The organism is Snodgrassella sp. B3837, from assembly GCF_026535955.1.
GTDB classification, from domain to species: Bacteria; Pseudomonadota; Gammaproteobacteria; order Burkholderiales; family Neisseriaceae; genus Snodgrassella; species Snodgrassella alvi_E.
In genome coordinates, this window is record NZ_JAFNPI010000011.1 from 116,967 (window position 1) to 173,134 (window position 56,168).

Genomic DNA, 56,168 nt, shown 5'->3' on the forward strand with positions numbered 1-56,168 from the left:
ACTGGATGAGCATCAGAAAGCAGCAGATTACACTTTAGCCAAACAACGTCTGGCTCGTTACGAAATACTGTTTCAGGCATTGTTGCTATTGGTGTTTACACTTGGCGGCGGGTTAGATTTGTTGGCACGTCTAAGTCAAAAGTGGACACACCACGATATAGTACAAGGAATTTTGTTAATTGGTTTGTTTGCACTGGTGAATATGGTATTGGGCTGGCCATTAGCATGGTATCGCAGCTTTTGCCTTGAAGCTAAATTCGGTTTTAACAAAATGACACCAGCTACGTTTATTGCTGATCAATTCAAAGGATGTTTGCTGGCTATTATTGTTGGCTTACCTTTGCTATACATCATACTATTAATCATGCAGATTCTGATTGCAGCAAACTGGTTCGGAGGTGCATGGTGGCTTGTGGTTTGGCTGGTTTGGGTAAGTTTTTCTTTGTTATTGATGTGGGCATTTCCTAAATGGATTGCTCCATTATTTAATAAATTTGAACCATTACAAGATGATGTCATGCGTGCTCGTATCGAAAATCTGCTACAACGTACAGGCTTTCACAGTGATGGAATTTTTGTCATGGATGGATCCAAACGTAGCGGACATGGTAATGCATACTTTACAGGTCTTGGGAAGCACAAGCGCATTGTATTTTTTGATACCCTTCTAAAAGATATGCAAGTAAACGAAGTTGAAGCCGTGCTGGCGCACGAATTAGGACATTTTGCTCACAAGCATGTATTCAAGCAAATGATTGTTACTTTTATACTTGCCTTAATTGTATTTGCGGTTTTAGGTTGGCTATTGCCCCAGGCGGGTTTTTATCTGGGGCTGGGTGTGCATGAACCCAGTCATGCCATGGCCTTATTATTGTTTATGCTGGTGCTACCACTGTTTACTTTCCCATTTTCACCACTGGCAAGTGTTTTGTCTCGTAAAAATGAATTTGAAGCCGACCGGTTTGCAGCTAAATATGCCCATGCTGAGGATTTAATTCAGGCGCTGACCAAACTCTACCGTAGCAATGCTGCCAGTCTCGTCTCAGATATCTGGTATTCTCGCTTTTATGATTCTCATCCTGGTGCACGAGAACGTATTGCGGCACTTCAGACAGCAATAAAGGCACATTAGGACATTAGGAATGGTGCAGCAGACGGATAAGTTATTAACGGCGCAAATTGTTACCAGTTTCGGTCGGCGTTTTCAGGTGCGTACTGCCGCCGGAAAAATGTACGAGGCTACTACCCGAAAAAAAAGAATAGATTTTGCTTGCGGTGATATTGTGTATATCGGGCATATCAACCAACAACAAGCCGTGATTGAAGATTATTTACCCCGTCGCAGCCTGCTATACCGTCAGGATGCAACACGCACTAAGCTTATAGCAGCCAATGTTACTCTGATGCTAATAGTGCTGGCGGCGGTACCTACACCAAGTGAATTGTTGTTGCAGCGGGCATTGCTGGCAGCTGAAGCGGCAGACATAACGCCACTGATTATTTTAAATAAGGCTGACTTACCTCAGAATGCTGAATGGTTGGTAAAACTAACTTATTATCAGAGCCTCGGCTATAAGGTAATCAACATCAGCGCTCTGAATGATATAACTCTGTTGCGTGAACATTTACAGGGTGAATGTGCTATCCTGCTAGGACAGTCCGGCATGGGTAAATCTACTTTAACCAATGCCCTTCTGGGTAAAGAGCAGGCTCGGGTGGGTACGATTTCATCTGCGCTGGATTCCGGACGTCATACCACAACTCATGCGCAGTTATATGATCTCAATACTGAGAGTCAGTTAATCGATTCACCCGGGTTGCAGGCATTTGGGCTGCATTATTTACATACAGGCGATTTGCTGCATTACTTTCCTGATATGCGTTCTTATATCGGTCAATGCCGATTTCATAATTGCACCCACCGTCAGGAGCCGGGCTGCGCTCTCAAGCAAGCATTAGCTGAAGGTAAACTAAAACCAGAGAGGTTGCGTTTTCTGCAAAATATCACAGATGAATTAAGCAAATGACATCTACTAACAAACAAAAAATGCAGCTAAACGATTGATATTTCATGACGATAAAACGTCTAAACCTAATCTAGACTTTATCAGTAAGGCGTAATCGTTGTTTTTACCTAAAAATCCGTGCTTTAGTTACATAAAAAATTGATTCAAGCAGAATAAACATGATATTATCACAATCTTGCCGATTTTACGTCGGCAAGATTCTTTATTTGTGCGAGGCCAATCAATCGTAATTGGTCCCTTTATAAAAGGAAATAACTATGACTTTAGGTCTGGTTGGGCGCAAAGTAGGCATGACGCGCGTGTTCGATGAGAACGGCGCATCCGTTCCAGTAACCGTACTGGATATGTCTGCTAACCGCGTCACTCAACTCAAATCCGAAGCTACCGACGGCTATACTGCCGTACAGGTGACTTTTGGTCAGAAAAAAGCCAATCGCGTAAGCAAGGCACAGGCAGGTCACTTTGCCAAAGCTGGTGTTGAAGCCGGACGCGGTTTGGTTGAATTTGCTGTTTCTGCTGAAAAACTGGCTGAATTGTCTGCAGGTGCTGAAATCAATGTCGGCATGTTTGCAGCAGGTCAGTTGATTGATGTCACTGGTACCAGCAAAGGTAAAGGCTTTTCTGGCACCATCAAACGTCACAATTTTGGTTCTCAGCGTGCTTCTCACGGTAACTCCCGTTCTCATCGCGTACCTGGTTCAACTGGTATGGCGCAGGATCCGGGTCGCGTATTCCCGGGTAAACGTATGGCTGGTCAGTACGGTAACGTTAAATCCACCATTCAGAATCTCGAAATCGTACGCGTAGATACCGAACGTCAGCTGCTGCTGGTGAAAGGTGCGGTGCCCGGTGCGGTTAACAGCAACGTTGTCGTGCGTCCGAGCGTGAAGGTAGGTGCGTAATGGAACTGAAATTAATTGATGCTCAAGGTCAGGTTGCAGGTGCGGTTGCTGCTTCTGACGCGTTGTTTGCACGTGAATACAATAAAGATCTGGTTCACCAGCTTGTAACGGCCTTTTTGGCTAATGCTCGCTCTGGTAACCGTTCACAGCTGACTCGTGCTGAAGTAAAACATTCCACTAAAAAACCATGGCGTCAGAAAGGAACTGGCCGTGCCCGTTCTGGTATGACTTCTTCTCCGCTGTGGCGCAGTGGTGGTCGTGCGTTCCCAAATAAACCAGATGAAAACTTTACCCAGAAAGTAAATCGCAAGATGTACCGTGCGGGTATGGCAGCTATTCTGTCTCAGCTGGTACGTAATGAACGCCTGTTTGTAATTGACGAATTATCTGCTGCTACACCTAAAACCAAAGCCTTTGCCGAACAGGTGAAAAATCTGGGTATGGAACAAGTACTGTTCATCACCAAACAGTTGGATGAAAACGTTTATCTGTCCAGCCGTAACCTGCCAAATGTACTGGTTTTGGAAGCACAGCAAACTGATCCGTACAATCTGTTACGCTTTAAGAAAGTAGTGCTTACCAAAGCAGCAGTTGCACAACTTGAGGAGCAATGGGTATGAATCAACAACGTTTAATGCAAGTGCTCTTGGCTCCTGTTGTTTCTGAAAAAAGCAACATGCTGGCTGAAAAACGCAACCAGATGACGTTTAAAGTATTGCCAAATGCCACCAAGCCTGAAATCAAGGCAGCCGTGGAACTATTATTTAATGTGAAAGTGGACTCAGTAGCCACCACCATCATTAAAGGCAAAAATAAACGTTTTGGCCGTACCATCGGTAAGCGCAGTGATGTCAAAAAAGCTTATGTCAGTCTTGCGGCTGGTCAGGAGCTGGACATTGAATCTGCTGCCGCTTCTGCAGATAAGGAATAAGCACTATGGCTATTGTTAAAATGAAGCCGACTTCTGCTGGCCGTCGCGGCATGGTACGCGTGGTAACAGAAGGCTTGCACAAAGGTGCTCCATATGCACCATTATTGGAAAAACAGTCTTCAACTGCTGGCCGTAACCACGGTGGTCGCATTACCACTCGCCATAAAGGTGGTGGTCACAAGCATCACTACCGTGTTGTAGACTTCAAACGTAACGACAAAGACGGTATCGCTGCTAAAGTTGAACGCATTGAGTATGACCCAAACCGTACCGCCCATATTGCCTTGTTGTGCTTCGCCGATGGTGAGCGCCGTTATATCATTGCTCCACGCAATGTACAGGTTGGTGCTGTGCTGGTTTCCGGTTCCGAAGCTGCAATCAAAGCAGGTAACAACCTGCCTATTCGCAATATTCCGGTTGGTACTACACTGCACTGTATCGAAATGAAGCCGGGTAAAGGCGCACAGATTGCTCGTTCCGCTGGCGCATCTGCCGTACTTCTTGCAAAAGAAGGTGTATATGCTCAGTTGCGTCTGCGTTCTGGTGAAGTGCGAAAAATTCACGTTGACTGCCGTGCCACTATTGGTGAAGTAGGCAACGAAGAGCAAAGCCTGCAAAAACTGGGTAAAGCTGGTGCCAAACGCTGGCGCGGTGTTCGTCCGACCGTTCGCGGTGTAGTAATGAACCCAGTAGATCACCCGCATGGTGGTGGTGAAGGTCGTACAGGTGAAGCCCGCGAACCGGTTAGCCCATGGGGTACACCGACCAAAGGCTATCGTACTCGTCGTAATAAACGCACGAACAACATGATTGTTCGCCGCCGTTACTCAAATAAAGGTTAACTGATATGGCTCGTTCATTGAAAAAAGGCCCATATGTCGACCTGCATTTACTGAAAAAAGTCGATGCGGCTCGTGCTAATAACGACAAGCGCCCGATTAAAACCTGGTCACGTCGTTCCACTATTCTGCCTGATTTTATCGGTTTGACCATCGCTGTACACAACGGCCGTACCCACGTGCCCGTGTTTATTAGCGACAACATGGTAGGCCATAAATTGGGTGAGTTCTCATTGACCCGTACCTTCAAAGGCCATCTGGCTGATAAGAAGGCTAAAAAATAAGGGATAAAACATGAGAGTTAGTGCACAACACAAAAATGCCCGCATTTCTGCGCAAAAAGCCCGTCTTGTTGCTGACTTGGTGCGTGGCAAAGATATTGCCCAAGCGTTGAATATTTTGACATTCAGCCCCAAAAAAGGTGCTGAGCTGATCAAAAAAGTACTGGAGTCTGCTGTGGCCAATGCCGAGCATAACGAAGGTGCTGATATTGACGAATTGAAAGTGGTTACCATTTATGTCGACAAAGGTCCGAGCCTGAAACGTTTTCAGGCACGTGCCAAAGGTCGTGGTAATCGCATCGAAAAACAAACTTGTCACATCAACGTGATTGTGGGCAACTAAGGAAAAGCGATGGGACAAAAAATTAACCCTACAGGCTTTCGCCTGGCAGTGAATAAAGATTGGTCTTCCAAATGGTTTGCCAAAAGCGGCGACTTTTCCAAAGTGCTGAAAGAAGATATTGACGTACGTAATTTTCTGCGCAAACGACTGGCTAATGCTTCTGTTGGTCGCGTAGTTATTGAGCGTCCGGCTAAATCTGCACGTATTACCATTTATAGTGCCCGTCCGGGAATTGTGATTGGTAAAAAAGGTGAAGACATCGAAGTATTAAAACGTGATTTGCAGAAAATCATGGGTGTGCCGGTACATGTCAACATCGAAGAAATCCGTAAACCGGAAATTGATGCACAAATTATTGCTGATAATATTGCAGCCCAGTTGGAAAAACGTGTAATGTTTCGCCGTGCCATGAAACGCGCTATGCAAAATGCCATGCGTGTTGGTGCCAAAGGTATCAAAATCATGTCTTCCGGACGATTAAACGGTATTGAAATTGCTCGTACCGAATGGTATCGCGAAGGTCGTGTGCCTCTGCATACCCTGCGTGCTAATGTGGACTACGCAACCAGCGAAGCCAAAACCACATACGGCATCATCGGTATAAAAGTTTGGGTTTACAAAGGTGAACTGACACCAGGTGAAATTCAGGCCAAGCCGGAACAGGAAAAGAAACACAGCAGAAAGGCAGGTGGTCGAAATGCTGCAGCCAACTAGAATGAAATACCGCAAACAGCAGAAAGGCCGCAATACCGGTATTGCTACTCGTGGCAATAAAGTTAGCTTTGGTGATTTTGGTCTGAAAGCTGTGGGTCGTGGTCGTCTGACTGCACGCCAAATTGAAGCAGCACGTCGAGCAATGACACGTCATATCAAACGTGGCGGTCGCATCTGGATTCGTGTATTCCCGGATAAACCCATTACCGAGAAACCGATTCAGGTTCGTATGGGTGGCGGTAAAGGTAATGTTGAATATTACATCGCCGAAATTCAGCCGGGCAAAATGCTCTACGAAATGGACGGTGTAGATGAAACTTTGGCTCGTCAGGCTTTCGAGCTGGCTGCTGCCAAATTGCCGATTCAGACCGTATTTGTTAAACGCCAGGTAGGTCAATAATGAAAACCAGTGAATTGAAAGACAAATCTGTTGAGCAGTTAAACGAAGAACTGGTTGGCCTGCTGAAAGCGCAATTCGGATTGCGTATGCAGCATGCCACCGGCCAGCTGGGTAAAAACAGTGAGCTGAAAAAAGTGCGTCGTAATATTGCTCGTGTAAAAACCATTTTGCATCAGAAGGATGGTGAATAATGACTGAAGCTAAAAACGTACGTACTTTGCAGGGCAAAGTCGTGAGCGACAAAATGGATAAAACCGTAACCGTACTGGTTGAACGCAAAGTAAAGCACCCGTTGTATGGTAAGGTGATTCGTCGTTCGACTAAAATCCATGCCCACGATGAGCAAAACCAATACGGTATTGGTGACGTTGTTGTCATTTCCGAAGGTCGCCCAATGTCAAAAACCAAAAGCTGGGTTGTAACTGAGCTGATTGAAAAAGCACGCAATGTGTAATTAACACAACAAAGTGCTGCAATTAGGGAACGAAGTATTGCGACAATCCAATATTGTCTGTAAACTTCGTTCCTTAACTTTCAGTTTCCTGAAAGTTTCCGGCGCTCGCCGGAACTCTCCCTTCGGGACCCAAGACTGGTTTACTAGAACCGTTAAAGGTTTCAAACAGCCATAAAGAGGTAACAGGCTGTTTGAAAGCGGTAAATTAAGTTGGATTTTAAAAGGTAATAACATGATTCAAATGCAGACCATCTTAGATGTGGCTGACAACTCTGGTGCACGCCGTGTAATGTGCATCAAAGTATTAGGTGGATCTAAGCGTCGCTACGCATCTGTAGGCGACATCATCAAAGTGGCCGTTAAAGACGCAGCTCCTCGTGGTCGCGTAAAAAAGGGCGATGTATATAATGCTGTAGTTGTTCGCACAGCAAAAGGTGTACGTCGTAACGACGGTGCACTGATTAAGTTTGATAACAATGCAGCCGTGCTGTTGAATACTAAATTGGAACCAATTGGTACCCGTATTTTTGGCCCGGTAACCCGTGAGCTACGTACTGAGCGATTCATGAAAATCGTTTCATTGGCTCCTGAAGTACTGTAAGTGAGGTTGCAATGAAAAAGATTAAAACTGGTGATCAGGTGATCATCATTGCCGGTAAAGATAAGGGCAAACAGGGTAAAGTCGTATGTGTTCTCGGTGAGAAGGTGATTGTTGATGGTGTGAACCGCGTAAAACGTCACCAAAAACCAAATCCCATGCGTGGAATTGAAGGTGGTGTAATTACCAAAGATGCGCCATTGGCTATCTCCAATGTAGCGATTTTCAATCCGGAAACCCAAAAAGCTGACCGCGTAGGCATTAAAGTAGAAACTGTAGACGGTAAAGTAGTACGTACACGTGTATACAAATCTACCGGTGCTGTCGTGGGAGCTTAAGGAGTAATCAATGGCTCGTTTAAAAGACTTTTATAACACCACTGTTGTTCCTGAGTTGACCAAACAGTTCGGTTACAAATCTATTATGGAAGTACCGCGTATTGAAAAAATCACTCTGAATATGGGTGTGGGCGAAGCGGTTGCCGATAAGAAAGTAATGGAACATGCAGTTGGTGACTTAGAGAAAATTGCTGGTCAGAAACCGGTAGTAACCGTAGCACGTAAATCAATTGCGGGTTTCAAAATCCGTGATAACTATCCAATCGGTTGTAAAGTAACTTTACGCCGTGACCGTATGTATGAGTTTCTGGATCGATTAATTGCCATTGCCCTACCACGTGTGCGTGACTTCCGTGGCGTAAACGGTAAATCATTTGACGGTCGTGGTAACTACAACATGGGCGTGCGTGAACAAATTATTTTCCCGGAAATTGAATACGACAAAATTGATGCTTTGCGTGGTCTGAATATTACCATCACCACGACTGCCAAAACTGATGCAGAAGCCAAAGCACTGTTGTCTCTGTTCAAATTTCCGTTTAAGGGTTAATTATGGCTAAGAAAGCACTTATTAATCGTGAGCTGAAGCGCGAAGCTTTGGCAAAAAAATATGCTGCCAAACGCGAAGCCATTTTCGCTATCATCAATGATGCCAATGCGACTGATGAAGAGCATTTTCAGGCTCGATTGAAACTGCAGGCTATTCCGCGTAATGCTGCTCCGATTCGTCAACGTCGTCGCTGCGCTTTGACAGGTCGTCCGCGTGGTAATTTCCGTAAATTCGGCTTGGCCCGTACTAAAATCCGTGAAATCGCCATGCGTGGTGAAATTCCGGGCGTAATCAAAGCCAGCTGGTAATAGGAGTATAAAATATGAGTATGCATGATCCTATTTCCGATATGTTGACCCGTATTCGTAATGCTCAGCGTGCTAACAAAGCATCTGTAAGCATGCCGTCTTCCAAACTGAAAGTGGCTATTGCCAAAGTTTTGAAAGAAGAAGGTTACGTAGAAGACTTTGCCGTATCTACCGAAACCAAGGCGACATTGGAAATACAATTAAAATACTACGCTGGTCAGCCTGTGATTGAACGCATTCAACGCGTTTCACGTCCTGGTCTGCGTGTGTATAAAGGTTCCAACGACATTCCTTCAGTAATGAATGGTTTGGGCGTTGTGATTGTGAGCACTTCTAAAGGTGTAATGACTGACCGCAAAGCCCGTGCCAATGGTATCGGCGGTGAGTTGTTATGCGTGGTTGCCTAAGGGGAAAACATGTCTCGAATTGCTAAACATCCGGTAGTCGTTCCGGCTGGCGTTGACGTTAAGTTCTCTCCAGAAGCTATCATTGTTAAAGGTAAAAACGGCGAACTGTCCCTGCATCAGCATGCTGAAGTAAATGTAGCATTAAATGATGGACAATTAGTTATTACTGCCAACGACAGCAGTACAAAAGCGAATGCTTTATCTGGTACCGTGCGTGCGTTACTGCACAACATGGTTGTTGGTGTAAGCAATGGTTTTGAGAAAAAACTGCAATTGATTGGTGTAGGCTATCGCGCTCAAGCTCAAGGAAAGGTATTGAATCTTTCTTTGGGCTACTCTCATCCGATTAATTACGAATTGCCAGAAGGCATTACAGCTACTACACCTTCAGCTACCGAAATTATCATTGCTGGTGCTGACAAACAGGTAGTAGGGCAAGTTGCTGCTGAAATTCGTGGATTCCGTCCGCCTGAACCTTATAAAGGTAAAGGTGTACGATATGCTGATGAGCGTGTCGTTATTAAAGAAACCAAGAAAAAATAATTGAGGCTCACTGATGGATAAAAATGTAGCAAGACTGCGTCGTGCACGTAAAACCCGTGCCAAAATTGCAGCCCTGAACAAAGTGAGATTGTGCGTTTTTCGTACCAATAATCACATTTATGCCCAGGTTATTAGCGCTGAAGGTGATCGAGTATTGGCTCAGGCTTCTACTCTTGAGGCTGATGTGCGTGCCAGCATCAAATACGGCAGCAATGTAGACGCTGCGGTAGTGGTTGGCAAACGCATTGCTGAAAAAGCTAAAGCAGCCGGCATTGAAGCAGTGGCATTTGACCGTTCAGGTTTTCAATACCATGGTCGCGTTAAAGCCTTGGCTGAGGCAGCCCGTGAAAACGGCTTAAGCTTCTAATAAACTGGAGACCAGAAATATGGCAAAACACGAAACTGAAGAACGCGGTGACGGCCTGATCGAAAAGATGGTTGCCGTAAACCGTGTGACCAAAGTGGTTAAAGGTGGCCGCATTATGGCTTTTTCAGCTTTAACCGTAGTAGGTGATGGCGATGGTCGCATCGGTATGGGCAAAGGTAAATCTAAAGAGGTTCCTGTTGCTGTACAGAAAGCCATGGATCATGCACGTCGTAACATGATTAAAGTGCCATTAAATGGCCGTACAATTCATCATGAAGTAATCGGTCGTCATGGCGCTACTCGCGTATTCATGCAGCCTGCCAAAGAAGGTAATGGTGTGAAAGCAGGTGGTCCGATGCGTTTGGTTTTTGATGCAATGGGCATTCATAATATCTCTGCTAAAGTGCATGGTTCAACTAATCCTTACAATATTGTTCGTGCAACATTGGATGGTTTGTCTAAACTGTACACGCCAGCTGAAATTGCTGCCAAACGTGGCCTGACCGTAGAAGAAATTTTAGGAGCAGATCATGAGTGAGCAGAAAACCGTACGCATTACACTGGTTAAAAGCTTGATTGGCACTATTGCCGCTCATCGTGCCTGCGCACGTGGCTTAGGTTTGCGTCATCGTGAGCATACTGTTGAAGTGCTTGATACCCCCGAAAATCGTGGCATGATCAACAAAATCAGCTACCTTTTGAAAGTGGAGAAGTAACATGCTTTTGAATACCATTCAGCCTGCTGAAGGTGCTAAACATGCGGCTCGCCGCGTGGGTCGTGGCATCGGCAGTGGTTTAGGCAAAACCTGTGGCCGTGGGCACAAAGGTCAGAAAAGCCGTAAAGGTGGTTATCATAAAGTTGGTTTCGAAGGCGGACAAATGCCTTTGCAGCGTCGCTTGCCGAAACGTGGCTTTAAATCTATGACAGCTCATCTAAATGCTGAAGTGCGTCTGGATGAACTGGCAAGAGTTGCAGTAAACGAAATTGATGTTCTGGTATTGAAACAGGCCGGATTGGTACCTGCAACTGCTTTGAATGTCAAAATTATTGCATCTGGCAACATTGATAAGGCGGTAACTTTAAATGGTATTAAAGCCACCAAAGGTGCGCAACAGGCCATTGAAGCTGCCGGTGGTAAAGTAGCAGAATAAGGCAAGGAAACAAGTGGCTAATCCGCAATCCGCAACAGGACTTTCAAAGTTTGGTGATTTAAAAAATCGTCTGTTATTTTTGCTTGGTGCGTTGGTTGTATTCCGCATCGGATCGCATATTCCAGTGCCCGGTGTGGATGGTGCTGCTTTGACCAAACTGTATGAAAGTGCCGGCGGAGGCATATTGAGCATGCTCAATATGTTTTCCGGCGGTTCACTGCAACGGTTCAGTATCTTTGCAATTGGTGTTATGCCATATATTTCAGCTTCAATTATTGTACAGCTGGCTTCTGAAATTATCCCTTCCCTGAAAGCACTCAAAAAGGAAGGTGAAGCTGGACGTCGGACTTTGACGAAATATACGCGTTATGGCACTGTATTGTTGGCTACTCTACAAAGTTTCGGTGCCGCAGCATTTGTTTATCAACAAAATGTAGTGGTATCTGGCCAGTTTGAATTTTATTTGACTACCATGGTGTGTCTGGTTACCGGAACCATGTTTCTTATGTGGCTTGGTGAGCAGATTACAGAACGTGGTATTGGTAATGGTATTTCGCTGATTATTACTGCCGGTATCGCAGCCAGTCTGCCTGCCGGTATTGGTCGCTTACTAACACTGACTAGTCAGGGTTCAATCAGTTATTTGATGGCTGTTGCACTGATTGTTGGGGCATTAGCTTTGATTTATGCTGTTGTATACATCGAAAGTGCACAACGTAAAGTACCGGTGCAATATGCTAAGCGGCAAGTAGGTAATCGCATTATGCAGGCTCAGAATTCACATTTGCCATTTAAATTGAATATGGCCGGCGTGATACCGCCAATTTTTGCGTCTAGTATTATTCTGTTTCCCTCTACTCTATTAAGCTGGTTTGGTTCAGCTAATCAAGATGGATGGTTGCAGAAACTGGCCACACTCTTGCAGCATGGTCAGCCTGTTTATATTTTGCTATTTGCAGCTACTATTATCTTCTTTTGTTATTTCTATACGGCGTTGGTATTCAGTCCAAGAGAAATGGCAGAAAATCTGAAGAAAAGTGGTGCTTTCGTGCCGGGTATTCGCCCTGGTGAACAAACCAGTCGTTATCTGGAGAAAGTTGTATTGCGTTTAACCTTCTGGGGCGCAATTTATATAGCTATCGTGTGCCTGATTCCGGAAGTACTAACTTCTGCGATGAATGTACCTTTCTACCTAGGTGGCACCTCACTACTTATTCTGGTGGTGGTGACCATGGATTTTAAAACGCAAATTGCTTCTTATGTGATGAGTAGTCAGTATGAACATCTAATGAAGCGTTCTGCGATGAAATCATTATCATCACGTCGTTAAGTATTATGGCTAAAGAAGATACCATACAAATGCAGGGTGAAATCCTTGAAACCCTGCCCAACGCAACTTTTAAAGTTAAACTAGAAAACGATCATGTCGTTTTAGGTCATATTTCTGGAAAAATGCGTATGCATTACATACGTATTTCTCCTGGAGATAAGGTGACTGTGGAATTGACTCCGTACGATTTGACTCGTGCTCGCATCGTTTTCCGCGCCCGCTAAGAGTAGAAAGGAAATAATATGCGCGTTCAGCCGTCGGTAAAGAAAATTTGCCGCAATTGTAAAATCATCCGTCGCAACCGCGTTGTACGTGTGATTTGTACCGACCCTCGTCACAAACAACGTCAAGGCTAATTGGATAACCCTAAGTCTTTATGTTATAGTGACAGACTTTTTGCCCTAAGGAAAAAATATGGCTCGTATTGCAGGGGTGAATATCCCTAACAATGCCCATATCGTAATTGGCCTTCAGGCTATTTATGGTATTGGTTCGTCTCGCGCTAAACTGGTTTGCGAAGCTGCCGGCGTTGTGCCGAGCACTAAAGTTAAAGATTTGGACGAGGCTCAACTTGATGCTTTACGTGAACAAATTGCCAAATACCATGTAGAAGGTGATTTGCGTCGTGAAGTAACCATGAACATCAAACGATTGATGGATATGGGCTGCTATCGTGGTCTGCGTCATCGTCGTGGTTTGCCTTGCCGTGGTCAGCGTACCCGTACCAATGCGCGTACTCGTAAAGGTCCGCGTAAAGCGATTGCAGGCAAGAAATAATTGATAAGGAACAATAATGGCTAAAGCAAACACAGCTCGTGTGCGCAAGAAAGTACGTAAATCCGTAAGTGAAGGTATTGTGCATGTACATGCATCTTTCAATAATACCATCATTACTATCACTGACCGTCAGGGCAATGCATTATCTTGGGCTACCTCTGGCGGTGCTGGTTTTAAAGGTTCACGTAAAAGCACACCATTTGCCGCTCAGGTTGCGGCTGAAGCAGCTGGCAAAGTTGCCCAAGAGTATGGCGTAAAAAATCTGGAAGTTCGTATTAAAGGGCCGGGTCCTGGTCGCGAATCTTCTGTACGTGCGCTCAACGCTCTTGGTTTCAAGATTACCAGTATTACAGACGTTACTCCATTGCCACACAATGGTTGTCGGCCACCTAAAAAACGTCGTATCTAACAGGAGTATTCGAGTATGGCACGTTATACCGGCCCGAAATGTAAATTAGCCCGTCGTGAGGGTACTGATCTTTTTCTGAAGAGTGCTCGTCGCTCTCTGGATTCTAAATGTAAGCTGGATTCTGCTCCAGGTCAGCACGGTGCGAAAAAACCTCGCCTGTCTGGCTATGGATTGCAATTGCGTGAAAAACAAAAAATTCGTCGTATTTACGGCGTTTTGGAACGTCAGTTCCGCCGTTATTTTGCTGAAGCAGCCCGTCGTAAAGGTTCGACTGGTGAATTGCTGCTTCAGTTGTTGGAATCTCGTTTAGACAACGTGGTATACCGCATGGGTTTTGGTTCTACACGTGCTGAAGCCCGTCAGTTGGTATCTCACAAAGCCATTACCGTGAACGGCCAAGTTGTCAATATCCCTTCTTTTCAAGTAAAAGCTGGTGATGTAGTTGCTGTTCGCGAAAAAGCCAAAAAACAGGTGCGTATTCAAGAAGCTTTCAGTCTGGCCAGTCAGATCGGCTTACCAAGCTGGGTTTCTGTTGAAGAAGGCAAACTGGAAGGTGTTTTCAAAAACATGCCAGATCGCACTGAATTGAGTGGCGATATTAATGAACAGCTGGTGGTAGAGTTTTACTCTAAATAAAGCTGGTTAAGTGAGGACAGTTAAATGCAAAACACATCCGAATTCTTGAAACCGCGTCAAATTGACGTTGACACCTTGTCTGCTACTCGAGCCAAAGTGTCTATGGAGCCGTTTGAACGTGGTTTCGGCCATACGTTGGGTAATGCTTTGCGTCGTATCTTACTGTCATCAATGAATGGTTATGCGTCGACAGAAGTAACGATTGAAGGCGTATTGCATGAATACTCTACGCTTGACAGTGTTCAGGAAGATGTTGTTGATATTCTTCTGAATCTGAAGGGCGTAGTATTTAAAGTGCATGGCCGCACAGAGGTAACTCTAAGTCTGAAAAAGTCTGGAGCAGGAGTTGTTACTGCTGCTGATATCGAGTTACCACATGACGTCGAAATTGTTAATCCTGATCATGTTATCTGCCATCTGTCAGAAGGTGGAAGTATTAATATGGAAATCAAGGTTGAGCAAGGACGTGGTTATGAAGCTGTGTCTGGTCGTCGAAATAAAGACGATCACAAACGTATCGGCGCTATTCAACTGGATGCAAGCTTTTCGCCTATCAGTCGTGTCAGCTTTGAAGTGGAACCGGCTCGTGTGGAGCAACGTACTGATTTAGACCGCTTAGTTTTGGATATTGAAACCAATGGTGCAATTGATCCGGAAGAAGCGGTACGCAGTGCGGCCTGTATTTTGATTGATCAGATGTCAATCTTTGCTGATTTACAGGGTACGCCGGTAGCAGTAGTGGAAGAAAAAGAACCACCTATTGATCCTATTCTACTTCGTCCTGTGGATGATCTGGAGTTGACCGTTCGTTCAGCAAACTGTTTGAAAGCTGAAGATATTTACTATATTGGCGATTTGATTCAACGTACAGAGACTGAACTGTTGAAAACTCCGAATCTGGGTAGAAAATCTCTGAATGAAATCAAGGAAGTCCTGGCTTCCAAAGGTTTGACGTTGGGTTCAAAACTGGAAGCCTGGCCGCCGGCCAGTCTGGAAAAGCCACAAGTTTGATGATTAAAGGATAATGACATGCGTCATCGTAATGGTAACCGCAAATTAAACCGCACCAGCAGTCATCGTGCTGCTATGTTGCGTAATATGGCTAATTCATTGTTGACTCACGAAGCGATTGTAACTACTTTGCCGAAAGCTAAAGAGTTACGCCGTGTAGCTGAACCGTTGATTACTTTAGGTAAAAAGCCTTCACTGGCCAATCATCGTTTAGCGTTTAATCGTACACGTGATCGTGAAGTTGTTGTAAAGTTATTTAATGAATTGGGCCCGCGCTTCGCTAATCGAAATGGTGGCTATCTGCGCATTTTGAAATATGGTTTCCGTAAAGGTGATAATGCTCCATTGGCTCTGGTTGAGTTAGTAGAGAAAGCACCTGAAACAGAAGCTGTTGCTGAGTAATCAGACTTCAAATACAAGCCAGCCGTTAGGCTGGCTTGTTTCATTTTGTTTATTTGCTCGTTAATACAATTATGATTGTGTAGAAATTTTACTTGTGAAATTATTTTAAATGCTTGATGGGTATCGACAAGTTTTATTAAAAGAAGATTTGGTCGCTTTGTCACTAAGTAAAAAATGAGGATTCACGCAATAATTAATGGGTATAGCTAGCAATAATTATAAGTATAAGATATATGGTATGACTTGAATTGTTTGCTAGGTGAATTTGTTAACACTGATTATTTAGTAGAGCAATTAAATTCTTAATTCTTAGCTAAATCTTTGTATATGATGATATTTCATCCATTTATTTATCTTTAGTTAAAGCACGATATGATGTAATTAAATGTTTAAACGCAGATTAATAATTTCATTATTTTATTTATCAGTTCTCATTTGATTGCTTTGCTGGAATGGCTGCTGATAAATCGTCTTCTGCGTATAATTGTTTCCCGTAAATTAACCATTGTTATTCAAGGAGAAACTATGAAGTACTTGCGATTGGCGTTATGTGGTTTGATTTTGTTGACTGCTTCATTTGCATGGGCAGGCCGTATTTTACCTCGCGATGTTCAGATTGTAGTGCTGAAAAATGCTGAGGGGCAACAGGTTGTATTGGGAACTGCGAAAAAGGCCTGGTTACGTACCCTGAGTCTGGGCTTAATCAATGGTAATAAAACATTTCAATTGAGTCGTGCCGTAAGAGTGCATGATGCCAATAACCGTTTTATTACTTATAATAATTTGTCTAGATTCAAGAACTCTCCGATAGCGGTACGCTTTGACAGGATGAATCAGATTCTAGAAATCTGGGTGTTGACGGATGAGGAACAGAATGAGTTGATCCGCCCGAATAATCCTCAGGTTGAATAATATTGTTAGGTGTTATGAAAAAAGTATTTATACGAACCTTTGGTTGTCAAATGAATGAGTATGATAGCGAAAAAATGCTGTCTGTACTTGCGGAAGGACAATCTTTAGAGCGTACTGACAGAGCTGAAGATGCGGACATTATTCTGTTTAATACTTGCTCAGTACGGGAAAAAGCTCAGGAAAAAGTATTTTCAGATTTGGGACGTATTCGGCCGTTAAAGACTAAAAATCCGAATTTAATCATCGGCGTGGGCGGCTGTGTGGCCTCTCAGGAAGGTGAGGCAATCATTCAGCGGGCGCCTTATGTAGATGTTGTTTTTGGACCGCAGACTTTGCACCGTTTGCCGCAAATGATTTTGGATAAGGAGACGAGTGGTCTTTCTCAGGTAGATATTTCTTTTCCTGAAATAGAAAAATTTGACCATTTGCCACCGGCTCGTGTAGAGGGAGGAGCGGCTTTTGTTTCCATTATGGAAGGCTGTTCCAAATATTGTAGTTTCTGTGTTGTCCCTTACACGCGTGGTGAAGAGTTTTCTCGTCCATTGGAGGATGTGTTAACTGAAATTGCCGGACTGGCTCAACAAGGTGTTAAGGAAATTAACCTGCTAGGGCAGAATGTGAATGCTTATCGGGGCGATATGGGCAATGGTGAAATATGTGATTTTGCTACTTTGCTGCGTATTGTCCATGAAATACCTGGTATTGAGCGCATGCGTTTCACAACGAGCCATCCTCGTGAATTTTCTGACGCTATTATTGAGTGCTATCGGGACTTGCCAAAATTGGTATCGCATCTGCATTTGCCAGTACAGTCTGGTTCTGATCGTGTGCTAGCAGCAATGAAACGTGGCTATACTGCATTGGAATATAAACATATTATTCGTAAATTACGTGCTATACGTCCGGATTTATGTTTGAGCTCAGATTTTATTGTAGGATTTCCAGGTGAAACGGAACGAGAATTTGAGCAGACGTTGAAGCTGGTACAGGATCTGGCTTTTGATTTAAGTTTCGTCTTTATTTATAGTCCGCGGCCAGGTACGCCAGCGGCTAATTTGCCAGATGATACGCCACATACTGAAAAGGTACGTCGGCTGGAGGCTTTAAATGAAGTGATAGAGACTGAAACAGCTCGTATTAATCAATCAATGCTTGGAAGTGTTCAGCGCTGTCTGGTGGAAGGTGTCTCCAAAAAGGATCCAGATCAGTTGCAGGCTCGAACAGCTAATAACAGAGTGGTAAATTTTACCGGCCATCCACGTCTGATAAATCAAATGGTTGAGTTGGAAATTACTGAGGCACATACATTCTCGTTACGCGGAAAAATTGTTTTGGCCGAATGAATAATTCATTAGGAAAGCAGAGGAAAGCAAAGCGCTAATGAGGCTTGTAAATGCAGATCAATATGCATATAAATACAAACAAGAAGGCTGTATTGGTTATTCGATTAGCTGCAATATGGTAGTGTTTTTGTCCGGTTACCTATCTGTATAATTGTGTTAGCCGGTTTTGTGTGGCCTTTTTTCGGTATTAAAAGGAATTGGCATGAGCCCAGTGGGTATTTCTTTTTTGGATCGTTTTTTTAAAATTAAAGAAAGTGGCAGTAGTGTGCGCACTGAGGTGCTAGCAGGCCTGACTACTTTTTTGGCAATGAGTTATATTTTGGTAGTCAACCCATCCATTCTGAAGGATGCAGGAATGGATTTTGGTGCCGTTTTTGTGGCTACCTGTATTTCTTCGGCATTTGCTTGCATGATGATGGGACTAATAGCAAATTATCCGATTGCTCTGGCACCGGGTATGGGACTGAATGCCTATTTTACCTATGCAGTAGTGAAAGGTATGGGTATTTCATGGCAAGTGGCGTTGGGCGCGGTTTTTGTTTCAGGTATTATTTTTATTATCCTGAGCTTATTTAAGGTACGCGAGGCAATAGTGAATTCTTTACCGAATTCGCTTAAGTTTTCCATTGGTGGGGGTATAGGGCTGTTTCTTGCTCTAGTAGCATTAAAAAGTGCCGGTGTTGTGGTTTCTAATCCGGCGACTTTGGTTAGTTTGGGCGATATTCATTCACCTCAGGTATTGATGACAATTGTTGGGTTCTGCTTTATCGTCACATTGGAGCATTTTCGGGTACGCGGCGGGATAATTATTGGTATTTTAACCATTACGGCTGTAGCTTCGTTGATGGGTATCAATCAGTTTCAGGGCGTGTTTGCACCAGTGCCTTCATTAGCTCCTACTTTCTTACAGCTGGATTTTCATGATTTATTTACCATGAGTCTGGTAAGTGTTATTTTTGTTTTTTTCTTTGTTGATTTATTCGACAGTACAGGGGTACTGATTGGTGTGGCTGGTCGCGCAGGGTTGCTAGTAGACGGCAAGTTGCCACGGGTAAAAAAGGCATTGTTGGCTGATTCTACGGCCATTGTGGTGGGAGCTGGACTAGGTACTTCTTCTACTACGGCTTATGTGGAATCAGCAGCGGGTGCGGCTGCTGGCGGGCGCACAGGTTTAACGGCGGTTGTTGTAGGTATTTTGATGCTGGCAAGTTTATGGTTTTCTAAACTGGCTGCGAGTGTTCCTCCCTATGCGACTGCACCTGCATTGATGTATGTTGGCGTGCTGATGATGCGCAGTATGACTGAGATTGACTGGAAAGATGTTTCTGAAGCAGCGCCAGCATTTTTTACTCTGATTTTTATGCCTTTCGCTTATTCTATTGCGGATGGTATTGCCATGGGCTTTATCAGTTATGCACTGATTAAATTGTTCTGTGGTAGGGTTAAAGATGTATCTTACATGGTATGGATAATTGCGGTTTTATGGGCATTTAAACTGCTATGGCTTGGAGCATAATGTAGTTTGGTTGATAACAGGCAGCCGCTATGGCTGCCTGAATATTTTTAGCCGCAGGCTTGAATGCTGATTGTACCCGATATGATTCGTAATCACTGATTTATATAAATGATAATGGAGAAATGATGTCTTTAATTGATGAGATTATGGACTTTAATCAGAAGTTTGTGGATGCTGAAGAATACGAGCAGTTTTTTACTGACAAATATCCTGAAAAAAATCTGGCCATTGTGTCTTGTATGGACGCAAGAATTCTGGATTTGCTGCCTCGGGCGCTAGGATTGAAAAATGGGGATGCCAAAGTGATTCGCAATGCCGGTGCTTTGGTTACTCATCCGTGGGGTTCAGTGATGCGCTCGTTGCTGGTGGCAGTCTTTGAAATGAACGTACACGAAATCATGGTAATTGGGCATTATGACTGTGGTATGCAGGAATTACATGTACCAGATATGTTGGATCGTATGCGGGCACGTGGTATCAGTGATGAACGTTTGGAGATACTGGAGAATGCTGGTGTGGATTTTCATAAGTGGTTGACAGATTTTGATAGTGTGGAAGACGCGATTATGCATTCTGTTAATATGATACGTAAGCATCCGTTGATGCCGAGTGAAATAAAGGTACATGGTCTGGTGATCCATCCCATTACGGGAAAACTGAATATTGTGGTGAATGGAAATAAAGTATGAAACGAGTTGGTTTGTTTGGTGGTACGTTCGATCCACCACACAATGGCCATATTCATATTGCGCAGGCTTTTGCAGATGAATTAAAGCTGGATAATGTGATATTTATTCCGGCTGGTGATCCATATCATAAACTGAGACAGTCTAATTCAACCGCAGAACAACGGTTGTGCATGGTAGAGCAGGTAATTGCTATGGATAAACGTTTCAGTGTTTCTGATTGTGATGTGCGGCGTAAAGGGCCTACCTATACGATTGATACGGTTTCTTTATTTCGACAGGTGTTTACACAGACACAGTTATGGTGGTTGCTGGGTATGGATTCATTATTACAATTGCCTAAATGGTATCGTTATCAGGCTTTATTGCAAAGTGTGAATCTAGCTATTGCTCAGCGTGGCGAACAAGGTTTAACTGAGTTGCCGAATGATTTACAGGGTTGGCTACCAGAAGCTTTGGCTAAAAATTTGATTGCACCAGACGGTGCGGATGGCGGTCGGGCTAAATTATTACAGGCATCATTTTTACCGGTAAGTTCCCATGAAATTCGTGCAGAATGGTCAAAAGGGAAGCATGATGATGTACCGGCTGCGGTAGCCCAATATATCGACCAAGAAAACCTTTATCGGGCATAATTTGCCTGTTTTAATGCATTTTCGAGCAGGAAATGCTTTTTACACATTAGGAAATAAACAGTATGGATGAAAATCTTATCGCTCAATGGGACAATATGGTTGCCATTTGCGTGGATGCACTTGAAGATATTAAAGGTAAAGATATTACTGTGTTGGATACTTCAGCACAAACTTCGCTGTTTTCGCGAATGATTATTGCCAGTGGTGACAGTACGCGTCAGGTAAAAGCGCTGGCTAACAATGTGGCTGTAGAATTAAAAGAAGCTGGTTATGAAATAATCAGTACTGAGGGGCTGGATAGTGGTGAATGGGCTCTGGTTGATGCAGGTGATCTTGTCGTACATGTAATGCAGCCAGCGGTGCGTGATTATTATGATATAGAAGCATTATGGGGTGGTGAAAAGCCTTCTTTTCATGCTGGCGCAGCTAAACCATGGCAGGCTGCTGATTGACGGATTCTGATGTTTTTTGTGATTGAATGAATATTACCGTATTGGCTGTAGGAACGAAGATGCCGCAATGGGTGGATCATGCGGTGCGTGATTACAGCAAAAGATTTGGCCGAGAAATTCAGTTTCAGCTTAAAGAAATCAAACCTGAAAAACGAGGTGCCGGTGTTAATGCCGCGCAGGCTATGGCAGCTGAAGAACAGCGCATTGTTGCAGCCATACCCGCACATAGTTATCTGATTGTATTGGATGAGCGTGGTAAGGCACCCACTTCAATGGAACTGGCCGATAGTTTAAAGAAATGGCAACAGCAGGGCGACAATCTGTGTTTTATTATTGGTGGAGCTGATGGCATGACGACCAATTTGAAGCAGCGGGCAAATATGTTGATGCGATTGTCGAGCCTGACTTTACCACACGGAATGGTAAGGGTGTTGCTGACTGAGCAGCTATATCGTGCTCAGTCTATTCTGCATAATCATCCCTACCATCGTGAATAATTTCTTAAGGTAGTTACTGCCTCTGGTCGCAGAACTTGTGTGACTGGAGGTGCTAATTATTTATAATTAATCTAGATAGAAATAATGTCCTGACATAGAATGAATAGCCCCGAACAGGGGGTAGGCTAGTATATAATTGCGCTGCAATCAGATTGGTAGTGCTAATAGCCTATATTGTCTGAATTTATTCATAATAAGTAAAGTCTGATCATGAATCCTACCCCTCTCCTTGATACAATTGATCTACCACAGGATTTGCGTCGTTTGCAAAAAAGCCAGTTACCCCAACTGGCAGATGAATTGCGTGCGTATTTGCTGGAATCAGTAAGCAAGACAGGGGGGCACTTTGCGAGTAATTTGGGTGCAGTTGAGTTAACTGTAGCCCTACACTATGTGTACCAGACGCCACAGGATCATTTGGTATGGGATGTGGGTCATCAGAGTTATCCGCATAAAATTTTGACCGGACGTAAAGGAAAAATGGCTACGATGCGCCAGTTTGGCGGTCTGGCTGGATTTCCGAAACGCAGTGAATCTGAATACGACGTATTTGGTGTAGGCCATTCTTCTACCTCTATCGGTGCGGCATTGGGTATGGCGGTGGCCGATAAATTGCAGCACAGAAACAATCGAAGTGTGGCGATTATTGGTGATGGTGCTATGACAGCAGGGCAGGCGTTTGAAGCGTTGAATAATGCTGGTGATATGGACGTGGATTTACTTGTTATTTTAAATGACAATGAGATGTCTATTTCTCCTAATGTTGGTGCTCTTCCGAAATATCTGGCCAGAAATCCTTTGCATGATGTTAAAGGACTGGTGAAATCAATCAAGCAAAAATCAGAAAAGGTTTTGGGTATGGTACCCGGGGCTCTGGATGTAGCGCAGCGGGTAGAAAACAAAATCAAAGGCCTAATTGAAGAAAGTACCACTTCGGAAACGCTGTCCTTATTCGATAATTTTGGCTTTACTTATTCTGGACCAGTTGATGGACATGATGTTATTCAGCTTGTAGATGTGCTTCAGGATATGCGCAACCGGAAAGGACCGCAATTATTGCATATCATTACCAAAAAAGGCCAAGGTTATAAACTGGCAGAAAATGATCCTGTAACTTTTCACGCTGTCAGTGCTTTTGATCCGGCTCAGGGTCTGTATTCATCTGGTGCAATTGCTTCCAAACCGACTTATACCCAGATTTTCAGCCAATGGATAATTGATCAGGCAGCGGCAGATAAAAAACTGCTGGCTATTACCCCTGCTATGCGAGAAGGCAGTGGACTGGTGGAGTTTGCTCGTCGTTATCCCGAACGTTATTTTGATGTCGGAATTGCGGAGCAGCATGCAGTCACGTTTGCGGCAGGTCTGGCCTGTGAGCAAATGAAGCCGGTAGTAGCTATTTATTCCACTTTTCTGCAACGAGCGTATGATCAGCTCATTCACGATGTTGCTTTGCAGAATTTACCAGTTTTGTTTGCTATTGACCGTGGCGGAATTGTAGGTGCTGATGGTCCGACACATGCAGGTGTTTATGATTTAAGCTATCTTCGTTGTGTGCCTAATTTGGTTATTGCCGTACCAAGCGATGAACATGAATGTCGTTTACTGCTATCTAGCTGTTACCAGCTCAATCAGCCAGCTGCTGTACGCTATCCTAGAGGGGCAGGTACAGGTGTACCAGCTGGTACGAATTTGGCAACTGTAGCAATTGGTAAGGGGGTAGTACGTCGTCAGGGGCAAAGGATTGGTTTAATTGCATTTGGAAGTATGGTATCAGCTGCTATGTGTGTAGCGGATGCTATCGACGCTACAGTGGCTGATATGCGGTTTGTTAAACCACTGGATACCGAACTTTTACTTCATCTGGCTGCTGAACATGATTATTTGGTGACCATTGAAGAAAATAGTAGGATTGGTGGAGCTGGTAGTGCAGTGCTTGAAGTGCTGGCACAGCATAATTTAGTCAAACCGGTTCTCACACTGGGCATACCTGATATTGTAACTGAGCATGGTGATTCAGCACAGCTATTAGATCAGATGGGACTGAGTGCTGCCAAAATTCAGCAACACATTCTTGATTGGGTTGTTTAGTTTTTAGCTAAATTTCTGGTTTAGGCTTGGTTTCAATGTTCTAAATCTTCTAAGCATATTTGACATAAATTCTTATGGTTGCAGTTGCAAATTAAATAGCAGCTAATCTAACAGCCAGAAAAAATCAGGTGCTATGCTTTTTTTCAACATTATATTGATTCAATTGTTAATATATGATGATATGGTTTAAAAACCTATTTTCGTTGGACGTTTTCTTATAGTGATTTTAGTCAGTTTTCAGTAGCTAATTTTAGTTATATGCGAATCAATTCAATAATTAAATCTGTTATTCGTCAGTTTTAATATTTCTTCATTAGCTGCTTTTTGGTTATTACTGATGTCTTTAGTTGGTTGAAAATTTAATTTAATATCTTACACAAAAACTTTGCTGTAATGGCTTCTGCTTAAAACGAATTTCCATTTTACAAGTAGTAGAAAGGATGCAGCATCACTTCTCTTTGGTTAAATATTGGTATTTATATTTGGAGTGATTGCCTAAAAAATGTACAATAATTCACCTCTGAATATTGTTTTCCCATAATTAGTTTACTGAATATGCAAATAGGTTGTTATCAGCTGACAGCCCCTGTTGCGTTGGCTCCCATGGCTGGTATAACTGATAAACCCTTTCGCCAGCTGTGTCGTGAGTTCGGAGCCGGCTGGGCAGTCAGTGAAATGATTACCAGTGATCCAAGCCTGCAATATACTCGTAAAACTTTGCAGCGAGCAGATTATAAGGGTGAAAGCGGTATCAAGGTAGTTCAGATAGCTGGAAGTGAACCGCAGCAACTGGCAGAAGCTGCACGCTATAATGTTGCCCGTGGTGCAGACGTCATTGATATCAATATGGGTTGTCCAGCCAAAAAGGTTTGTAATGTACTGTCAGGCAGTGCTTTATTACAGAATGAATCATTGGTTGAAGCAATTTTAAAGGCTGTAGTTAATGCAGTAGATGTGCCAGTAACTTTGAAAACAAGGCTTGGGTGGGATGATGAGCATCGCAATATACTAACCATTGCCCATCTGGCGCAGGAGGCAGGAATTGCCGCTCTGGCTGTACATGGTCGTACACGTACACAAATGTATCGTGGTGAAGCGAGCTATGATCTGATTGCTCAGGTACGTCAGCAAATAAACCTGCCATTGTGGGTCAATGGAGATATAACCAGTCCACAAAAAGCCTTAAAAGTATGGCAGCAGACTGAGGCTGATGGCGTGATGGTGGGGCGCGCAGCTCAGGGGCAACCGTGGCTGTTTCGAGATCTTGTGCATTATCATCAGTATGGATGTTTGCCCCCCTCTTTGACGGTAGCGGAGCATGCACAGGTTATAATAGGACATATTGTGGCTATGCATCAATTCTATGGTGATATAACGGGTGTCCGTATTGCCCGTAAGCATATTGGCTGGTACGTCGCTGCCTTACCTCAGGGTGAGCATTTTCGCAAGCAGGTCAATAGCGTGAACGATGCGAAGATTCAGTTACAGCTGATTAATGATTTTTTAGACAGGCAGGTAGCACAACTATCGGTATGGCCTTGCTCCTATCGGCAGCAGTAACTGTTTGCCTTGTCATACGAGGATAATATAAATGAGTGAAGCACCCAAAGTAAGTATCGCTCAATGTATAGAGGTCAATGTAAGGCAATATTTTGCAGATCTGGATGGAGAAACACCTTGTGCTGTTTATGATATGGTGTTGCAGCAGATGGAATTACCATTGTTGCGTTGTGTGATGGATGTTTGTGAACACAATCAGACTCGCGCTGCACAAATTCTGGGTCTCAATCGCAATACTCTGCGAAAAAAATTAATGCAGTATCATTTGCTGGACTAAGGCAGTTTCAACTGAATACTAAGGGAGATGTCATGGTGGGAATCAAACGGGCACTGATCAGCGTGTCTGATAAAACTGGCGTGGTTGATTTTGCGCGTCAGTTAGCACAACTGGGCTTTGAATTACTGTCAACCGGAGGAACTGCCAGTCTATTGGCCAAAGAAAATATAGCTGTGACTGAAGTAGCAGACCATACTGGATTTCCGGAAATGCTGGATGGGCGAGTAAAGACACTACACCCTAAAATCCATGGTGGTATTCTGGCACGGCGTGATAATGCTAAACACATGAATCAGCTTGCAGCACAAGCTATCGGAACCATAGATCTTGTATGTGTAAACCTGTACCCTTTTGCTGCAACTGTTGCGAAACAGGATTGTACATTGGAAGACGCTATCGAAAATATCGATATCGGTGGTCCTGCAATGGTTCGCTCTGCCGCCAAAAACTGGCGTGATGTGGCTATTGTAACTGATAGTAATGATTATACTGCCATAATCGATGAAATCAGAAAGCAAAGTGGCCTGTCTGAGCAAACCCGATTTAATCTAGCACGCAAAGCTTTTGCTCATACAGCTCAATATGATGGCATGATTGCCAATTATCTGACACGCATTGACGATAAGAATTTATCTGGAATACCAGATTTACAAACCTTTTCCCAGCAATATAACCAAAGCTGGCTGAAAATTCAGGATTTACGCTATGGCGAAAATCCACATCAGCAGGCTGCCTTTTACCGGGATTTGCAGCCTGCTGAAGGCAGTCTCGCTAAATATCAGCAACTGCAGGGAAAAGAAATATCTTACAACAATATTGCGGATGCCGATGCAGCATGGGAAGCAGTCAAATCTTTTACTCAGCCGGCCTGTGTTATTGTCAAACATGCTAATCCTTGTGGTGTTGCCATAGCCAGTGACACTCTAACTGCTTACCAATTAGCGCTGGCGACCGATACAACCAGTGCATTTGGAGGAATTATTGCCTTCAATCGTGAAGTAGATGCGGCCACTGTAGAAGCCGTAACCGGTCAGTTCCTCGAAGTTTTATTGGCTCCTGCTTTCACAGACGAAGCCAAGGTCATCATAGCGGCCAAAAAGAATGTCCGAGTACTGGAAATTCCTTTGTCTGCCGGAGCAAATCAGTTTGAATTAAAACGTGTTGGTGGTGGTCTGCTGGTGCAGACACCAGACAGGCACTATATCGATGCAGGTGATTTAAAGGTCGTAACAGCAAGAGTACCCAGCGAACAGGAAATTAAAGACTTACTATTTGTATGGAATGTAGCTAAGTATGTGAAATCTAATGCTATTGTATTTGGTAAAAACGGGCAGACGTATGGTATAGGAGCAGGACAAATGAGCCGTGTCGATTCCACGCGAATTGCTGCGCGAAAAGCACAGGATGCTGGCTTCGAATTAAACGGTGCCTGTGCCGCTTCAGATGCTTTTTTTCCATTTAGAGACGGTGTGGATGTGATTGCTGCACAAGGTATCAAAGCCATTATCCAGCCCGGTGGTTCTGTTCGGGATGAAGAAGTAATAGCTGCTGCCAATGAACATGGAATTGCTATGGTGGTCACAGGCGTGCGCCACTTCCGCCATTAATTTTTTCCATGGCTTTGATACAAAAGCTACTATTTTTGTTTATCTTCTGACCAAAAATTGTAATTAAGCTAATTTTATGGAACTGCTTACTTATTTTTTAATAGGTGCTGTAGCAGGCTTCGCTGCTGGACTGTTTGGCGTTGGTGGTGGTTTGATTGTTGTACCTATTCTGTATATCGTCTTTATGCATGCAGGTTATGGTGAAGCGGTCACGATGCATTTGGCGCTGGGTACCTCTTTAGCAACTATCATGGTTACTTCCATTAGTTCCATGCTGGCGCATAACAAAAATCACGCAGTAATCTGGCCAGTTGTTGGGCGTTTAACACCTGGTCTTATATTGGGTTCGTTTGGCGGTGCAGCCATCGCAGATGCATTATCAGGAGAAAAACTTCAACTGGTTATTGGTATTTTTACCCTTATAGTTGGTATCAATATGTTTCGCACCGCCTGCAGTCAACAAAATTTACAGCAAACTCAGTTGGTTAATTCTCGCTGGTACTGGTTGGCTGGTGTAATCATCGGTATTGCGTCAGCTTTGTTTGGTATTGGCGGGGGCAGTCTAACTGTACCTTATCTAAATCGAAGTGGACTAGCTATGCAGCAAGCTGTAGGTACTTCTGCCGCATGTGGTCTGCCAATTGCGCTTGCTGGTGCCATAGGCTTTATGTTTTTTGGTGCCCATGAACAAATTCATATTGAACATACCATAGGATATGTTCATATTTATGCGTTTATTGGTATCAGTTTCATGAGTTTTATCACAGCCAGACAGGGTGCTAAAGTGGCGCATTATCTTTCACCTAGAAAGCTGAAAAAATGTTTTGCTTGTCTGCTGCTCTTCATGAGCATGTATTTTTTAAGCAAAGCTGTATTGTTATAACTGATAAACGAGGTAAAAAATGGCTTTAAACGTGCAGATCTTACCCGTAACACCATTTCAACAGAATGCTGCATTATTATGGGATGATGTTAGCAAAGAAGCCGTATTAACAGATGTAGGTGGTGAAGCTGAACGCTTACTGGAGGCAGTAGAAACACATCAGCTGAACTTAAAAGCTATTTGGTTAACACATGGGCACCTTGACCATGCAAGCGGCGTAGAAGAATTAACTACCTTGCAGCCGGTACCCGTTTTGGGCCCGCATCAAGCTGACAATTACTGGTTGCAGGCGTTGCCAGAAGTGACTGCCAGTTATGGTTTTCCCATTAGTCAACCATTTATACCAACACGCTGGTTAAATGAAGGAGAAGCATTAAAAGTAGGTGAGCATACTTTTATCGTTTTTCATATACCGGGCCACACTCCGGGCCATGTTGTATTTTACAGTCAGGCTAATAAATTGCTGATAGCAGGTGATGTGTTATTCCGAGAATCTATCGGCCGTACAGATTTCCCTGGTAGTAATCATTCTGATCTAATCCGCGGTATTCAGGAAAAATTATTATCTTTGCCAGATGATACCCGCGTATTACCAGGCCATGGCCCCATGACTACCATAGGTCACGAAAAGCAGCATAATCCATTTTTGCATTAATCTAACCAGCAGCCGTATTTTTTAATGAACTAATAATATAGACAAAGTTTTTCGCGAATAATATATAGAAGTTCAGGTGAAAAAGCATATCTATATGATATTAAATTGCTGCCGAATGAACTTTTTATCAGAATAAATCTTAGTTATGCTTAAACGCCTGTTACTTTTTTATTCCATGGTGCGACCTTCAACAACAGCAACATTCCCGGAATAGCCAGAAAAAAGCATAACCAGAAAAAGTTCACATAACCTAGCCAGTTAATCAAATATCCAGTAGTAGCATTAATCAATGTTCTAGGCACAGCTGCCAGACTAGTAAACAGTGCTAGTTGAGTAGCAGTATAAGCAGGATTAGTTTCTTTGGCCATGTAGGCCACAAATGCTGCCGTACCCAAACCAACACCAATAGCTTCAAATCCTATAACCAAAGCCAAAGTAAAAAGCTCTTTAGAACCAATATGGATAAAAGGCCCCTGACTGGCCAGCCAGGCAAATCCTAGGATAGAAAAAACCTGAACTAGACCGAATAACCATAGTGCCCGATTTATACCCAGCTTAATCATCCATATACCGCCAAGAATTCCGGCGATAATTGTTGGCCATAAGCCAGCATTTTTGGCTATCAGACCAATATCCATCTTACTAAAACCCATATCCATATAAAATGGTGTGGCCAGAGCGGTAGCCATACTGTCGCCAAGCTTGTACAAAAAGATAAAAAACAGTACCAGTAAAGCACTTTTAACACCCTTTCGTGCAAAAAATTCTTTAAAAGGCTCAACTACAGTTTCTTTAAAAGTTTTGGGTACAGTTATGGGTAAAGTGGGTTCGTGAGCTAAAAATAAAGTCATAAATATACCCGGCAACATAAATAACGCAGTAATAGCAAATACTGTCGGCCAAGGATAGATATCGGCCAGAATAAGAGATACAGAGCCGGGTACAAGAGCCGCAATACGATAAGCATTTACATGGATTGCATTGCCCAGTCCTAGTTCACTATCAGGTAATATTTCTCGCCGGAATGCATCCAATACAATATCCTGACTGGCCGCAAAAAAAGCCACAAACAGAGATAAAATTTTAATGAGATTCATATTTTGCTGAGGACTGAGCAGCATATAACCGAGAATAGACAACAATAAAGCTGACTGTGTGACAAACATCCATCCACGCCGTCTTCCTAACCATGGAAATTGCATAGCATCCATTAGAGGGGACCATAAAAATTTCCATGTGAATGGCAGACCAATAATAGAAAACAATCCTATAGTCTTTAAATCCACACCTTCATTACGCAGCCAGGCAGGAACAAGATTTATCAGAAAGTACAGTGGCAAACCTGAACTGAAACCTGTAAACACACAAATCAGCATATGCTGACTAAAAATTCGCTGCCAGATAGATGGAGGCGATTGATGAGCGTTCTGAGTCATACAGCAATAATCCAACAGCAAATTACATATGTCTAAGAGAATGCATAAATCCGAATTATTTATGCAGAAGTATAAGTTTACCTAGCCAGCAAGCTGACAATTAAACGCTATTGTACGCCAGATTTAAACAAGACAAAGGTTGCAGTAAAAGCTTAATTTAGCTGTAAGCCAACATTATTCATGTATAAAAAAATTCATGAAATTAGGCAACACAAGATCATTCAGAGGGAGAGTCTGAAGTAGCAAGAAGTAGCTCATCTTCATCTTCCTCTCCTTTTTGATAATATTCAGGCAAATTTTTACTGCTTTGTATCCCCAGCTGACGCAGCTTTTGCGCTCTGTTCACTAGGTTACCACGCCCGTTAACCAATTGCCCCATGGCTTTCTGAAATTGTCCTTGAGCCTGATCCAGATTTTTTCCAACACCTTCGAGAGTGTTCACAAAGCCAACAAATTTGTCATACAACTTACCGCCTTCTTTTGCAATAGTCAGCGCATTCTGATTTTGCTGTTCACTACGCCAGATATGAGCAATAGTACGTAATGTTGCCAGTAAAGTGCTGGGCCCAACCAGCATAATCCGCTTTTGGAAACAATCATCGAATAATTGATTATCCTGTTGTAGCGCGAGTAGATATGCCGGCTCAACCGGAATAAACATAAACACAAAATCGAGTGTATTTAGCCCATCAATTTCATCATAACATTTAGACGAGAGTTCCTTAATATGATGGCGCACAGACTGAATATGTGCAGCTAGCGCTTTCTCCGCACTGGCTGCATCTGTTGCCTGAGTATAACGGACGTAAGCTGTCAGTGAAGTTTTAGCATCAATAACAATCTGTTTATTCTCAGGTAAATTTACCAACACATCCGGCTGCAAACGACGCTGACGACCAAACTCATCAATAATCGTATTAGACGCCTGTAGAACGTACTCACGTCCTTTTTGAAGACCAGAATTTTCTAATACCTTTTCCAGAATCATCTCGCCCCAGTTACCCTGATTTTTATTCTGAGTACCAGCTAAGGCATCGGTAAGCGCTTTAGCATCACAATGCAATTGAGCATTGAGCTGCTGCAGATGTTTTAGTTCATTTTCCAGCGTTGTACGTTCTTTTGCCTCTTTTTCATAAGTATGCTGAACCAGTTGACTAAATCCCTGCATACGCTCATGTAAAGGATTCAGCAACTGACTAAGACTAGCCTGATTCTGCTCACTAAAACGTTTACTTTTTTCTTCCAGAATATCATTAGCTAATGACTTAAATTGAATGCTGAGACTATTACGCGCTTCGTTTAATAAAGCCAGCTTCTCCTCAAAGGCTTCGCGTTCAAGCTTAAGTTGCGTGTTAAGACGACTGTTTTCAATTTGTATATGATTTAATTTTTCCGCAGCATTTATATACTTTTGTTCACGAATATGCCAGTCCTCAGAACGCAGTTGCCAGTCCTGTAACTGCTGTTCTGCTGCAGCCAGATCGATGGTGGCAGACCGCAGTTGTTCACATTCTGATTGAAATGCTTCCTGAGCAGTAGTTAACTGGACATTTACTGCTTCTGCAGCACTCAAGCGTTTGTATACAACTTGTAATTCTTGACGACACCGAATCAATTCTTCATCATTGATCTGTTTATTTTGCTTAAGATAATTAACTTCTGTCTGTACACGAATCAACTCATTCAAGGCTTCTGATAACTGCTTCTTTACGGACTGATGTTCTTGTAATGATTTGTGTCGATATGTTAAATATATAATTATTGCAACAATGAGGATGGAAACAATCCAAATAAAAGTAAAAACAGTCTTCATAATAAAATAAACCGTGAAATCGATTTAACGAAGGTAACAGAATGGGATCATGGCAGTAACTATACAAGAATTAATAAATAGAATTATATTTAAAAAATATAAATTAAATTGATTTATAAATTATCTTTTTAAGATTTTAGCTATAACAATTTTTAAGATGGGCAAAATCATGAGCCTGAGCATCTTTATGTGAACAACTGACTACCATATCAGAACTGATAGGCCATGAAATGGCTAGTTCAGGATCATTCCAGCGAAGATTACGCTCACATTCTTTAAAATAAAAATCAGTTGTTTTATAAAGAAACTGAGTATCATCCTCAAGAGCTAAAAATCCATGTGCAAAACCTGCAGGAATCCAAAACTGTCGATGGTTGACAGCCGATAGTTCTACTCCATACCACTGCCCAAATGTTATAGAATCTGGTCGAATGTCAACAGCTACATCCCAAGCCCTGCCTTGGACTACACGAACTAATTTTCCTTGTTCGTGTGGTGAAATTTGATAATGTAGACCCCTAATAATACCTTTATGGGACAAAGAATGATTGTCTTGAACAAATTCAGGACTATGTAGATGACGTTTATTTAAAGCTTCTTCAAACAGTTGTTGATTAAAGCTTTCCATAAACCAGCCTCGTTCGTCCTCGAAAACGTGAGGCTCAATTATTAATAAATCTTTGATAGGAGTGTCAATTATATTCATAATCAATTATTTATGATATTCGTTGTATAATTTTAATAAGTATTGTCCATAGCTGGTTTTATTTAAAAATTTCCCACGCTCATATAGTTGTTCAATTGTTATCCATTTGTTATTGAATGAAATTTCTTCTAAACATGCAATTTTTAAACCCTGCCGTTTTTCAATAGTCTGTACAAATTGGCTGGCATCTATCAAAGAATCATGTGTACCTGTATCTAACCATGCAAAACCTCTTCCTAACAATTGAACATTTAATTGTTGTTGACTTAAATAAAGATTATTTATATCTGTAATCTCAAATTCGGATCTTGCTGAAGGACGTATAGTTTTAGCCATTTCAACAACCTGATTATCGTAAAAATATAATCCGGTAACAGCATAATTGGATTTAGGATGGGAAGGCTTTTCTTCGATTGAAAGTACTTTGCCATTTGCCCCAAATTCTACAACACCAAATCTCTCAGGATCGTTAACATAATAACCAAATATAGTAGCGCCTATAGTCTGATTACAAGCAATTTGTAATTGTTGTCCAAAGCTTTGCCCGTAAAATATATTATCTCCTAATACTAAAGCTACGTTTTCTTCTCCGATGAATTCTTCTCCCAAAATAAATGCTTGGGCTAAACCATCTGGAGATGGCTGTATTTTATATTCAATTTTAATCCCAATAGAGCTACCATCATGAAAAAGTTTCTGAAAATTTGGTAAATCCTCTGGAGTAGAAATAATAAGTATTTCATTAATTCCAGCCATCATCAAAATAGATAACGGATAGTAAATCATAGGTTTATCGTAAATCGGTAATAGCTGTTTTGAAGTTCCTAATGTAATAGGATACAGCCGCGTACCAGATCCTCCAGCAAGAATAATACCTTTCCGTTTCATGATTTTCTTTCTGGCAAGTCTTAAGCTAATGTAAAAGGGGAATATTATAACCTAAATGTAAATTTTTCAGATTGATTTTAACTAAGTATATTAATTTCGCATGTGCATTAAAAATTGTTTTATAGCGAATTATTTTGTCAAATTAATAAAAAGCAAACCTTATTAAAATTATTTAGGTTGTTAACTAAATTTCAACTTAAAAGTAGTATATAGTCAATAAATACTGTTTTATATATATACTTCAAATATTATTATATTGTTTTTTTATCCAATTTTTATATTCGCCAGTCTGTATGTTTTTTACCCATACTGGATTTTCAATATACCATTTAACAGTTTTGGTTAAACCTGAGGTAAAACTTTCTTTTGGTACCCAGCCTAGTTCATTCTTAATCTTACTAGCATCTATTGCATAACGAATGTCATGTCCAGGCCTGTCTTGAACATATGTAATGAGATCTCTATATTTATTAATTCCAATGGGTTTTTTTGGAGCTAATTTTTCAAGTAGATCACATATTTGGTTAACAACATCGATGTTTTTTTGTTCGTTGTGCCCACCAATATTGTAGCTCTCACCGGTTTTACCTTTTGTCAAAACGGTATAAAGTGCTCTTACATGATCATCAACATACAACCAATCTCTTATCTGCTCACCATTACCGTATATTGGTAATAATTTGCCGGATAAAGCATTCAAGATACTAAGCGGTATAAGTTTTTCTGGAAAATGATAAGGACCATAATTATTAGAGCAATTTGTAAGTATAATGGGCAGACCATACGTGCGGTACCATGCTCGAACAAGGTGGTCTGAACTGGCTTTACTGGCTGAATATGGTGAGCTAGGTGCATAAGGTGTCATTTCTGTAAAAAAAAGACTACTATCTTTGAGATCTCCGAATACTTCGTCAGTAGATATATGATGAAAACGAAAAGATAGCCGTTTTTCTTTACTTAATTTTTGCCAATATATACGAGAAGATTCTAGTAAATGGAATGTTCCTATTATATTGGTCTGAATAAAATTTGAAGCCCCATTAATTGATCTATCGACATGTGTTTCTGCCGCCAGATTCATTACTGCATCAGGTTGAAAATTATCAAAAATTTTGGCTAGGGCATAGGAGTCAATAATATCTGCTTGATAAAAATGATATCTTGGATTTCGTGCTATTGACGATAAAGATTCTAAATTTCCAGCATAGGTTAATTTATCTAAGTTCAAAACCTGATGATTTGTATGTTCGATCAAAAATCTGATTAGGGCGGAACCTATAAAACCAGCTCCGCCTGTAACTAATATATTCATTTCATTCCTACAACATTTATTTCAGAAAATCAAAAATAATTAATTATTTTGAAATGGATCTCGTAAAAGGGATAACGTTTTATATATACGTATTATAAAATTTTGCACATGAGAATGCACTCTATAAATGATGTGTGTTATAGAGATCTTAAATTTTGGGTATATTTTCACCATCAATTTGGTTAAAGTATAATTAAAAGGAAGTATTAAAGTTTTTGAGGCTACTGGATGGTTAAAAAGCGGATTATTCTTGCTATGCCAAAGCATAATGATATTTTTGCTGAAATAATAAAAAATTTGGAATATTATCAATTTGATGTTACATTTGTAGATAGCAACCCTAAATATATTAAAAATTTTAGATATAAAAATGTTTTAGATAGAATATTTCATTTAGTACGTAAAATCTTTTTTAGGGATTATTCATATAAACATTTGCTTAAAGAAAAATTGTTAGTCGATAATACAAAAATGTATTTATCGTCTAAACAATATGATTATGCTTTAATCATAAGACCTGATACTTATCCTTTAAAATTGTTGCAACTCATTAAAACAAGGGTTACTAAATCAATGATAGGATATCAGTGGGATGGTTTAACCCGGTTTCCAGCAGTTTTGGCAACTATTGATTTATTTGATAGTTTTTATGTATTTGATTCTAACGATATCCAAAACAATGATTTTAAGAAATTCCATTTGAGTGGAATAACAAATTTTTATTTTGATGTTAACAAACCTGCACCTATTAGTCATACCGGAAAAATTGCTTATTTTGTTGGGTCACATATAGATGAACGGATAAGTGCAATTGATAGTTGTGCATTTGAATTAAATAAAAATAATATTCAATTAAAATTCATAATTCCAACAGACGATCCTTGGAAAATTTCTAAATATAAACAAAAAAATCTTATTACTTTTGGAGCTAAAAATAAATTAAGCTTTCATGAAAATATATCTAATATTAATTATTCAGATATTTTAGTTGATATAGTTAATCCCATACATCATGGTTTATCATTCAGGGTTTTTGAAGCAATATATTATCAAAAAAAATTGATTACAACTAATCCATTCGTTCAATATTATGATTTTTTTCATCCAAATAATATAATGATTTGGGAAAAACAAAATTACAATTTTTTATCAGAATTTCTTGCTAAACCGATGGTTGTAATTGATTCTGACATCATACAAAAATATAGTTTTGGCAATTGGATAAAGAATATTTTAAACCTAGATTCATATCAAAAAATTACCTTACCACAATAAAACTAAATATTATTAAAATAGAGTATATTAAAAAAATTAACATACTCTATTTATACTAATGATATAACAAATTTATTCAGATACTCTTAATGGAGATGATTAATATCTATAAAACAAGTATGAGGATACTGTTCTAATAACGAATTTTCATAAACAGCTTTATTTTTAAAATAATTATTTGCAAATAATTTTACTTTTTTCTTTAATATAGAACCTAGTATTCCAATATGAAGACGATCTGTTTCAATGGTCTCAAAATTCGACAAATAGCCAGCTAAACTTAACGAAACATGTTTAGCTAGATGTTTATTAGACCATAGACTTCCATTCCAAGATAAAGAAATATCCATATTGTTTCTTGGTAAATCGAATAGATTTGCTGATTCTCCATCAGTTCTAAAGCAGTATGCGGTGCCTATTCCTTTTTGTTCAAAATTTGAAAAATAGTATTTCGGGAAATAAAAAGCCATATCATCAGATAAATATACATTATCCATATTAGCTTGGCTAGAAATACAGTTATTAAAGGAATAATTTTCTCTACAAAGAATCTTTAAATTTCCAAAAGTTTCATTCAATAAATTAGGATACCCTAAAACTGTATGTGGAAGAACAATACAGGAATTATTCTTGACAGATTTTAAAATCTCTTTATACATTTCATCGTATTTTCCTTCAACTAAATTACCACCACCAGCAAATAATATGGTTTGATTTTTGAGTAGTGATGTATCATTTATTATTTCATAATTAAGATTTAAAGAATCAAATAATAAATAAGTAGAATGAGCTATCAATGCATCACCAGAATTGCCAGGATTACTCCAATAATAAAATTTTTTATCTAAAAACAACGTCAATAAATTAATTATATTAATTTTTTTTATTTTTTCTTCCATTTTCTTATTGTATCCCTAATTTTTGCTGCAATTGTTTTCAGAGGAAATGATTTTCTTCTTAAATACCACACATTGCCTTGAATATCATTTATTTTATGATTTAATTCATTAATTTTATTTGTTAATTCAGTATTTTTTTTATCCATTTCGTTTAAAAGTAAATGTAAAATACCATAATTTGCTGAATTATCAGATAAAGCCTTTCTAACAATTGAGTTTCTATATTCTATCTGATATTTATGATGCAGGTTTGCCCCCGCGCAGACTGAATTACCATATATATTATTAGAAGAAGCCCTTAAATGATAAAAAGCCAATTGTTCATTTATAGAATGTATTTCACCTATTCTAAATAATCTTAGATTGTAATCCCAGTCCCCTAGCACTGGAAGCTGATCATTGAATTTTCCGATTTGCTTTGCCGCATTCATGCGAATTAACAGACAAATTGGTGGTGTAATATTTTGTCTTAACAAGTACCCTATATCTATAGTTTGTCGCCAATGAGACCAATCTTCTGTACGTAACTGTTTAACGGTGTCTACATTTATTTCTTCATATATAACTAAACATTTTGTTACAACAGCGACTGCATTTTGGTTGGAATTTAAATGATTTACTGTTTCTTGTAAAAAATTATAATGCCAAGAATCATCATCATCATGTACGACCATGAATTCTTCAGTGGCAATATCAAAACCGCAATTTGATGCAGCTTCCATTCCTAAAGAAGTAGAATTATGAATTACTGTTATTTTGTCTTTTAAATAAGGTAAATTAATCTCCACCAACTCATTTACTTCTTTAGCATCACCACCATCATTGATTAAATATAAATGCCAATTAGAATACGATTGTTGAATTACACTTTCAAGAGCCCTAGTTAACAATAAGGGCCTATTTTTGGTCCTCATTATAATAGCAACTGAACCATCCCTTTTCAGATTGTCAACAGTATTGTTTTCAAAATAGTTTATTGGATATAATTGTTGATTTGCTGATTTTAACATAATTAGTTTTCAATAAAATTTTTAATTAACTTAGGATATTCATTAAAATATTGGAGGGCAAATTGATATACTTGCGGTTTAATTTTTTTACGATTTTCTTTCCAATACTGAATTGTACCACATTGCCATCCTCCCGGTCCCCCAAATGAAAATCGGACTTGTTTTAGATTCTGAGGTAATTGTTGGTTTATTAAACATTGCATTATTTGATGATCAAAAAGTGCAGAATGTTTAATTCTTCCCAAATATGTTTGTTCATATCTAAGAGGAGAAATACAAACTTGAAAAATTGCTGCTTTTGCAACTTCGGTATTGATATAATTTTTTTGCAAACCATAAACGGATTTATTTTTTTTCCATTTTTCAATTGTACTTAACACACCTTTCTGAAAAATAGAAATTTTTTTGAGATATTGTTCAATATAAATACTTTTTTTATCATCCTTTAAACAAGGATAAATATCTTTCTCATCTTTCTTATAACCTATGGTAGTTTCATGATCTGCTGAATGCAAGTTTTCTAAAATATTTACACAATTTTGATATAATTTTTTTTCGGATATAGAAGAAAAAATATTAAAAAAAGCAGCTTTCATTGGACCATTTTTATAAAGTCTTCCTGAAGCAGTTTGTCCAAATAACCCATAATAGAATCCATATATTTTACTTTCGATACCCATATGTGAACGAAATTTACTCAATGCCAATTGAATTGAGCCACTCCAACCTAAATCTATTATCGCTATTTTTTTATTTACTTCAAATAACCCTTCTTGTTTGAAATATTCTATTGATTCTGTATATTCTTCTTCAAATTTTTTTAACAAAATAGAAGTTAATTCTTTTTGTATAAATATTTTTAATTTGTCAATTTTTTTAAAATCAAAAGCATTTTTGATTGAACCAAATTTCTGAACAAAATTAGTATTTAAGATATCTTGCGCATCGATTCCTAAACGATTAAAATATGTTATATAAGTATCGGTATGTTGTAAAGATTCATTCACTATTGAAGTCAAAGAGTCACTTGAAAGTTTTCCATTTTGTTTAAGTTCTATATAATATGTAGGAAAGCGTAAGACTTTTCTTGAAAGATAGAGATAACTGGAAGTTGTATTACATTCTTTATCTAAATCTAGTAATTGCCATACTTTCTGAATTAATTGTGCATCTCTTGCACAAAAATAAATGTGGTTGATTTCATTTTTTTTAATATGTTTTTTTAACCATGAAGTATAACTATATAAAATTAAAGCTCCAAGTGTTTCCCCTAAACCATTCCAGAATGAATCTTCATTAAACTCTTTCAAAGAGTAGATACCATTAGTTAAATGATACACCTTATTCATTAATGAAAAAGGGACTACTTCTTGACAAAGCTGTGCACCTAATCTTCTTTGTCCTAAAAATCGCTTATAATGATAAGTATTTATATGAAATTTTCTAGGTTGTATAACATCTGCAACTTTATTATCGCCTATATGCAATATTTTATAGCCTGTATTGTTTTCTAAAACATATTTCCAAATTCTTCCACTATGTTTTGATGATAATAAGTCAGATGAGACATATAATTCGTCATATAAGTTTAAATGATTCTTTTCAAGAAGAGTTTCAATAAATTGTTTAGATAAATAAATATCAGAAACAAATATAATTTTTTTACCAAGCTTTTTTAATTCTAAAATTAGTTTTTTATTATCTTCTATACTGATATTGCTATCTATTTCGGCTATTAGCTCTAGTTTTTTTGCTTTATTTAGTAAATTTTTATCATATTTATTTGTATCAAAAAGATAGTCATAAATCTCATCTAATGTCACTTCGTCTCTATTTTTCTGCCGATGTAAAATATCTCGTATTTGTGCTTCTGCTAGGAGTCTATTTCTAGCAAAATCTTTTAAATTACTATTATTCACTTGGAGCTGATTTTCTACGTAAGCGAATAAGTCAATAGGACATTCAAATAATCGAGTTAAAAGCGTATCAAAAATATCAAAAGATATTACTTCAAAGTCATTAGATTTTTCTAAAACATTATTAATATATGTTTGATCAATGTTTTGTAAGTTCTGCGCATAGTATTGTTGCGCAGAGGTAAGAATAGATTGAAAGTCGGTTGAATTCATAATGCGTCGCACCAAAAACCTAATAATCATGATAACAATATTTCACAATTTTTGCTTACTTATTACTTTGCGTCAGAAAAATTGCTGGTTGTAAAATTTATTTAAATCAATTTTTTAGTATAACTTTTTACGAGCAAATTGTACATAAAAAATCATATAAAACAAAAAATTTATAGGTATTTGTTATATTTTAATAGTTTACCTTATTAAGTTTATGAGTAAAGGATTTGTTCAATCCAGTTTTTGAAACTATATTTCTGGAATATTTCAGCTTTTATTGGTTTAAAAGGTTCTTTTAGAAAATCTTTTATATCATTATGTGTTTTATTTTCCCATATAAATATATTTTCTGGGCGATAGAAATCATAATTTCTTACATATATATTTGTTGTAATTAATTTTTTTTGATAATAAAGAGCTTCAAAATGACGAAAAGAAAGACCATGATGTCCTCCAACAACAAAGTCGACCAGTATATCTGATGCATTCACATTTTTTAAATTTTCAAAATAATTAATACGGTTTTCTTTGCCAAAAATGATATGCTTAGATTGATAGCAATTAATATCTTTTCTTTTACTTGTAGGGATAATAAATTTTGTTTTAATTCCATTGGCGGTAAGATTTGTTATGCATTGCTCAATTGCTTGTACGCGACAAGTTTGATGATCTCCAATATAATAAGCCTGCATCACATCATTTTTTATATTTTGGGGCGTAAGCATATCAAAATAAAAATTTGTAGTCTTATGTAGATGGTATTTTTTATATTCTTTATTCATTATATCTGTATGATCGAATATATAGAACTTATCAAATAAATGTATAAGATTTATTACCGGAAATCTTTTAAGTCCATCCCATTGATATCCTATAAATTTAATTTTGGTTTGCTGTTTTAACATTTCTAAAACACTTTTAGGGTATAAATCTGGTCGGATAACAATAGTGTAATCATATTGTTTGTTTCCAATTAGTAATTCTGCTTTATTTAAACATTGTTTCGCTTTTAATTTTTCTTTGTAATTATTGTTACGTAAGGCATGCTTAATAAAAAAATTGGATATTCGGTCTTTGATGCTTGTATATTCAAAATCTAATATGCTATCCACACGAAATACTTCATACCCATGAAATTGCAAATTTTTTGCAATTAAGTCTACGATACCATTACTTGGTGGCATGGCTAATAAAATAGTTTTATTTCTCATGAAACAAATTCAAACTAGAGTTTTTGGCAATTTGAAACTAATTATTTTAAGTGTTGTGTTTTTTTTAATCAATCTTGCGAGATTATTTGGTATTAAATTTTATTTAGAAAGTTTTAATTGATTACTAGACATTGTTTATTTTCTACGAATAAATATGTTTGTTTGTAATTAAATTTATTATTATCTAATATAGATGTTCTCATAATTTTAATATTAACTAATCAATATTTTTATTATCAATAAATATGAATCTTTTTAAACTTTCCATGCAAGATTTTCTTGTTTTGGTAGAATATACTTAGTTATGATTGATGTGATGATTTAGGCTAGATAGGATAATTAGCTTGGATAATTGCTTGCGGTGTTTAATATTTTAAAAGTTTTTGTATTTGAAAGATTTTGATTAATACAATGTATTAATGATCTATATTAAACTTATATAACATTTATGTTTTGATTGTTCTAGGTAACGAATGAAAAAAAGTAAAGAAACCAATGCCTATTCACCGAAGAATCTGTATAAGAGGTTGTTCCCCTATATGCGGGGACTTGTAAAGTATTTCTTTATCTCTGTGCTGGCTATGGTTGTGGTAGGGGTAACAGGGCCTCTGTTTGCTTATTTGTTGAAACCAATCATCGATAATGGATTCGTCGAAAAAAACATGGAAGCCATGAAATGGGTTCCATTTGAAATTGTCGGTTTATTTATTTTTCGTGGTATTGCTAATTATATTAATGAATACACTAGTGCATATATTTCGAATCAGATGGTTCAGGTAATTCAGCGGGATTTGTTTGCCAAAATGATGATGCTTCCAATCGGCTACTATCAGGAAAATAGCCGTGGGCGTATGATGTCACGGATTACGAATGACGCCAAAGGGATTACTGCAGCCGGTTTTGATGTGATTACTGTGTTTGCTAAAGACGGTGTTACCGTTCTTGGTTTATTAATCTGGTTGTTTTATCTTGATTGGCAACTTACGTTAATTACTTTTGTGACCATTCCTTTGATTGCATGGTGTGTAAGGATTATTAATAAACGCATCCGTCGATTGGTTACACGAAGTCAGAATGATCTTGGTCAGGTGATGCAGATTTTGTCTGAATCCATTGATGGTACTCGAGTGGTACGTATCTATGGCGGTCAAAATTATGAACAGAATCGTTTGGAAAAGACTAATAAAGCATTACGAAGCCTTGCAGTAAGACGCCAGTCTTATACTTCTATAGGCAGTGCTGTGACGCAATTATTAATTGCAACTTCTTTATCGATTATTTTGTATGTTGCTGCTAAAAGAGCCAGTCATGCAGGATTTACTGCCGGTGATTTTATGTCTTTTCTATCAGCTATGCTGATGATGTTTGATCCATTGAAGCGAATTACTAATATGTCTAGTGTGTTGCAGACAGGTTTGATGGCTGCAGATAGTGTTTTCCATTTTCTGGACGAGCCTGAAGAAAAAAATCTTGGGGTAAAACAGCTTGTTTCACCGATAGGTGATATAACTTTTAATAATGTAACGTTACGTTACGGTGAAGCAAATAAAAATGCGATTGACCATTTGAGTTTGACGATTAAACAGGGCAGTGTTGTTGCGTTAGTAGGAGAGTCAGGCTGCGGTAAAACCTCTACAGTTAATCTGATTCCAAGGTTTTATGATGTGACTAGTGGGCACTTAAGTATTGGTGGAATTGATGTAAAAGATTTTGAATTAAAAAGTCTCCGCTCTCAGATGGCGCTAGTTAGTCAGGATGTTGTTTTGTTTAATGATACTATAGCCAATAATATTACTTATGGCTGCCCTGAGGCTACAGAGGCTGATATTATTCAGGCTGCAAAGGCCGCTAATGCTTGGTCTTTTATTAGTAATATGCCTGAAGGTTTACAAACTCAAGTAGGTGATCAAGGGATGAAACTTTCTGGTGGTCAGAGACAGAGACTGGCCATTGCGCGTGCACTGTTGAAAGATGCGCCTATTTTAATTCTGGATGAGGCCACTAGTGCACTGGATACAGAATCTGAAAGGTTGGTTCAATCAGCTCTGGAAACTCTGATGAAAAATCGGACTACAATTGTTATTGCTCATAGGCTTTCAACTATTGAAACTGCTGACAATATTGTGGTGATGCATCAGGGTAGAATTGTTGAGCAAGGTAAACATAAGGATTTGTTAGCCAGAAACGGTCGTTATGCAGTGCTACACCGTATGCAGTTTGGTGAAAACAGAAGTTCAGCTGATGTTAACATTTAGCTATTGTAAATAATTGATTTTCATGTTTTATTTTGATAATGCTTATTTTTTCAAATGTTGTTTATTGAATTTTTAATGATAAAACTGTACTGATTTTTTGATAATAGTTCGTATATACAAAATACAAGATACGGTTTTTAAAAGATTTACGTATCTGTATTTTGTATCTCAATCCTTTCATTTTCAATTAAGCATGTAAGGTTTTAGCCTAGCTATATTGGGCAGTAGCTTCAATGTTATATAACTGATATTTCTTTGTAAGGTGAATCGTCCAGAATATTTTTTATCCAATTGGCAAAACTGTATTTCGATATGATATCAGGATGAATGCTGATTAATGGTCTGACTAAAAAATCACTTAATTGCTGCAAGTCTTTTTCTTCTGTCCAGATAAAAATGTTATCAGGATGGTAAAAATCATAATTCTTTATATATGAATTATTAGTAATTAATTTTTTCCTATAGTACAAGGCTTCAAATACTCTAAATGATAAGCCATTGTGTATCGGGTTAACAATATCTATAAGTATGTCAGCCTTATTAACGTGCTTTAAATTGTCTTCAAAAGAAATATTTTGAGCAATTAAACATATGTTTTGTTCTGTATATTGGACTGCTTTGCTTGCTTCGGACGGGCGCAATTTGATATTGAAATCTAAATTCACGCCATTTTCTATTAGTGCTTTTGCACAGGTTTGGAGGGCTTTTGTTCTGTTGTCAACATGTAAGCCTACGAAGTAAGCAATGAGCCCTTTATGGGGTACTGGTTGTGGATGGTACATGTCAAAATAAAAATTACTCATCCCTTTCAAATGAAATTGGCTATATTCCGGATTATTTACATCTAAAGGATCAAATACAAAAAAACGATCGAACAAATTTATTGTTGGAATGGTTTTGGGAAAGCGTTTGATACCATTCCACTGATAGCCAATAAATTTCTTTTTTGTATGGCTTTTCAGAAGCTCTAATGTTGCGATGGAAAACAGATCCGGACGTATAACCAGTGTATAGTCATAATTATGATTTCCTAGTGTATTCTGGATTTTGTCATATAGCTCCTGGTGATAAATTTGTTCTTTCAGTACAGCTTTATAGGTGAAGTCGAACAAAAATATTTTTCGGATAGTATTAATGATATGCGTTTTCAGACTGGGATAATGAAAATTAGCTTCAATCTTTTTTTTCAGTGTTTCTGAAGTACTGTCAATAAAGATAACTTTGTAATTATGATATTCTAGATGAGTTTTGATGGCAGAGGCGAAGTCGCTATAGCTCGACATAGCTAGAATAATAGTTTGTTGCGGCATTGTTAAATTACTTTTGGAGAGTTGTGGTTTTAAATTGTTGTGAATCTGATAGGGGTTATTGGTTAAGTTAGATTCGTATTTTAGCAGTATATGTTGGTTTCAGTGGTTTTAAGAGAAACAATATCTGTGAATTGTTTTGTGGTTTTTGGTTATAATTTATGAATAAATTATGATTTAGTTGGTATGGTGTTGAATAAATGCTCAAAACCTTTTTAATAAATCTGGATAGACGTTCAGATAGGTTAATTTTCGTTAAACGGCAATTGGGGAATTTGGGGATTGATTTCGAACGAATCAGTGCTGTTGATGGTAATTGTTTAACGGATGAGCAGAAAGTATTTTTAAATCAGCCGAGATTTGCCTTAGAGTGTAAACGTAAGGCTGTTAACGGAGAGTTTGGCTGTGCTTTATCTCATCGAGCCGTCTGGCAGCGGATGGTAGATGAGAGTATTCCTTTTGCTTTAGTGCTGGAAGATGATGTTCAGTTGAGCTCTGAGCTGGTTTCTTTAATTGCTGAAGAAAAAAATTATCATTCATTTGATTTTTTGAATCTGACTTTGAAGCGCCCATATTATGATATTGATGCTGTGGAAATTAAAAAATCACTTTCCCAAAAACAACTTATTCGTCCAGCATTTTGGCAAGTGATAAAGCGTAAAGCTTGGCGGATGATGGAGGTCAAGGCAATTGTTAAGTGGAAAATTTATCGTTTACATGCTTTGCATAATGGGATGATTGCCTGTGAATGTGATTTTGCTCCCTCTCTAGCTTGTTGTTATATTGTCTCTTTGCAAGGGGCAAAACAAATGCTTTTGGCCAGTGATAATCTTTTTTATCCGATCGATAAAGTTTGGCATTATTGTGGTGGTTTGTTAAAAGAGGGATTTCTGGCTGAACCATTGGCATTTCAGTCACTGGATTCTGATATTCCTCATCGAGTGCGCTTTAAATTGACATTTTGGCAAAAATTTATAAGATTTTTTGTGAAGGGGCGACATTGGCGACGCAGACTGGATGTAATACGCATGTATGGTTGGTCGCGGTTATAATTAATATCGTTCATGTTTGAGAATATTAATAATGGTTAAACTGGGTAGGGAGTATGCTTGGCGTGCGAAGAATCGTCGGGTTGTGGTACCGCTAGCTGAAGTGGTAACGGAGGAAATGAAAGCTTCTGCTGCTGATGGGGTGACAGTGGTGGCTTATCATACGGATGATGAGTTTTATACGCATGAAGCGAAACGGATGTGTGCTTCTGCTGAGCGTTTAAATATAAAAGTTAAAACTACAACGATTCCCAGTAAGGGGGGATGGGAAGCTAATACCTCTTTTAAGTCGAACTATTTGATGCATGAGCGCGATTTGGTGAGTGGTCCGATGTTGTATGTCGATGTGGATGCGGTTTTCCATGTTTCACCGTTGAAATATTTGGCTGGTCTGGATTGTGATATAGCTGTTTATTATGATTTGGGTGATGGTCATTTAGTTTCGGCTACTTTATTTTTTCAGGATACAGCTGCTGTCAGACATTTATTGGCTGAATGGAACCGTCAGTGTATTGCTCAGCCGACAATATGGGATCAAGAGGTATTACAATCTGTAATTGCGGCAGACCAAGCTTCTGCCCATCCTCGCTATAAAGTTGCTCATTTGCCAGTGGGCTTTTGCTGGATTTTTGATCGTGAGGATAATTTACTCGCCCCCAAACAACGGGTTTATATAGAGCAGTTGCAGGCCGCGCGGGTGGTTCATGAAAATCTGCGAACCAATGGAAAATTGTTTTCTATTCGAAAAAGTAAGGTACAGCGCCGGATGGATAGGATTCTTGAAATTGAGAATATTTTGTTCCCAAACCGACTTGATGGTTCATTGTAATAAATATCTGTAATGAAAGTAACAGATGATTTCTGCTTTAGTAATTAATCTGGAACATTCTGCCGAGCGACTGAGATTCCAGCGTCAGCAGCTGACTCATTTACAGATTCCCATGCGGCGTCTGGATGCGGTGAGTACGAAAGATATATTATCTGATCAGTATGAGCATCAGGCAAATGGTTGGGAGCGTAAATTACGTCCGGCAGAATTAGCCTGTTTTTTGAGCCATAAAGCAGCCTGGCAATTTGTTTTGGAAACTGGTCAGCCTTGGTTAATTCTTGAAGATGATGCGTTGCTTTCACATAAAACGGCTGAACTTTTGACAACTATATCTTCTCTGACTTGTGAGTTAGATTATGTGAATCTGGAAACTAGGCACCGGAGAAAGTGGCTGGATCGAAAAAGCTTGGCTTTGATTGCGGGTTATGAATTGCGACGTTTATATCAGGATCGAACAGGTGCTGCTGCTTATGTTTTATTTCCATCAGGAGCACGTAAGCTGTTAAACAGAGCGCAGTTTACGGCTCCGGCATTGGCTGACGCTTTTTTATGCCGGTCCTATGACTTAAATGGCTGGCAGGTTTATCCGGCTGCTGCCATTCAACTGGATCAATGTGCTAATTATGGTTTGAACCCTCCTGTTTCTTTTGTTTCAACGATAACACCTGAAAATAATGTTAAACCACAGGCTAACCATTTTTATCATTATTTATGTTTTAAATACCGTCGGCTGGCGGCGCAGTTACGTATGGGCTGTCGTCAGCTGTCTGTATCAAGATGTGCGCAACGACTAATGGTACCTATTATACAAAGTGATTTTGAAGAATAAGTTTGTGGGAGATGAAGGATATTTTCGCTGATATGGGCAAAATAGAGTTAAGTATTCTGATTCCGGTATTCAATGTAGGAGTTTATCTACCTGAATTGCTGGAATCTTTATTGCCAAATTTGCCGGCTAATGTTGAAGTGATTTTTTATGATGATTGTTCGCAGGACGACTCGCTGGCTATTATCCGAAAATATCAGCAAATTTACCCAGATGCGTTTATTCGCGTGTTGTGTGGACAGGAAAATAAAGGTATTACGCAGGTACGCCAATGTCTCTTACATTCAACTCAAGCTGAGTATATTTGGTTTATTGATTCGGATGATAAGGTTGAATCGCTAGCTGTCCAACAGATTATGGGTATTTTGAAACAATACCGTCCAGATGTACTTCTATTTGATTATGATGTATTTTTTGATAATACTGGTAAGTTAAAATCGAAGGAGCATTTATCGATTGCTCCGACCAATACTTTACTGCATCAGAAAAATGGAAACTTGTTCCATCTTGCTATTATGGATGGGAAACATTATTTCTGGAATAAAGTTTTCCGACGCCAGTTGGCGACAAAAGTTTGCCGTTTTACTATTCCTGCCTACGAAGATATTGCGAATACACCTAGTCTGCTGCATGAATGCCAAACTTATTTTTATTATCCGCAGGTTTTAGTGCATTATCGTATATGGCCAAATTCTATTGTGCAGAAAATGAGTCCAAAGCAGGTTTATGGTATCGAAGCTTATCTCACTCAAGCATTTTATGCTGAAACTATTGTAGGTGATGAGAAATGTTGTGCTTATTTGCTGTATAAGGCTCATTTGTACTATTTTCGTTTATGCCGGAAGCTTGCAAAAACAGCTATGCCAGAAAAAGAAAAAAAAGCAATTTTGCACAAGGCGGCTGAGCTTTTTGTCGTGAAACGTTTGTCAATTCGTACAACAATTTTGTTGTTGCTGCGTACTCATTTGTGGGATAAAGCGGCTAAATTGTTGTTGAAATCAGCTTTATTTGCCTTGACGCATAAATGAAGTTTTTTAAATAGCAATTATTCTCCCTGTTTTTACCCAGGTATGGATTAGTTGTTTTTCGTCGTCCCAGTTATGTCCGGTCCAGCCTTCACTAGTAAAGTTGTGAATATATACGGTATTTTTTGGGTACTGCTGGCAAATATAATCAATGGCAAGAAGTCCTGTACTAGGTTGACGGAAACCCAGTGAGTCGGCACAGTGGCGGTAAATGTTGCTTGGTATGGTGTTGATGAAATATTGATCCAATTGCGATTTTTTTATCCATTTGGGAAAACGCCATAGGTATTTTATGCGTTTATGCATAGGGATGTTCTGGTAGCGACTATAGAAAATATCTTTTTTACTATAGCGGAAAAATATTTGAGTTTCGGGTTTTAAAAATTGATGTTCGATTACCAGATGTCTAATCTGGGTGTAACCATTGGCAATGAATATCCAATCTGCTTTAAGTGTGCAGTTTGGATTGGGGTTGTTAAAGCGGACTACGATGTCATCATGCTGAATCAGGTGTGCTATGGAGTTTTGTTCGTCAGCATTACCAATAATGAAGAATTTACTGTGAGTCTGAACTGTTTTCATAGTGGTTTGTTATTATTGCCAATAATTTTTTAGCCAAGGAGCCGGTAAAATTTTACGGTACCATTTACCTCCGCCACCTTTGATGGCATCTGGAGGATTAACTTCGCCATGAAAAACGATGATTTTACCAAAATCAGGTTTTTCCGGTGCTTGCCATATTGCATAAGGCATTTTTTTTAATACATTGTACTTATAGCTCAGGCACCAGTTTTCTGGCCAATAGCTAAGTTGATGATGTTCACGCACATACCATGATAAAAAAGCCTGTTCATGGCGGAATTGTTGCCGAATTTGTTGAAAATGATTGCGAAAATAATCCATTAAATCTGGTATTGCACCAATTTGAAATCTATAAACAGAACTGTTGCCAACTTTGCGCCAAGGTTTTTTCCAGTCACGGATAATCCAGACTTCATCGGGACGGCTGGATGGCTGGGTGAAGAAGCAATCGATGTTATCGATGATAACGATATCTATATCTAAAAATAGGGCTGTGCCTTGTAAACCGAACAGGTTGGCACTAAAAGTGGTCAGTTTGTTCCAGCCGCGTTCTGGTAAGCCTGCAGGCAAGTTTAATGGTATCAGTGGATGGCATTGAATTGCAGGATGGATGCCGCTCGCGTCATCTGTCAGGCAAATCATGGTAAATGGCAGGGTCAGATTACGTTTTACCATGTGATATAGTCGGTTGACATATTCCGCGCCATATTTCTGCCCCCATTTCATACATAATATGTAATTTTGTGAAGCTTTGTTCATTGATTGCTGTATCAGGCGATTTTGAGGTTTGCAGTATAGCATTTTAGTATTTTGGGCTGCTTGATCTATTTGAGTTGAGTTAATTAAGAGCTGCTGTTTTTTAACTCTTTTGGTTGTTATATGTTTATTCGTAGGTTCAGGCTATTTTAATGCTAAACTTGTTATCCAGCTGCTAAGTTGTAATGGTTTTCTGTTAAGTTTAGGCTGTTGTGGAGGTGGATGGAAATGGATTCAAAAACTTGATTTGATGCAATGAATTTTTATGCATGGCTGGATGGTTTTTAATCTGTTTTACATATGTTTTATCCGGCTGTAACTAAGGATTGTAAATGAAGAAACTTTTATGGATATTGTTTAAGAGTAATCTGATTGTACGCATGTTAGTGTGTATGATTATTGGCGCGTTTATCGCGGCTTTTTTACCGCAATACGGGGTTAAACTGGAATTTCTTGGCAGGGTATTCATTCAGGCTTTGCGTGCTGCTGCACCTATTCTGGTTTTCGTACTGGTGATATCTTCGATTGTCAATAATAAGTTTGATAATGTTTCCAGTATTAAGTCGGTGGCTTGGCTGTATGCTATAACGGTGCTGATTTCTGCAATACTGGCTTCAACGGTGAGTTATTTGTATCCACTGCATTTGGTGATGGATGTGCCGCCGGCTTCCGAGAAACCGCCCGAAGGTGTAGCTGAGATTCTGATGAATATTATCCTTAAGTTTGTGGATAATCCGATCGATGCATTGGCTACTGGCAATTTCCTCAGTATCTTAGCATGGTCGACGGCATTGGGTATTGCTTTACGTCACAGTAGTGAAGCAACTAAATCGGTAATTAAAAACTGGTCTGATGCAACTATCTGGGTGGTACGGCTGGTGGTGGCCATTGCTCCTTACGGAGTTCTGGGTTTGGTGGCTTCGCATTTTACTAGTGATGGTCTGGCTAAATTAAAAAATTATCTTGAGTTGATTGGAGTATTACTTGGTTTGATGGTATTTGTGGCCTTGGTAATCAATCCACTGATTGTGTTTTTGAATTTCCGTAAAAATCCTTATCCACTGGTATTTACATGCCTGCGTTATAGTGGCATTACGGCGTTTTTTACTCGTAGTTCGGCCGCCAATATTCCAGTAAATATTCGTCTGGCTCAGCGTATGCAGTTGCCCGAAGAAATATACTCACTTTCTATTCCTTTGGGTGTAACGATGAGTATGAATGGTGCAGCAATTACAATTACGACGATGACGATGGCTACTGTGCATACTTTGGGTATGGATGTAAGCTTTATTCAAACATTATTGCTGAGTATTTTGGCTACAGTATGTGCACTTGGCGCTTCCGGTGTACCGGGAGGTTCATTACTGCTGATTCCAGTAGCGTGTAGTATGTTCGGAATTGATCCAGCCATTGCAGCTCAGGTTGTGGCCATTGGCTTTGTTATCAGCGAGATTCAGGATTCTGCCGAAACTGTTCTGAATTCTTCCAGTGATATGCTGTTTACTTCAGTGGTATCGTTGAAGCAGCAAGGTCGGGACCCTAGTAAAATTGAACTATTGCCAGAATAATTTGTTATCAGTTTTTTTTAAACCGCTGCATGTTTCCTGCAGTGGTTTTTTTGTATTTGAATTGAATATATTTGTAATTTGGTGAAGAACGGAATAACTTAGTCTCTGTTGTGTATTTTAAAGACGGGAAGTTTTATGGCGATACCTGTTTCAATTTTGAATCTGGTGCCGCGTCGAGACAATGGTACGGCAGCTTCGGCAATACGGAATATGTTGCGTCTGGCACAGGTAGCCGAACAGCTGGGGTTTGTACGCTACTGGATTGCTGAACATCATAATATGCCGATGGTGGTCAGTTCGGCGACACAGATATTGATCGGCCATACGCTGAGCCATACGCATCATATTCGTGTAGGCAGTGGCGGTGTGATGTTGCCTAACCATAGTCCGTTGCTGGTGGCTGAACAATATGGCACTCTAGCTACAATTTATCCGCACCGAGTTGATCTAGGGCTGGGGCGAGCGCCTGGAACAGACAGAGTAACCGCAGCTGCTCTGAGGCGCCAGTTGAACGATGTTTCGCTTAAATTTGCGGATGATGTGGTGCAGTTGCAACGTTATCTAGGTGATGAGCAACAGCAGGGGTTAGTAAAGGCTTATCCGGGTATGGGCACTCATATTCCCTTATATATATTGGGTTCTAGCACCGACAGTGCATATCTTGCAGCCAGTCTGGGTTTGCCTTATGTCTTTGCGGCGCATTTTGCTCCGCGTTTTCTGGATGAAGCAGCTGCTATTTACCGTGAGCGATTCCAGCCGTCTGCTCAACTGGCTGCACCTTTTTTTATGCTCTGTCTAAATCTGGTGGCGGCTGCTACTGATGATGAGGCTCTTTATTTACAAACGACGCAGTTGCAGTCTGTGCTGGGGCTGATTCGGAATAATCGGAAAGCGCTGCATCAGCCAGTACCGTCTATGGATGGTTTGTGGACAGCTGAAGAAGAAGCATACGTACGAAATTTTACCGCTTGTACTTTATTGGGCGCACCAGAAACAGTTAGGCAGCAGTTAGAAGGATATGTCTTGCGTTTGCAACCGGATGAAGTGATGGCAGTCAGCTATATTTATGATATGGATAAGTTGCTTGAGTCTTATAATATTTTTAAGACAGTGGCTGATAATGTTGGTTAAGTATGGTTTTGGGTAGGCTGAAAGATAGTATTTCGTAGCGAGTTATGATTCAGATGTGGCAAATTTTAGTCTAGTGTTGTGGCATTATTTGCCCCAAATCAAGTGTTATTTGATTATTTTTATCATTTGCCTTGGTATTTTTTGCTGTAATATTACAATTATTCTTAAAATGTAAGCGAAATCGGGAGTCTATGCATGAGCAACGATGTTATTAAGGTTTTTGTGGGTTGTGACCCGAATAACTGTGATCTGGAGCAGATGATGGTGGTGGATTACAGTATCCATAAACACACATCGCGGCCGGTAGAAATCGTCTGGATGCAATTAAGTCATGATCCGAACAGTCCGTGGTATTCTGATCCACAAACGGGTGCAGGCTGGCATACAGAAAAGTGGGCAACGCCATTTTCCGGTTTTCGCTGGGGGATCCCAGCCGCCTGTAATTATGAGGGACGCGCCATTTATATGGATGCGGATATGATTGTATTGGCTGATATAGCGGAATTGTGGGCACATCCGATTGAAGGCGAAGCGATTGTTGCGGCTAAAGAAGTACATGATCATGCTAAGGGTAAACGATTTACTCGATTGTGTACTTGTGTCTGGGATTGCGCCAAAGCTAAATCGATTTTGCCTGAGCTGGCTAGTTTGCGTGCTGACCCTGATTCGCATAAGAAAATGATGGCAAAGTTTAAGCAACATCCGGAATGGGTACAGGCTTATAAGGCGGCTTGGAATTGTGTCGATGGAGAAGGGATGCCGATTGAACAGATGAAAATTCTGCATTATTCAGATATGGGTACTCAGTTCAGTCATAAATACTCCATACCGCGTCTAGCCGCTGCTGGTCAGAAACATTGGTTTGACAGTGATATTTTGCCTCATCCGCGTAAGGATCTGGTTGAATTGTTTGATCAGTATTATCAGGAGGCGCTGGATGCTGGTTATAAACTGGAAAATTATGCTGTTAAGCCATTTGGTGCATTTCCGAAAGAGTCACAAGTTGGTTATGATGGTAATGAAGTGACGCGTCAGAAAAAACAGAAATCTTGGCTTTCGCGCGCATGGCACGGTCTGACCGGTCGCGCTTAAACAAATTATTTGAATAAATCTGGTCGTTTGCTGTCCCAGCTAGCGACCGTTTTTTTTGATAATTATATTTGTAAATTATGAGTAACTGTGAAAATTAGAATGACTGTTTAGTTGTTCCGATACTTGAAACGCATGTCTGGTATGGAATAGCCTTAAGCAAACTCTCAGGAAAAAATATATATGGAGTATAGCTACATTTCCAGTGGGTCGACATCTATTAGCCAACGTGTATGAGGGTTGCTTTTTTCCAGATGCAGGAGCCAATTTTGCCATAATGAAATGCTGCGGTGTAGGTCGCGCCGGTTTTTACTTTCTAGAAATACTTGTGCGCGTTCGTACCCAGCCAGTCGAGCCATCAGCATCGGTACTGGACCGAAGACATTGACATTGGCAGGTAAGGCATGCTGCTGCTCGATTCCTTGTTGTGCTTGCCGTAAAAGCTGTTGCGCCTCGTGCATGGTGTGAGCGTCTGCGCGGATGGCGGCCATATAACTAAATGGCGGCATGCCCAGCTCTTGTCTTTCTGCCAGTTCTGCCGTGGCGAAAGTTACATAATTCTGTGCCGCCAAAGCTTGGTACACTTTGTGTTCCGGCTGACGCGTTTGTACCCATACTTCACCAGTGCAGTCGGCTCTGCCGGCTCTGCCACTTACCTGCATTAATTCGGCAAATAAACGTTCAGGAGCACGGAAATCGGCGCTATAGAGACTGTTGTCTGCATTTAAAACCACCACTAGATTGAGATGGGGAAAGTCATGGCCTTTGGCCAGCATCTGGGTGCCGACCAATACATCTACTTCTTTACGCATAATGGTGTGATAGATTTCCGACCAGTCTTGTCGGTGAGCAGTGCTATCACGGTCTACCCGAAGAATGCGTGCACTAGGGAGTAGATGCTGCAGGTATTCTTCAATGCGCTGAGTGCCTTGTCCAACGGCGGTCAAGTCCTGATTGCCACATTCAGGGCAGGATGGGGGTATGGGCTGGTGAAAATCACAATGATGGCAGCGTAGCAGACCTGCATGCTGATGTAAAACCAGGTTGGCGGAGCAATTCGGGCAGCCGAAAGTATGACCGCAAGCATCGCAGAATAAAGCTGGGGCAAAACCCCTTCGGTTTAGGTAAACCATGCTTAAACCACCGCGAGCGACATTGGTTTGCAGTTTTTGCTTGATGATATCGCTGATACCATTATCCAGTGGTAAGCGGCGGATATCGAGTAAATGTATTTGTGGCAATTGGGCGTTGGAGTGTGCCCGCTCGCTCAGTTGCAGTAATTGGTAATCTCCGTGCCGCGTTTTATACCAGCTTTCTAATGACGGAGTGGCACTACCCAGTACCACTGGGCAAGCTGCCTGCCGCGCCCGCCAGACAGCCAGGTCACGTGCCTGATAGCGTAATTCACTTTCTTGTTTAAATGAATAATCGTGCTCTTCATCGACAACAATCAGGCCTAGATTAGGCATGGGGGTAAATATGGCCAGACGTGTACCGATGACCAGAGCTGCCTGCCCCAGAGCTGCCTGAAGATAGTTGGTGGTACGTTGTCCGGCTGCGGTCTGGCTGTGTAATACAGTAGTAACTGTATGTGGAAAACGCTGGCGTACCCGTTGCATAAGCTGCGGTGTGAGGTTGATTTCGGGCAGCAAAAACAGTACCTGTTTACCTTGCTGCATTATATTGGACATGATGTCGAAATAGACTTCGGTTTTACCACTGCCAGTAATGCCATACAATAGAAATGGGGCAAATTGTCCACATCTGGTTTGTACTTCTGCACTGGCTAGTTGCTGTTGCTGATTGAGCTGATGCCGGCTGGTCGGTATAGGTCCACAAGCCGGTATGTGACTGGCTTCTATCCAGTTTTGTTGTTGCCACTGTTTAAGATATTGTGATGCCTGAGTATGTATGGTTTTAAGCTGGTGCAGAGTGGCTGGAGCGGCTAATAGTCTCTGCCATAATGCATTTTGTTTATGATAACGAGCCGGAGGTGCTGGCTGGATGCGTCCAAGGGCATTGAGGCTGTAAATGTGTTCTTGTTTCGGTAATGGCACGGCTTGAGGCTGACGCAGACCTTTGGGTAGGGCCGCCATCACAGCTTGTCCAAGAGGATAATGATAATAGCGCGCAGTAAAGCTAAGTAGTGCACGCCAGTCTGCGGGCAATTGCCAGCCATCCGATAAAATGTTCTCAATGGGTCGTATTTTGCTAAGGTCTATTTCCGGCTGTATATCAC

General features: G+C 40.0%; 65 protein-coding genes (2 of these 65 cut by a window edge). 52 read left to right on the plus strand and 13 right to left on the minus strand.

Going from position 1 to position 56,168, the window contains the following annotated elements; genetic code table 11:
- The 43 genes from J3U67_RS04505 to J3U67_RS04715 form a co-directional block, all read left to right on the plus strand.
- On the plus strand, positions 1-1,132 hold the 3' portion of the coding sequence (locus tag J3U67_RS04505; protein WP_267390876.1) for a M48 family metallopeptidase. Its footprint begins 155 nt before the window's first position; the window shows 1,132 of its 1,287 coding nt (coding positions 156-1,287); its start codon lies beyond the left edge, outside the window; its stop codon occupies positions 1,130-1,132.
- Between the two features lie 10 nt (positions 1,133-1,142).
- Entirely contained in the window at positions 1,143-2,027 is an 885-nt protein-coding gene (gene rsgA / locus J3U67_RS04510) for a ribosome small subunit-dependent GTPase A (RefSeq protein ID WP_267390875.1), read from the plus strand.
- A gap of 257 nt (positions 2,028-2,284) precedes the next feature.
- Positions 2,285-2,929 (plus strand): 50S ribosomal protein L3, encoded by a 645-nt coding sequence (gene rplC / locus J3U67_RS04515; RefSeq protein WP_100141120.1) that lies wholly within the window; start codon positions 2,285-2,287, stop codon positions 2,927-2,929.
- Complete coding sequence (gene rplD, locus J3U67_RS04520) at positions 2,929-3,549, plus strand: 50S ribosomal protein L4 (RefSeq protein WP_267404013.1); 621 nt, start codon at positions 2,929-2,931, stop codon at positions 3,547-3,549. The genes rplC and rplD overlap by 1 nt, the downstream gene beginning before the upstream one ends.
- Positions 3,546-3,860 carry a 50S ribosomal protein L23 gene (gene rplW, locus J3U67_RS04525; protein WP_180295814.1) on the plus strand — a complete coding sequence of 105 codons (315 nt, stop codon included), beginning with the start codon at positions 3,546-3,548 and terminating at the stop codon, positions 3,858-3,860. Before rplD ends, rplW begins: the two co-directional genes overlap by 4 nt.
- Positions 3,861-3,865: 5 nt before the next feature.
- Complete coding sequence (gene rplB, locus J3U67_RS04530) at positions 3,866-4,702, plus strand: 50S ribosomal protein L2 (protein WP_100141122.1); 837 nt, start codon at positions 3,866-3,868, stop codon at positions 4,700-4,702.
- Between the two features lie 5 nt (positions 4,703-4,707).
- Positions 4,708-4,983 (plus strand): 30S ribosomal protein S19, encoded by a 276-nt coding sequence (gene rpsS, locus J3U67_RS04535; protein ID WP_025331704.1) that lies wholly within the window; start codon positions 4,708-4,710, stop codon positions 4,981-4,983.
- A 10-nt stretch (positions 4,984-4,993) separates the two neighbouring features.
- Positions 4,994-5,323, plus strand: coding sequence for a 50S ribosomal protein L22 (gene rplV, locus J3U67_RS04540; protein ID WP_037406961.1), 330 nt, complete (start codon positions 4,994-4,996; stop codon positions 5,321-5,323).
- Positions 5,324-5,332: 9 nt separating this feature from the next.
- Positions 5,333-6,037 carry a 30S ribosomal protein S3 gene (gene rpsC, locus J3U67_RS04545; protein WP_100141123.1) on the plus strand — a complete coding sequence of 235 codons (705 nt, stop codon included), beginning with the start codon at positions 5,333-5,335 and terminating at the stop codon, positions 6,035-6,037.
- A complete protein-coding gene (gene rplP / locus J3U67_RS04550) occupies positions 6,021-6,437 on the plus strand; it encodes a 50S ribosomal protein L16 (RefSeq protein ID WP_037394618.1) in 417 nt (138 codons plus the stop codon). The genes rpsC and rplP overlap by 17 nt, the downstream gene beginning before the upstream one ends.
- Positions 6,437-6,628: a 50S ribosomal protein L29 gene (rpmC, locus tag J3U67_RS04555; RefSeq protein WP_025331702.1), complete on the plus strand. Its 192-nt coding sequence runs from the start codon at positions 6,437-6,439 to the stop codon at positions 6,626-6,628. Before rplP ends, rpmC begins: the two co-directional genes overlap by 1 nt.
- On the plus strand, positions 6,628-6,891 hold the full coding sequence (gene rpsQ, locus J3U67_RS04560) for a 30S ribosomal protein S17 (RefSeq protein WP_100141124.1): 264 nt from the start codon (positions 6,628-6,630) through the stop codon (positions 6,889-6,891). Before rpmC ends, rpsQ begins: the two co-directional genes overlap by 1 nt.
- A gap of 232 nt (positions 6,892-7,123) precedes the next feature.
- Entirely contained in the window at positions 7,124-7,492 is a 369-nt protein-coding gene (rplN, locus tag J3U67_RS04565; RefSeq protein WP_025331700.1) for a 50S ribosomal protein L14, read from the plus strand.
- Between the two features lie 11 nt (positions 7,493-7,503).
- Entirely contained in the window at positions 7,504-7,827 is a 324-nt protein-coding gene (gene rplX / locus J3U67_RS04570; RefSeq protein ID WP_267404015.1) for a 50S ribosomal protein L24, read from the plus strand.
- Positions 7,828-7,837: 10 nt separating this feature from the next.
- Positions 7,838-8,377, plus strand: coding sequence for a 50S ribosomal protein L5 (rplE, locus tag J3U67_RS04575; protein ID WP_025331698.1), 540 nt, complete (start codon positions 7,838-7,840; stop codon positions 8,375-8,377).
- A gap of 2 nt (positions 8,378-8,379) precedes the next feature.
- Positions 8,380-8,685, plus strand: a complete 306-nt coding sequence (rpsN, locus tag J3U67_RS04580) for a 30S ribosomal protein S14 (RefSeq protein WP_025331697.1) — start codon at positions 8,380-8,382, stop codon at positions 8,683-8,685.
- Positions 8,686-8,699: 14 nt separating this feature from the next.
- Positions 8,700-9,092 carry a 30S ribosomal protein S8 gene (gene rpsH / locus J3U67_RS04585; RefSeq protein ID WP_100141126.1) on the plus strand — a complete coding sequence of 131 codons (393 nt, stop codon included), beginning with the start codon at positions 8,700-8,702 and terminating at the stop codon, positions 9,090-9,092.
- A gap of 9 nt (positions 9,093-9,101) precedes the next feature.
- Positions 9,102-9,635, plus strand: a complete 534-nt coding sequence (gene rplF, locus J3U67_RS04590; protein WP_100151546.1) for a 50S ribosomal protein L6 — start codon at positions 9,102-9,104, stop codon at positions 9,633-9,635.
- A 13-nt stretch (positions 9,636-9,648) separates the two neighbouring features.
- Positions 9,649-10,002, plus strand: coding sequence for a 50S ribosomal protein L18 (rplR, locus tag J3U67_RS04595; protein ID WP_100141128.1), 354 nt, complete (start codon positions 9,649-9,651; stop codon positions 10,000-10,002).
- 19 nt (positions 10,003-10,021) lie between these two features.
- Positions 10,022-10,540, plus strand: coding sequence for a 30S ribosomal protein S5 (gene rpsE / locus J3U67_RS04600; protein ID WP_100100558.1), 519 nt, complete (start codon positions 10,022-10,024; stop codon positions 10,538-10,540).
- Positions 10,533-10,718 carry a 50S ribosomal protein L30 gene (gene rpmD, locus J3U67_RS04605; protein ID WP_100100557.1) on the plus strand — a complete coding sequence of 62 codons (186 nt, stop codon included), beginning with the start codon at positions 10,533-10,535 and terminating at the stop codon, positions 10,716-10,718. Before rpsE ends, rpmD begins: the two co-directional genes overlap by 8 nt.
- 1 nt (position 10,719) lies before the next feature.
- Complete coding sequence (gene rplO, locus J3U67_RS04610; RefSeq protein ID WP_267390862.1) at positions 10,720-11,154, plus strand: 50S ribosomal protein L15; 435 nt, start codon at positions 10,720-10,722, stop codon at positions 11,152-11,154.
- A gap of 13 nt (positions 11,155-11,167) precedes the next feature.
- Complete coding sequence (gene secY / locus J3U67_RS04615; protein ID WP_100151547.1) at positions 11,168-12,484, plus strand: preprotein translocase subunit SecY; 1,317 nt, start codon at positions 11,168-11,170, stop codon at positions 12,482-12,484.
- Between the two features lie 5 nt (positions 12,485-12,489).
- On the plus strand, positions 12,490-12,708 hold the full coding sequence (gene infA, locus J3U67_RS04620; protein ID WP_003684714.1) for a translation initiation factor IF-1: 219 nt from the start codon (positions 12,490-12,492) through the stop codon (positions 12,706-12,708).
- Between the two features lie 18 nt (positions 12,709-12,726).
- Positions 12,727-12,840: a 50S ribosomal protein L36 gene (rpmJ, locus tag J3U67_RS04625; RefSeq protein WP_003697674.1), complete on the plus strand. Its 114-nt coding sequence runs from the start codon at positions 12,727-12,729 to the stop codon at positions 12,838-12,840.
- 58 nt (positions 12,841-12,898) lie between these two features.
- The gene (rpsM, locus tag J3U67_RS04630; RefSeq protein WP_037406984.1) at positions 12,899-13,261 is read left to right on the plus strand and encodes a 30S ribosomal protein S13; all 363 of its coding nucleotides are present in this window, start codon (positions 12,899-12,901) and stop codon (positions 13,259-13,261) included.
- A 16-nt stretch (positions 13,262-13,277) separates the two neighbouring features.
- Positions 13,278-13,670 carry a 30S ribosomal protein S11 gene (gene rpsK, locus J3U67_RS04635; RefSeq protein WP_025331688.1) on the plus strand — a complete coding sequence of 131 codons (393 nt, stop codon included), beginning with the start codon at positions 13,278-13,280 and terminating at the stop codon, positions 13,668-13,670.
- A 15-nt stretch (positions 13,671-13,685) separates the two neighbouring features.
- On the plus strand, positions 13,686-14,306 hold the full coding sequence (rpsD, locus tag J3U67_RS04640; protein ID WP_025331687.1) for a 30S ribosomal protein S4: 621 nt from the start codon (positions 13,686-13,688) through the stop codon (positions 14,304-14,306).
- Positions 14,307-14,330: 24 nt separating this feature from the next.
- Positions 14,331-15,317, plus strand: coding sequence for a DNA-directed RNA polymerase subunit alpha (locus J3U67_RS04645; protein ID WP_100141131.1), 987 nt, complete (start codon positions 14,331-14,333; stop codon positions 15,315-15,317).
- Between the two features lie 18 nt (positions 15,318-15,335).
- Positions 15,336-15,719 (plus strand): 50S ribosomal protein L17, encoded by a 384-nt coding sequence (rplQ, locus tag J3U67_RS04650; protein WP_100141132.1) that lies wholly within the window; start codon positions 15,336-15,338, stop codon positions 15,717-15,719.
- Positions 15,720-16,244: 525 nt separating this feature from the next.
- On the plus strand, positions 16,245-16,631 hold the full coding sequence (locus J3U67_RS04655; protein ID WP_143558400.1) for a hypothetical protein: 387 nt from the start codon (positions 16,245-16,247) through the stop codon (positions 16,629-16,631).
- Positions 16,632-16,645: 14 nt separating this feature from the next.
- Entirely contained in the window at positions 16,646-17,974 is a 1,329-nt protein-coding gene (gene miaB, locus J3U67_RS04660) for a tRNA (N6-isopentenyl adenosine(37)-C2)-methylthiotransferase MiaB (protein ID WP_267390851.1), read from the plus strand.
- Between the two features lie 202 nt (positions 17,975-18,176).
- Positions 18,177-19,490: an NCS2 family permease gene (locus tag J3U67_RS04665; protein ID WP_100141135.1), complete on the plus strand. Its 1,314-nt coding sequence runs from the start codon at positions 18,177-18,179 to the stop codon at positions 19,488-19,490.
- 125 nt (positions 19,491-19,615) lie between these two features.
- Positions 19,616-20,179, plus strand: coding sequence for a beta-class carbonic anhydrase (locus J3U67_RS04670; protein WP_100141136.1), 564 nt, complete (start codon positions 19,616-19,618; stop codon positions 20,177-20,179).
- Positions 20,176-20,811: a nicotinate-nucleotide adenylyltransferase gene (gene nadD / locus J3U67_RS04675; RefSeq protein WP_267390849.1), complete on the plus strand. Its 636-nt coding sequence runs from the start codon at positions 20,176-20,178 to the stop codon at positions 20,809-20,811. Before J3U67_RS04670 ends, nadD begins: the two co-directional genes overlap by 4 nt.
- A gap of 62 nt (positions 20,812-20,873) precedes the next feature.
- The gene (rsfS, locus tag J3U67_RS04680) at positions 20,874-21,263 is read left to right on the plus strand and encodes a ribosome silencing factor (RefSeq protein WP_100141138.1); all 390 of its coding nucleotides are present in this window, start codon (positions 20,874-20,876) and stop codon (positions 21,261-21,263) included.
- A gap of 26 nt (positions 21,264-21,289) precedes the next feature.
- On the plus strand, positions 21,290-21,760 hold the full coding sequence (rlmH, locus tag J3U67_RS04685) for a 23S rRNA (pseudouridine(1915)-N(3))-methyltransferase RlmH (RefSeq protein ID WP_100141139.1): 471 nt from the start codon (positions 21,290-21,292) through the stop codon (positions 21,758-21,760).
- Between the two features lie 210 nt (positions 21,761-21,970).
- Entirely contained in the window at positions 21,971-23,851 is a 1,881-nt protein-coding gene (gene dxs, locus J3U67_RS04690; RefSeq protein WP_267404022.1) for a 1-deoxy-D-xylulose-5-phosphate synthase, read from the plus strand.
- Between the two features lie 555 nt (positions 23,852-24,406).
- Entirely contained in the window at positions 24,407-25,411 is a 1,005-nt protein-coding gene (dusB, locus tag J3U67_RS04695) for a tRNA dihydrouridine synthase DusB (protein ID WP_267404024.1), read from the plus strand.
- Positions 25,412-25,442: 31 nt separating this feature from the next.
- Positions 25,443-25,688, plus strand: coding sequence for a helix-turn-helix domain-containing protein (locus J3U67_RS04700; RefSeq protein WP_100141142.1), 246 nt, complete (start codon positions 25,443-25,445; stop codon positions 25,686-25,688).
- Between the two features lie 32 nt (positions 25,689-25,720).
- Entirely contained in the window at positions 25,721-27,295 is a 1,575-nt protein-coding gene (purH, locus tag J3U67_RS04705; RefSeq protein WP_267404026.1) for a bifunctional phosphoribosylaminoimidazolecarboxamide formyltransferase/IMP cyclohydrolase, read from the plus strand.
- Between the two features lie 76 nt (positions 27,296-27,371).
- Complete coding sequence (locus J3U67_RS04710) at positions 27,372-28,178, plus strand: sulfite exporter TauE/SafE family protein (protein ID WP_267404028.1); 807 nt, start codon at positions 27,372-27,374, stop codon at positions 28,176-28,178.
- 19 nt (positions 28,179-28,197) lie between these two features.
- Complete coding sequence (locus J3U67_RS04715; RefSeq protein WP_267404030.1) at positions 28,198-28,833, plus strand: MBL fold metallo-hydrolase; 636 nt, start codon at positions 28,198-28,200, stop codon at positions 28,831-28,833.
- 149 nt (positions 28,834-28,982) lie between these two features.
- On the opposite strand, the gene J3U67_RS04720 is transcribed toward J3U67_RS04715, so the two are convergent.
- The 5 genes from J3U67_RS04720 to rfbB form a co-directional block, all read right to left on the minus strand.
- On the minus strand, positions 28,983-30,269 hold the full coding sequence (locus tag J3U67_RS04720) for an AmpG family muropeptide MFS transporter (RefSeq protein WP_267404032.1): 1,287 nt from the start codon (positions 30,267-30,269) through the stop codon (positions 28,983-28,985).
- A 217-nt stretch (positions 30,270-30,486) separates the two neighbouring features.
- Positions 30,487-31,956 (minus strand): DNA recombination protein RmuC, encoded by a 1,470-nt coding sequence (gene rmuC / locus J3U67_RS04725; protein WP_267404034.1) that lies wholly within the window; start codon positions 31,954-31,956, stop codon positions 30,487-30,489.
- Positions 31,957-32,218: 262 nt separating this feature from the next.
- On the minus strand, positions 32,219-32,788 hold the full coding sequence (rfbC, locus tag J3U67_RS04730) for a dTDP-4-dehydrorhamnose 3,5-epimerase (protein WP_267404036.1): 570 nt from the start codon (positions 32,786-32,788) through the stop codon (positions 32,219-32,221).
- A 6-nt stretch (positions 32,789-32,794) separates the two neighbouring features.
- A complete protein-coding gene (gene rfbA, locus J3U67_RS04735; RefSeq protein ID WP_100151555.1) occupies positions 32,795-33,676 on the minus strand; it encodes a glucose-1-phosphate thymidylyltransferase RfbA in 882 nt (293 codons plus the stop codon).
- A gap of 241 nt (positions 33,677-33,917) precedes the next feature.
- Positions 33,918-34,988 carry a dTDP-glucose 4,6-dehydratase gene (gene rfbB, locus J3U67_RS04740; RefSeq protein ID WP_267404038.1) on the minus strand — a complete coding sequence of 357 codons (1,071 nt, stop codon included), beginning with the start codon at positions 34,986-34,988 and terminating at the stop codon, positions 33,918-33,920.
- A 228-nt stretch (positions 34,989-35,216) separates the two neighbouring features.
- Between rfbB and J3U67_RS04745 the strand changes: the two genes are divergently transcribed.
- A complete protein-coding gene (locus J3U67_RS04745; protein ID WP_267404040.1) occupies positions 35,217-36,263 on the plus strand; it encodes a hypothetical protein in 1,047 nt (348 codons plus the stop codon).
- An 86-nt stretch (positions 36,264-36,349) separates the two neighbouring features.
- Here J3U67_RS04745 and J3U67_RS04750 read toward each other — a convergent pair whose 3' ends face one another.
- The 4 genes from J3U67_RS04750 to J3U67_RS04765 all read right to left on the minus strand — a co-directional run bounded on the left by J3U67_RS04750 (position 36,350) and on the right by J3U67_RS04765 (position 41,512).
- Entirely contained in the window at positions 36,350-37,162 is an 813-nt protein-coding gene (locus tag J3U67_RS04750) for a polysaccharide pyruvyl transferase family protein (protein WP_267390839.1), read from the minus strand.
- Positions 37,147-38,172 carry a glycosyltransferase gene (locus tag J3U67_RS04755; protein ID WP_267404042.1) on the minus strand — a complete coding sequence of 342 codons (1,026 nt, stop codon included), beginning with the start codon at positions 38,170-38,172 and terminating at the stop codon, positions 37,147-37,149. Before J3U67_RS04755 ends, J3U67_RS04750 begins: the two co-directional genes overlap by 16 nt.
- 2 nt (positions 38,173-38,174) lie before the next feature.
- Positions 38,175-40,301 (minus strand): HAD-IA family hydrolase, encoded by a 2,127-nt coding sequence (locus J3U67_RS04760; RefSeq protein ID WP_267404044.1) that lies wholly within the window; start codon positions 40,299-40,301, stop codon positions 38,175-38,177.
- Positions 40,302-40,513: 212 nt separating this feature from the next.
- Positions 40,514-41,512 (minus strand): hypothetical protein, encoded by a 999-nt coding sequence (locus tag J3U67_RS04765; RefSeq protein WP_267404046.1) that lies wholly within the window; start codon positions 41,510-41,512, stop codon positions 40,514-40,516.
- A gap of 473 nt (positions 41,513-41,985) precedes the next feature.
- On the opposite strand from J3U67_RS04765, the gene msbA reads away from it, so the two are divergent.
- Positions 41,986-43,767, plus strand: a complete 1,782-nt coding sequence (gene msbA, locus J3U67_RS04770) for a lipid A export permease/ATP-binding protein MsbA (RefSeq protein ID WP_267390835.1) — start codon at positions 41,986-41,988, stop codon at positions 43,765-43,767.
- Positions 43,768-44,003: 236 nt separating this feature from the next.
- Here msbA and J3U67_RS04775 read toward each other — a convergent pair whose 3' ends face one another.
- Positions 44,004-45,077, minus strand: a complete 1,074-nt coding sequence (locus tag J3U67_RS04775) for a hypothetical protein (RefSeq protein WP_267390834.1) — start codon at positions 45,075-45,077, stop codon at positions 44,004-44,006.
- Between the two features lie 197 nt (positions 45,078-45,274).
- On the opposite strand from J3U67_RS04775, the gene J3U67_RS04780 reads away from it, so the two are divergent.
- From J3U67_RS04780 to J3U67_RS04795, 4 genes are read left to right on the plus strand one after another with little or no spacing between them, the layout of a single operon-like run.
- Positions 45,275-46,126, plus strand: coding sequence for a glycosyltransferase family 25 protein (locus J3U67_RS04780; RefSeq protein ID WP_267390833.1), 852 nt, complete (start codon positions 45,275-45,277; stop codon positions 46,124-46,126).
- 31 nt (positions 46,127-46,157) lie between these two features.
- On the plus strand, positions 46,158-46,952 hold the full coding sequence (locus tag J3U67_RS04785) for a putative nucleotide-diphospho-sugar transferase (protein WP_267390832.1): 795 nt from the start codon (positions 46,158-46,160) through the stop codon (positions 46,950-46,952).
- A gap of 25 nt (positions 46,953-46,977) precedes the next feature.
- Entirely contained in the window at positions 46,978-47,781 is an 804-nt protein-coding gene (locus J3U67_RS04790) for a glycosyltransferase family 25 protein (RefSeq protein WP_267390831.1), read from the plus strand.
- A 32-nt stretch (positions 47,782-47,813) separates the two neighbouring features.
- The gene (locus J3U67_RS04795; RefSeq protein ID WP_267390830.1) at positions 47,814-48,806 is read left to right on the plus strand and encodes a glycosyltransferase family 2 protein; all 993 of its coding nucleotides are present in this window, start codon (positions 47,814-47,816) and stop codon (positions 48,804-48,806) included.
- A gap of 6 nt (positions 48,807-48,812) precedes the next feature.
- Here the strand turns inward: J3U67_RS04795 and J3U67_RS04800 are convergent, their stop codons facing one another.
- Together J3U67_RS04800 and J3U67_RS04805 are read right to left on the minus strand one after the other, a co-directional pair.
- A complete protein-coding gene (locus J3U67_RS04800) occupies positions 48,813-49,385 on the minus strand; it encodes a hypothetical protein (protein ID WP_267390829.1) in 573 nt (190 codons plus the stop codon).
- Between the two features lie 12 nt (positions 49,386-49,397).
- Complete coding sequence (locus J3U67_RS04805; protein WP_267390828.1) at positions 49,398-50,144, minus strand: hypothetical protein; 747 nt, start codon at positions 50,142-50,144, stop codon at positions 49,398-49,400.
- 329 nt (positions 50,145-50,473) lie between these two features.
- Here J3U67_RS04805 and sstT point away from each other — a divergent pair, with 329 nt between their 5' ends.
- The 3 genes from sstT (at position 50,474) to J3U67_RS04820 (ending at position 53,932) form a co-directional block, all read left to right on the plus strand.
- Positions 50,474-51,709 (plus strand): serine/threonine transporter SstT, encoded by a 1,236-nt coding sequence (gene sstT / locus J3U67_RS04810; RefSeq protein WP_267390827.1) that lies wholly within the window; start codon positions 50,474-50,476, stop codon positions 51,707-51,709.
- Positions 51,710-51,844: 135 nt separating this feature from the next.
- Complete coding sequence (locus J3U67_RS04815) at positions 51,845-52,840, plus strand: LLM class flavin-dependent oxidoreductase (protein ID WP_267390826.1); 996 nt, start codon at positions 51,845-51,847, stop codon at positions 52,838-52,840.
- Positions 52,841-53,035: 195 nt separating this feature from the next.
- A complete protein-coding gene (locus tag J3U67_RS04820) occupies positions 53,036-53,932 on the plus strand; it encodes a glycosyl transferase (protein WP_267390825.1) in 897 nt (298 codons plus the stop codon).
- A gap of 191 nt (positions 53,933-54,123) precedes the next feature.
- Here the strand turns inward: J3U67_RS04820 and J3U67_RS04825 are convergent, their stop codons facing one another.
- A protein-coding gene (locus J3U67_RS04825; RefSeq protein ID WP_267391031.1) for a primosomal protein N' crosses the window boundary here: on the minus strand, positions 54,124-56,168 show its 3' portion. Its footprint extends 136 nt past the window's final position; only the last 2,045 of its 2,181 coding nucleotides appear in the window; the start codon falls outside the window, past its right edge; its stop codon occupies positions 54,124-54,126.

What these genes read in the sequence shown, in the direction of transcription:
- rplX (WP_267404015.1), top strand. Translation starts at nt 7,504, where the DNA reads ATGAAAAAGATTAAAACTGGTGATCAGGTGATCATCATTGCCGGTAAA.
- J3U67_RS04780 (WP_267390833.1), top strand. Translation starts at nt 45,275, where the DNA reads ATGCTCAAAACCTTTTTAATAAATCTGGATAGACGTTCAGATAGGTTA.
- rplN (WP_025331700.1), top strand. Translation starts at nt 7,124, where the DNA reads ATGATTCAAATGCAGACCATCTTAGATGTGGCTGACAACTCTGGTGCA.
- rplF (WP_100151546.1), top strand. Translation starts at nt 9,102, where the DNA reads ATGTCTCGAATTGCTAAACATCCGGTAGTCGTTCCGGCTGGCGTTGAC.
- infA (WP_003684714.1), top strand. Translation starts at nt 12,490, where the DNA reads ATGGCTAAAGAAGATACCATACAAATGCAGGGTGAAATCCTTGAAACC.
- rpsE (WP_100100558.1), top strand. Translation starts at nt 10,022, where the DNA reads ATGGCAAAACACGAAACTGAAGAACGCGGTGACGGCCTGATCGAAAAG.
- J3U67_RS04715 (WP_267404030.1), top strand. Translation starts at nt 28,198, where the DNA reads ATGGCTTTAAACGTGCAGATCTTACCCGTAACACCATTTCAACAGAAT.
- rpsC (WP_100141123.1), top strand. Translation starts at nt 5,333, where the DNA reads ATGGGACAAAAAATTAACCCTACAGGCTTTCGCCTGGCAGTGAATAAA.
- rplQ (WP_100141132.1), top strand. Translation starts at nt 15,336, where the DNA reads ATGCGTCATCGTAATGGTAACCGCAAATTAAACCGCACCAGCAGTCAT.
- J3U67_RS04670 (WP_100141136.1), top strand. Translation starts at nt 19,616, where the DNA reads ATGTCTTTAATTGATGAGATTATGGACTTTAATCAGAAGTTTGTGGAT.
- dxs (WP_267404022.1), top strand. Translation starts at nt 21,971, where the DNA reads ATGAATCCTACCCCTCTCCTTGATACAATTGATCTACCACAGGATTTG.
- nadD (WP_267390849.1), top strand. Translation starts at nt 20,176, where the DNA reads ATGAAACGAGTTGGTTTGTTTGGTGGTACGTTCGATCCACCACACAAT.
- rpsK (WP_025331688.1), top strand. Translation starts at nt 13,278, where the DNA reads ATGGCTAAAGCAAACACAGCTCGTGTGCGCAAGAAAGTACGTAAATCC.
- purH (WP_267404026.1), top strand. Translation starts at nt 25,721, where the DNA reads ATGGTGGGAATCAAACGGGCACTGATCAGCGTGTCTGATAAAACTGGC.
- dusB (WP_267404024.1), top strand. Translation starts at nt 24,407, where the DNA reads ATGCAAATAGGTTGTTATCAGCTGACAGCCCCTGTTGCGTTGGCTCCC.
- rpsS (WP_025331704.1), top strand. Translation starts at nt 4,708, where the DNA reads ATGGCTCGTTCATTGAAAAAAGGCCCATATGTCGACCTGCATTTACTG.
- rpsH (WP_100141126.1), top strand. Translation starts at nt 8,700, where the DNA reads ATGAGTATGCATGATCCTATTTCCGATATGTTGACCCGTATTCGTAAT.
- J3U67_RS04805 (WP_267390828.1), bottom strand. Translation starts at nt 50,144, where the DNA reads ATGAACAAAGCTTCACAAAATTACATATTATGTATGAAATGGGGGCAG.
- rpsQ (WP_100141124.1), top strand. Translation starts at nt 6,628, where the DNA reads ATGACTGAAGCTAAAAACGTACGTACTTTGCAGGGCAAAGTCGTGAGC.
- rpmJ (WP_003697674.1), top strand. Translation starts at nt 12,727, where the DNA reads ATGCGCGTTCAGCCGTCGGTAAAGAAAATTTGCCGCAATTGTAAAATC.
- rplC (WP_100141120.1), top strand. Translation starts at nt 2,285, where the DNA reads ATGACTTTAGGTCTGGTTGGGCGCAAAGTAGGCATGACGCGCGTGTTC.
- J3U67_RS04755 (WP_267404042.1), bottom strand. Translation starts at nt 38,172, where the DNA reads ATGTTAAAATCAGCAAATCAACAATTATATCCAATAAACTATTTTGAA.
- msbA (WP_267390835.1), top strand. Translation starts at nt 41,986, where the DNA reads ATGAAAAAAAGTAAAGAAACCAATGCCTATTCACCGAAGAATCTGTAT.
- rplE (WP_025331698.1), top strand. Translation starts at nt 7,838, where the DNA reads ATGGCTCGTTTAAAAGACTTTTATAACACCACTGTTGTTCCTGAGTTG.
- rplP (WP_037394618.1), top strand. Translation starts at nt 6,021, where the DNA reads ATGCTGCAGCCAACTAGAATGAAATACCGCAAACAGCAGAAAGGCCGC.
- rplW (WP_180295814.1), top strand. Translation starts at nt 3,546, where the DNA reads ATGAATCAACAACGTTTAATGCAAGTGCTCTTGGCTCCTGTTGTTTCT.
- J3U67_RS04820 (WP_267390825.1), top strand. Translation starts at nt 53,036, where the DNA reads ATGAGCAACGATGTTATTAAGGTTTTTGTGGGTTGTGACCCGAATAAC.
- rfbC (WP_267404036.1), bottom strand. Translation starts at nt 32,788, where the DNA reads ATGAATATAATTGACACTCCTATCAAAGATTTATTAATAATTGAGCCT.
- sstT (WP_267390827.1), top strand. Translation starts at nt 50,474, where the DNA reads ATGAAGAAACTTTTATGGATATTGTTTAAGAGTAATCTGATTGTACGC.
- miaB (WP_267390851.1), top strand. Translation starts at nt 16,646, where the DNA reads ATGAAAAAAGTATTTATACGAACCTTTGGTTGTCAAATGAATGAGTAT.
- rlmH (WP_100141139.1), top strand. Translation starts at nt 21,290, where the DNA reads ATGAATATTACCGTATTGGCTGTAGGAACGAAGATGCCGCAATGGGTG.
- J3U67_RS04750 (WP_267390839.1), bottom strand. Translation starts at nt 37,162, where the DNA reads ATGGAAGAAAAAATAAAAAAAATTAATATAATTAATTTATTGACGTTG.
- J3U67_RS04745 (WP_267404040.1), top strand. Translation starts at nt 35,217, where the DNA reads ATGGTTAAAAAGCGGATTATTCTTGCTATGCCAAAGCATAATGATATT.
- J3U67_RS04800 (WP_267390829.1), bottom strand. Translation starts at nt 49,385, where the DNA reads ATGAAAACAGTTCAGACTCACAGTAAATTCTTCATTATTGGTAATGCT.
- rpsN (WP_025331697.1), top strand. Translation starts at nt 8,380, where the DNA reads ATGGCTAAGAAAGCACTTATTAATCGTGAGCTGAAGCGCGAAGCTTTG.
- J3U67_RS04785 (WP_267390832.1), top strand. Translation starts at nt 46,158, where the DNA reads ATGGTTAAACTGGGTAGGGAGTATGCTTGGCGTGCGAAGAATCGTCGG.
- J3U67_RS04665 (WP_100141135.1), top strand. Translation starts at nt 18,177, where the DNA reads ATGAGCCCAGTGGGTATTTCTTTTTTGGATCGTTTTTTTAAAATTAAA.
- rplR (WP_100141128.1), top strand. Translation starts at nt 9,649, where the DNA reads ATGGATAAAAATGTAGCAAGACTGCGTCGTGCACGTAAAACCCGTGCC.
- J3U67_RS04710 (WP_267404028.1), top strand. Translation starts at nt 27,372, where the DNA reads ATGGAACTGCTTACTTATTTTTTAATAGGTGCTGTAGCAGGCTTCGCT.
- rpsD (WP_025331687.1), top strand. Translation starts at nt 13,686, where the DNA reads ATGGCACGTTATACCGGCCCGAAATGTAAATTAGCCCGTCGTGAGGGT.
- J3U67_RS04790 (WP_267390831.1), top strand. Translation starts at nt 46,978, where the DNA reads ATGATTTCTGCTTTAGTAATTAATCTGGAACATTCTGCCGAGCGACTG.
- J3U67_RS04815 (WP_267390826.1), top strand. Translation starts at nt 51,845, where the DNA reads ATGGCGATACCTGTTTCAATTTTGAATCTGGTGCCGCGTCGAGACAAT.
- rfbB (WP_267404038.1), bottom strand. Translation starts at nt 34,988, where the DNA reads ATGAATATATTAGTTACAGGCGGAGCTGGTTTTATAGGTTCCGCCCTA.
- rplD (WP_267404013.1), top strand. Translation starts at nt 2,929, where the DNA reads ATGGAACTGAAATTAATTGATGCTCAAGGTCAGGTTGCAGGTGCGGTT.
- J3U67_RS04720 (WP_267404032.1), bottom strand. Translation starts at nt 30,269, where the DNA reads ATGACTCAGAACGCTCATCAATCGCCTCCATCTATCTGGCAGCGAATT.
- J3U67_RS04760 (WP_267404044.1), bottom strand. Translation starts at nt 40,301, where the DNA reads ATGAATTCAACCGACTTTCAATCTATTCTTACCTCTGCGCAACAATAC.
- J3U67_RS04795 (WP_267390830.1), top strand. Translation starts at nt 47,814, where the DNA reads ATGGGCAAAATAGAGTTAAGTATTCTGATTCCGGTATTCAATGTAGGA.
- J3U67_RS04700 (WP_100141142.1), top strand. Translation starts at nt 25,443, where the DNA reads ATGAGTGAAGCACCCAAAGTAAGTATCGCTCAATGTATAGAGGTCAAT.
- rpsM (WP_037406984.1), top strand. Translation starts at nt 12,899, where the DNA reads ATGGCTCGTATTGCAGGGGTGAATATCCCTAACAATGCCCATATCGTA.
- rplB (WP_100141122.1), top strand. Translation starts at nt 3,866, where the DNA reads ATGGCTATTGTTAAAATGAAGCCGACTTCTGCTGGCCGTCGCGGCATG.
- J3U67_RS04765 (WP_267404046.1), bottom strand. Translation starts at nt 41,512, where the DNA reads ATGAGAAATAAAACTATTTTATTAGCCATGCCACCAAGTAATGGTATC.
- rplV (WP_037406961.1), top strand. Translation starts at nt 4,994, where the DNA reads ATGAGAGTTAGTGCACAACACAAAAATGCCCGCATTTCTGCGCAAAAA.
- J3U67_RS04655 (WP_143558400.1), top strand. Translation starts at nt 16,245, where the DNA reads ATGAAGTACTTGCGATTGGCGTTATGTGGTTTGATTTTGTTGACTGCT.
- rsfS (WP_100141138.1), top strand. Translation starts at nt 20,874, where the DNA reads ATGGATGAAAATCTTATCGCTCAATGGGACAATATGGTTGCCATTTGC.
- rpmD (WP_100100557.1), top strand. Translation starts at nt 10,533, where the DNA reads ATGAGTGAGCAGAAAACCGTACGCATTACACTGGTTAAAAGCTTGATT.
- J3U67_RS04645 (WP_100141131.1), top strand. Translation starts at nt 14,331, where the DNA reads ATGCAAAACACATCCGAATTCTTGAAACCGCGTCAAATTGACGTTGAC.
- rpmC (WP_025331702.1), top strand. Translation starts at nt 6,437, where the DNA reads ATGAAAACCAGTGAATTGAAAGACAAATCTGTTGAGCAGTTAAACGAA.
- rsgA (WP_267390875.1), top strand. Translation starts at nt 1,143, where the DNA reads ATGGTGCAGCAGACGGATAAGTTATTAACGGCGCAAATTGTTACCAGT.
- rplO (WP_267390862.1), top strand. Translation starts at nt 10,720, where the DNA reads ATGCTTTTGAATACCATTCAGCCTGCTGAAGGTGCTAAACATGCGGCT.
- rfbA (WP_100151555.1), bottom strand. Translation starts at nt 33,676, where the DNA reads ATGAAACGGAAAGGTATTATTCTTGCTGGAGGATCTGGTACGCGGCTG.
- J3U67_RS04775 (WP_267390834.1), bottom strand. Translation starts at nt 45,077, where the DNA reads ATGCCGCAACAAACTATTATTCTAGCTATGTCGAGCTATAGCGACTTC.